The sequence below is a fragment of the Burkholderia sp. Bp9012 genome, from assembly GCF_003853825.1.
Taxonomy (GTDB): Bacteria; Pseudomonadota; Gammaproteobacteria; order Burkholderiales; family Burkholderiaceae; genus Burkholderia; species Burkholderia diffusa.
Genome location: NZ_QTQA01000025.1, coordinates 56,984 through 112,810, shown reverse-complemented (window position 1 = coordinate 112,810; position 55,827 = coordinate 56,984). Strand labels below are relative to the sequence as shown.

General features: G+C 66.4%; 56 protein-coding genes, 1 tRNA gene, 1 pseudogene and 1 riboswitch (1 of these 59 running past the window's edge). Of the genes and pseudogenes, 42 read left to right on the top strand and 16 right to left on the bottom strand.

The window, feature by feature from the left end; translation table 11 throughout:
• Positions 1–2, bottom strand: a 2-nt sliver of a protein-coding gene (locus DIE11_RS28700; RefSeq protein WP_059452616.1) for a flagellin domain-containing protein. The gene continues 817 nt to the left of window position 1, outside the view; a 2-nt sliver of its 819-nt coding sequence is all that appears in the window; the start codon is cut by the window's left edge — 2 of its three bases fall inside, at positions 1–2; its stop codon lies off the left edge, out of view.
• Positions 3–549: 547 nt separating this feature from the next.
• Between DIE11_RS28700 and rpsU the strand changes: the two genes are divergently transcribed.
• The gene (gene rpsU / locus DIE11_RS28695) at positions 550–762 is read left to right on the top strand and encodes a 30S ribosomal protein S21 (protein WP_006401410.1); all 213 of its coding nucleotides are present in this window, start codon (positions 550–552) and stop codon (positions 760–762) included.
• Between the two features lie 333 nt (positions 763–1,095).
• Here the strand turns inward: rpsU and DIE11_RS28690 are convergent, their stop codons facing one another.
• Positions 1,096–1,701: a DNA-3-methyladenine glycosylase I gene (locus tag DIE11_RS28690; RefSeq protein ID WP_059601954.1), complete on the bottom strand. Its 606-nt coding sequence runs from the start codon at positions 1,699–1,701 to the stop codon at positions 1,096–1,098.
• A 141-nt stretch (positions 1,702–1,842) separates the two neighbouring features.
• On the opposite strand from DIE11_RS28690, the gene DIE11_RS28685 reads away from it, so the two are divergent.
• Entirely contained in the window at positions 1,843–2,724 is an 882-nt protein-coding gene (locus tag DIE11_RS28685) for a BadF/BadG/BcrA/BcrD ATPase family protein (protein WP_124628660.1), read from the top strand.
• A gap of 147 nt (positions 2,725–2,871) precedes the next feature.
• Complete coding sequence (locus DIE11_RS28680) at positions 2,872–3,705, top strand: Cof-type HAD-IIB family hydrolase (protein ID WP_124628658.1); 834 nt, start codon at positions 2,872–2,874, stop codon at positions 3,703–3,705.
• A gap of 105 nt (positions 3,706–3,810) precedes the next feature.
• Here the strand turns inward: DIE11_RS28680 and aqpZ are convergent, their stop codons facing one another.
• Positions 3,811–4,551 carry an aquaporin Z gene (gene aqpZ, locus DIE11_RS28675; protein ID WP_124628656.1) on the bottom strand — a complete coding sequence of 247 codons (741 nt, stop codon included), beginning with the start codon at positions 4,549–4,551 and terminating at the stop codon, positions 3,811–3,813.
• Positions 4,552–4,849: 298 nt separating this feature from the next.
• Here aqpZ and DIE11_RS28670 point away from each other — a divergent pair, with 298 nt between their 5' ends.
• A complete protein-coding gene (locus DIE11_RS28670; RefSeq protein WP_124628670.1) occupies positions 4,850–5,146 on the top strand; it encodes an H-NS histone family protein in 297 nt (98 codons plus the stop codon).
• Between the two features lie 110 nt (positions 5,147–5,256).
• Here DIE11_RS28670 and DIE11_RS28665 read toward each other — a convergent pair whose 3' ends face one another.
• Positions 5,257–6,321 carry a glycosyltransferase family 4 protein gene (locus DIE11_RS28665; RefSeq protein ID WP_124628654.1) on the bottom strand — a complete coding sequence of 355 codons (1,065 nt, stop codon included), beginning with the start codon at positions 6,319–6,321 and terminating at the stop codon, positions 5,257–5,259.
• A gap of 666 nt (positions 6,322–6,987) precedes the next feature.
• Between DIE11_RS28665 and flhD the strand changes: the two genes are divergently transcribed.
• From flhD to metF, 25 genes are all read left to right on the top strand, one after another.
• Complete coding sequence (flhD, locus tag DIE11_RS28655; protein WP_059601943.1) at positions 6,988–7,308, top strand: flagellar transcriptional regulator FlhD; 321 nt, start codon at positions 6,988–6,990, stop codon at positions 7,306–7,308.
• A 94-nt stretch (positions 7,309–7,402) separates the two neighbouring features.
• Positions 7,403–7,957 (top strand): flagellar transcriptional regulator FlhC, encoded by a 555-nt coding sequence (gene flhC, locus DIE11_RS28650; protein WP_059601940.1) that lies wholly within the window; start codon positions 7,403–7,405, stop codon positions 7,955–7,957.
• A gap of 191 nt (positions 7,958–8,148) precedes the next feature.
• Positions 8,149–9,009 carry a flagellar motor stator protein MotA gene (gene motA / locus DIE11_RS28645; protein ID WP_059601938.1) on the top strand — a complete coding sequence of 287 codons (861 nt, stop codon included), beginning with the start codon at positions 8,149–8,151 and terminating at the stop codon, positions 9,007–9,009.
• Between the two features lie 13 nt (positions 9,010–9,022).
• A complete protein-coding gene (motB, locus tag DIE11_RS28640) occupies positions 9,023–10,042 on the top strand; it encodes a flagellar motor protein MotB (RefSeq protein WP_124628652.1) in 1,020 nt (339 codons plus the stop codon).
• Between the two features lie 24 nt (positions 10,043–10,066).
• Positions 10,067–10,444: a response regulator gene (locus DIE11_RS28635; protein WP_124628650.1), complete on the top strand. Its 378-nt coding sequence runs from the start codon at positions 10,067–10,069 to the stop codon at positions 10,442–10,444.
• A 33-nt stretch (positions 10,445–10,477) separates the two neighbouring features.
• Complete coding sequence (gene cheA, locus DIE11_RS28630; RefSeq protein ID WP_124628648.1) at positions 10,478–12,715, top strand: chemotaxis protein CheA; 2,238 nt, start codon at positions 10,478–10,480, stop codon at positions 12,713–12,715.
• Positions 12,716–12,763: 48 nt separating this feature from the next.
• Positions 12,764–13,279 carry a chemotaxis protein CheW gene (gene cheW / locus DIE11_RS28625; RefSeq protein ID WP_059601930.1) on the top strand — a complete coding sequence of 172 codons (516 nt, stop codon included), beginning with the start codon at positions 12,764–12,766 and terminating at the stop codon, positions 13,277–13,279.
• A 37-nt stretch (positions 13,280–13,316) separates the two neighbouring features.
• Complete coding sequence (locus DIE11_RS28620; RefSeq protein WP_124628646.1) at positions 13,317–15,269, top strand: methyl-accepting chemotaxis protein; 1,953 nt, start codon at positions 13,317–13,319, stop codon at positions 15,267–15,269.
• A 3-nt stretch (positions 15,270–15,272) separates the two neighbouring features.
• Positions 15,273–16,259 (top strand): CheR family methyltransferase, encoded by a 987-nt coding sequence (locus tag DIE11_RS28615; protein WP_124628644.1) that lies wholly within the window; start codon positions 15,273–15,275, stop codon positions 16,257–16,259.
• Positions 16,256–17,002: a chemoreceptor glutamine deamidase CheD gene (cheD, locus tag DIE11_RS28610; RefSeq protein WP_059601924.1), complete on the top strand. Its 747-nt coding sequence runs from the start codon at positions 16,256–16,258 to the stop codon at positions 17,000–17,002. The genes DIE11_RS28615 and cheD overlap by 4 nt, the downstream gene beginning before the upstream one ends.
• Positions 16,999–18,090, top strand: coding sequence for a chemotaxis response regulator protein-glutamate methylesterase (locus DIE11_RS28605; protein ID WP_059601922.1), 1,092 nt, complete (start codon positions 16,999–17,001; stop codon positions 18,088–18,090). The genes cheD and DIE11_RS28605 overlap by 4 nt, the downstream gene beginning before the upstream one ends.
• Positions 18,091–18,157: 67 nt before the next feature.
• Entirely contained in the window at positions 18,158–18,553 is a 396-nt protein-coding gene (gene cheY / locus DIE11_RS28600) for a chemotaxis response regulator CheY (protein ID WP_006754880.1), read from the top strand.
• A 1-nt stretch (position 18,554) separates the two neighbouring features.
• Positions 18,555–19,286 carry a protein phosphatase CheZ gene (cheZ, locus tag DIE11_RS28595; RefSeq protein WP_059601920.1) on the top strand — a complete coding sequence of 244 codons (732 nt, stop codon included), beginning with the start codon at positions 18,555–18,557 and terminating at the stop codon, positions 19,284–19,286.
• A gap of 276 nt (positions 19,287–19,562) precedes the next feature.
• Positions 19,563–20,066, top strand: coding sequence for a DUF2844 domain-containing protein (locus tag DIE11_RS28590; protein WP_124628642.1), 504 nt, complete (start codon positions 19,563–19,565; stop codon positions 20,064–20,066).
• Positions 20,067–20,082: 16 nt separating this feature from the next.
• A complete protein-coding gene (locus DIE11_RS28585) occupies positions 20,083–21,333 on the top strand; it encodes a DUF3443 domain-containing protein (protein WP_124628640.1) in 1,251 nt (416 codons plus the stop codon).
• Positions 21,334–21,497: 164 nt separating this feature from the next.
• The gene (locus DIE11_RS28580) at positions 21,498–21,995 is read left to right on the top strand and encodes a VOC family protein (protein ID WP_124628638.1); all 498 of its coding nucleotides are present in this window, start codon (positions 21,498–21,500) and stop codon (positions 21,993–21,995) included.
• Between the two features lie 44 nt (positions 21,996–22,039).
• Positions 22,040–22,738 (top strand): DUF805 domain-containing protein, encoded by a 699-nt coding sequence (locus DIE11_RS37120; protein ID WP_260437191.1) that lies wholly within the window; start codon positions 22,040–22,042, stop codon positions 22,736–22,738.
• 305 nt (positions 22,739–23,043) lie between these two features.
• A complete protein-coding gene (gene flhB / locus DIE11_RS28570; protein ID WP_124628635.1) occupies positions 23,044–24,243 on the top strand; it encodes a flagellar biosynthesis protein FlhB in 1,200 nt (399 codons plus the stop codon).
• Positions 24,240–26,342 (top strand): flagellar biosynthesis protein FlhA, encoded by a 2,103-nt coding sequence (flhA, locus tag DIE11_RS28565; protein WP_059682816.1) that lies wholly within the window; start codon positions 24,240–24,242, stop codon positions 26,340–26,342. Before flhB ends, flhA begins: the two co-directional genes overlap by 4 nt.
• On the top strand, positions 26,339–28,081 hold the full coding sequence (gene flhF / locus DIE11_RS28560; protein WP_124628633.1) for a flagellar biosynthesis protein FlhF: 1,743 nt from the start codon (positions 26,339–26,341) through the stop codon (positions 28,079–28,081). The genes flhA and flhF overlap by 4 nt, the downstream gene beginning before the upstream one ends.
• On the top strand, positions 28,074–28,883 hold the full coding sequence (locus DIE11_RS28555; protein ID WP_124628631.1) for an AAA family ATPase: 810 nt from the start codon (positions 28,074–28,076) through the stop codon (positions 28,881–28,883). The genes flhF and DIE11_RS28555 overlap by 8 nt, the downstream gene beginning before the upstream one ends.
• Positions 28,884–28,907: 24 nt before the next feature.
• Positions 28,908–29,642, top strand: coding sequence for an RNA polymerase sigma factor FliA (locus DIE11_RS28550; protein ID WP_124628629.1), 735 nt, complete (start codon positions 28,908–28,910; stop codon positions 29,640–29,642).
• An 84-nt stretch (positions 29,643–29,726) separates the two neighbouring features.
• Positions 29,727–29,843: riboswitch (S-adenosyl-L-homocysteine riboswitch) on the top strand.
• Positions 29,844–29,877: 34 nt separating this feature from the next.
• Positions 29,878–31,296: an adenosylhomocysteinase gene (gene ahcY / locus DIE11_RS28545; protein WP_059533465.1), complete on the top strand. Its 1,419-nt coding sequence runs from the start codon at positions 29,878–29,880 to the stop codon at positions 31,294–31,296.
• Positions 31,297–31,402: 106 nt separating this feature from the next.
• Entirely contained in the window at positions 31,403–31,756 is a 354-nt protein-coding gene (locus DIE11_RS28540; protein WP_006477367.1) for a phage holin family protein, read from the top strand.
• Between the two features lie 24 nt (positions 31,757–31,780).
• A complete protein-coding gene (gene metF, locus DIE11_RS28535; protein ID WP_059601901.1) occupies positions 31,781–32,611 on the top strand; it encodes a methylenetetrahydrofolate reductase [NAD(P)H] in 831 nt (276 codons plus the stop codon).
• Positions 32,612–32,699: 88 nt separating this feature from the next.
• Here the strand turns inward: metF and DIE11_RS28530 are convergent, their stop codons facing one another.
• Together DIE11_RS28530 and DIE11_RS28525 are read right to left on the bottom strand one after the other, a co-directional pair.
• On the bottom strand, positions 32,700–34,178 hold the full coding sequence (locus DIE11_RS28530; RefSeq protein ID WP_124628627.1) for an amidase: 1,479 nt from the start codon (positions 34,176–34,178) through the stop codon (positions 32,700–32,702).
• A gap of 81 nt (positions 34,179–34,259) precedes the next feature.
• Positions 34,260–34,952, bottom strand: a complete 693-nt coding sequence (locus DIE11_RS28525; RefSeq protein WP_124628625.1) for a dienelactone hydrolase family protein — start codon at positions 34,950–34,952, stop codon at positions 34,260–34,262.
• Between the two features lie 269 nt (positions 34,953–35,221).
• Here DIE11_RS28525 and DIE11_RS28520 point away from each other — a divergent pair, with 269 nt between their 5' ends.
• Both DIE11_RS28520 and DIE11_RS28515 read left to right on the top strand, forming a co-directional pair.
• A complete protein-coding gene (locus DIE11_RS28520) occupies positions 35,222–36,301 on the top strand; it encodes a nitronate monooxygenase family protein (RefSeq protein WP_124628623.1) in 1,080 nt (359 codons plus the stop codon).
• A 419-nt stretch (positions 36,302–36,720) separates the two neighbouring features.
• A complete protein-coding gene (locus tag DIE11_RS28515; RefSeq protein WP_124628621.1) occupies positions 36,721–37,863 on the top strand; it encodes a branched-chain amino acid ABC transporter substrate-binding protein in 1,143 nt (380 codons plus the stop codon).
• A 101-nt stretch (positions 37,864–37,964) separates the two neighbouring features.
• On the opposite strand, the gene DIE11_RS28510 is transcribed toward DIE11_RS28515, so the two are convergent.
• Positions 37,965–39,179 (bottom strand): MFS transporter, encoded by a 1,215-nt coding sequence (locus DIE11_RS28510; RefSeq protein WP_059682833.1) that lies wholly within the window; start codon positions 39,177–39,179, stop codon positions 37,965–37,967.
• Positions 39,180–39,455: 276 nt separating this feature from the next.
• On the opposite strand from DIE11_RS28510, the gene DIE11_RS28505 reads away from it, so the two are divergent.
• From DIE11_RS28505 to DIE11_RS28495, 3 genes are all read left to right on the top strand, one after another.
• The gene (locus DIE11_RS28505; RefSeq protein ID WP_124628619.1) at positions 39,456–40,115 is read left to right on the top strand and encodes a HugZ family protein; all 660 of its coding nucleotides are present in this window, start codon (positions 39,456–39,458) and stop codon (positions 40,113–40,115) included.
• 354 nt (positions 40,116–40,469) lie between these two features.
• Positions 40,470–40,763 (top strand): H-NS family nucleoid-associated regulatory protein, encoded by a 294-nt coding sequence (locus DIE11_RS28500; RefSeq protein WP_006491875.1) that lies wholly within the window; start codon positions 40,470–40,472, stop codon positions 40,761–40,763.
• Between the two features lie 236 nt (positions 40,764–40,999).
• On the top strand, positions 41,000–42,157 hold the full coding sequence (locus tag DIE11_RS28495) for a cation diffusion facilitator family transporter (RefSeq protein WP_059601887.1): 1,158 nt from the start codon (positions 41,000–41,002) through the stop codon (positions 42,155–42,157).
• 28 nt (positions 42,158–42,185) lie between these two features.
• Here the strand turns inward: DIE11_RS28495 and DIE11_RS28490 are convergent, their stop codons facing one another.
• The 3 genes from DIE11_RS28490 to DIE11_RS28480 form a co-directional block, all read right to left on the bottom strand.
• Complete coding sequence (locus tag DIE11_RS28490) at positions 42,186–42,656, bottom strand: Lrp/AsnC family transcriptional regulator (RefSeq protein ID WP_006477376.1); 471 nt, start codon at positions 42,654–42,656, stop codon at positions 42,186–42,188.
• A gap of 79 nt (positions 42,657–42,735) precedes the next feature.
• On the bottom strand, positions 42,736–43,395 hold the full coding sequence (locus DIE11_RS28485) for a hypothetical protein (protein WP_059601885.1): 660 nt from the start codon (positions 43,393–43,395) through the stop codon (positions 42,736–42,738).
• Positions 43,392–44,036 carry an MBL fold metallo-hydrolase gene (locus DIE11_RS28480; RefSeq protein ID WP_124628617.1) on the bottom strand — a complete coding sequence of 215 codons (645 nt, stop codon included), beginning with the start codon at positions 44,034–44,036 and terminating at the stop codon, positions 43,392–43,394. The genes DIE11_RS28485 and DIE11_RS28480 overlap by 4 nt, the downstream gene beginning before the upstream one ends.
• 662 nt (positions 44,037–44,698) lie before the next feature.
• On the opposite strand from DIE11_RS28480, the gene DIE11_RS28475 reads away from it, so the two are divergent.
• Positions 44,699–45,310, top strand: a complete 612-nt coding sequence (locus tag DIE11_RS28475; protein WP_124628615.1) for a septal ring lytic transglycosylase RlpA family protein — start codon at positions 44,699–44,701, stop codon at positions 45,308–45,310.
• A gap of 95 nt (positions 45,311–45,405) precedes the next feature.
• Here the strand turns inward: DIE11_RS28475 and rsmI are convergent, their stop codons facing one another.
• The gene (gene rsmI, locus DIE11_RS28470) at positions 45,406–46,284 is read right to left on the bottom strand and encodes a 16S rRNA (cytidine(1402)-2'-O)-methyltransferase (RefSeq protein ID WP_124628613.1); all 879 of its coding nucleotides are present in this window, start codon (positions 46,282–46,284) and stop codon (positions 45,406–45,408) included.
• A 46-nt stretch (positions 46,285–46,330) separates the two neighbouring features.
• On the opposite strand from rsmI, the gene DIE11_RS28465 reads away from it, so the two are divergent.
• The 7 genes and pseudogenes from DIE11_RS28465 to DIE11_RS28435 all read left to right on the top strand — a co-directional run bounded on the left by DIE11_RS28465 (position 46,331) and on the right by DIE11_RS28435 (position 50,608).
• Complete coding sequence (locus DIE11_RS28465; protein WP_185633837.1) at positions 46,331–46,759, top strand: YraN family protein; 429 nt, start codon at positions 46,331–46,333, stop codon at positions 46,757–46,759.
• 128 nt (positions 46,760–46,887) lie between these two features.
• Positions 46,888–47,472 (top strand): SIS domain-containing protein, encoded by a 585-nt coding sequence (locus DIE11_RS28460; protein WP_059601875.1) that lies wholly within the window; start codon positions 46,888–46,890, stop codon positions 47,470–47,472.
• 17 nt (positions 47,473–47,489) lie between these two features.
• Positions 47,490–48,287, top strand: coding sequence for a BON domain-containing protein (locus DIE11_RS28455; protein ID WP_059601873.1), 798 nt, complete (start codon positions 47,490–47,492; stop codon positions 48,285–48,287).
• Positions 48,284–48,643 carry a c-type cytochrome gene (locus DIE11_RS28450; RefSeq protein WP_124628609.1) on the top strand — a complete coding sequence of 120 codons (360 nt, stop codon included), beginning with the start codon at positions 48,284–48,286 and terminating at the stop codon, positions 48,641–48,643. The genes DIE11_RS28455 and DIE11_RS28450 overlap by 4 nt, the downstream gene beginning before the upstream one ends.
• Positions 48,644–48,708: 65 nt before the next feature.
• Positions 48,709–48,784: transfer RNA gene (locus DIE11_RS28445), tRNA-Ala, on the top strand.
• 165 nt (positions 48,785–48,949) lie between these two features.
• A pseudogene (locus DIE11_RS37115) lies at positions 48,950–49,228 on the top strand (Arm DNA-binding domain-containing protein); the annotation flags it as partial.
• 168 nt (positions 49,229–49,396) lie between these two features.
• A complete protein-coding gene (locus DIE11_RS28435) occupies positions 49,397–50,608 on the top strand; it encodes a phage integrase central domain-containing protein (RefSeq protein WP_124628606.1) in 1,212 nt (403 codons plus the stop codon).
• Positions 50,609–50,820: 212 nt separating this feature from the next.
• On the opposite strand, the gene DIE11_RS28430 is transcribed toward DIE11_RS28435, so the two are convergent.
• The 5 genes from DIE11_RS28430 to DIE11_RS28405 all read right to left on the bottom strand — a co-directional run bounded on the left by DIE11_RS28430 (position 50,821) and on the right by DIE11_RS28405 (position 55,715).
• On the bottom strand, positions 50,821–53,046 hold the full coding sequence (locus DIE11_RS28430; RefSeq protein WP_124628603.1) for a phage/plasmid primase, P4 family: 2,226 nt from the start codon (positions 53,044–53,046) through the stop codon (positions 50,821–50,823).
• Positions 53,047–53,259: 213 nt separating this feature from the next.
• A complete protein-coding gene (locus tag DIE11_RS28425) occupies positions 53,260–53,529 on the bottom strand; it encodes an AlpA family transcriptional regulator (protein WP_124628601.1) in 270 nt (89 codons plus the stop codon).
• A 160-nt stretch (positions 53,530–53,689) separates the two neighbouring features.
• On the bottom strand, positions 53,690–54,388 hold the full coding sequence (locus tag DIE11_RS28420) for a transcriptional regulator domain-containing protein (RefSeq protein ID WP_124628599.1): 699 nt from the start codon (positions 54,386–54,388) through the stop codon (positions 53,690–53,692).
• A 386-nt stretch (positions 54,389–54,774) separates the two neighbouring features.
• On the bottom strand, positions 54,775–55,422 hold the full coding sequence (locus tag DIE11_RS28410; protein WP_124628597.1) for a hypothetical protein: 648 nt from the start codon (positions 55,420–55,422) through the stop codon (positions 54,775–54,777).
• Complete coding sequence (locus DIE11_RS28405; RefSeq protein WP_124628595.1) at positions 55,422–55,715, bottom strand: hypothetical protein; 294 nt, start codon at positions 55,713–55,715, stop codon at positions 55,422–55,424. The genes DIE11_RS28410 and DIE11_RS28405 overlap by 1 nt, the downstream gene beginning before the upstream one ends.
• Between the last annotated feature and the right edge of the window lie 112 nt (positions 55,716–55,827).

The following is a 55,827-nucleotide window of genomic DNA, read 5'->3' as shown; positions in this document are numbered from 1 at the left end:
ATTTGCTTCCTCGTTTTGGAAAATGCCTGAGTTCAGACAGGATCAGGTTCGTTTTCGGCGTTGCGCTTTATCGCGAGTGGCGCTGCCCGCCTTTCCTGGTTGACGGCGGCACCCGGCGAAAACTTTAGAGGGATGTGTGAGGAAAATCGGGACGGAATGTGGCGATCGCCGCGCAGGCCGCGCCTGGCTTGGGTGACAGCGATTTCGGGCAGGTTGCGCGACGGTCCCGTTGGATGGCGTACGCGGCCGCGCCGCGCGGGGCGGCGAGCCGGAATCGACAAAAGGATAGTTTTGTCTGTGATTTCCTGATATGATGGCGGGCTGAATTGAGATTTTCTGTCAAGCCTGTGCCGTCTCGGCATTCTTGCTGGCAGTCAAACGCGGCGCTGCACGCGGCTTGTGAAGCGTACCCGCGGTGCTTTGTGCCTCTCTTTTCCGGCCTCCGAGGCCGTATTTCCGCTCGTTTCGCCTGTTGTGGGGACGCCCGGATGGCCGGTGCGTGGCGCTTGGCCGCTACGTTTTTGACCGTTTAAGCAATTTAGGAACGACATGACGACGATTCTTCTGAAAGAAAACGAGCCGTTCGAAGTGGCGATTCGCCGCTTTCGCCGTGCTATCGAAAAAAATGGCCTGATCGCTGAACTGCGCGAACGCCAGTCCTACGAAAAGCCGACCGCAGTCCGCAAGCGCAAGAAGGCAGCAGCCGTCAAGCGCCTGCACAAGCGCCTGCGCAGCCAGATGCTGCCGAAGAAGCTCCACTAAGAGCATCTCCGGTTCGCCGCGAAACGGCGGAGCGTGCTTCGAAAGAAGCCGCTCCGCCGTTTTGCTTTTCCGGGCCGGAAAAAGGGCGTTGGTCTCGGGTTTCAAGCCTTGGCGGGGCGGTCGCCTGACGGCGACGCGCCTGATTCGACGGATTGCCGACGGCTTCGAGCCGCCGCCGGGCGCGTTCCGATGCTGTCATCGCGACGCTCAGCGTCGGCGTGACGGGGATCGGTATCAGTTTGAAGAAGCGCAGCGCGTGTGTGTGGGGCCGCGGATGGCGTTGTGATGTGCCGATGCGCCAACCCCCGGCCCGCCGGGCGGGTTTCGTCGCCGTCAACCTGCCTTGCGGCTCCGTGCCGGCTGCTGCTTGCCCCCGAGCGCCGCGCATTTGGCGTGACACGGACAGCCGGTCTCGTGGTCGTTGACCATCCCGGTTGCCTGCATCAGCGCGTAGCAGATCGTCGAGCCGACGAACTTGCAGCCGTACTCCTTCAGCGCCTTGCTGAGCGCATCCGACTGGGCAGTCGACGCGGGCGCGTCGCGATACGACTGCCACGCGTTCTGCACCGGCGTGTGATCGACGAACGACCACAGGAATTGCGCGAGCGAGCCGTGGTCGTCGCGAATGCGCTGCACGGCCCGGGCATTGGTCACCGCGGATTCCACCTTCGCGCGATTGCGCACGATGCCCGGATTTTCGAGCAGCTTCTCGATGCGCTTCGGCGTGAAGCGCGCGACCGCGTCGACATCGAACTCGGCGAACGCCTCGCGATAGCCGGCGCGCTTGTTCAGGATCGTTGACCACGACAGGCCCGCCTGCGCGCCTTCCAGAATCAGCATTTCGAACAGATGGCGATCGTCGTGCGACGGCACGCCCCACTCGGTATCGTGATAGTGAGCATCCGCTTCCGTCCTTACCCAGTTGCACCGCTGCGACATCGTCAGCCTCGTTCCAGTGTCGATTCGATCGTGCCAGCATAGCGGAAGGCCCATTCACGGCATAGCTGGCCGAACGGCAGATGGGCGCGCGGCGCCGATCCGGTTAAGCTTGGCGCCTGTTCGAATCAGCAGGATCTACGCATGACGGCACTACTTTTTGCGATCGGCGTCGACGGCGGCGGCACCGGCACCCGCGTGGTACTGGCCGACCGGCACGGGCGTGAGCTCGCGCAGGGGCGCGGCGGCCCGTCGGGGCTCGGCCTCGGCATCGAGCGCGCGTGGGCATCGATCGGCGCTGCCTGCGCCGACGCCTTCACGCAGGCGGGGCTCGCGTTCGACTGGTCGCAATGTGCGCTCGGTTGCGGGCTCGCGGGCGTCAACAATGCCGCGTGGCTCGCCGCGTTCCGTGCGCAGGCACCGCTCGACGCGCTCGCGATCGAGAGCGACGCGTATACGACCGTCGTCGGCGCGCACGGCGGCGCGCCGGGGCTCATCGTCGCGCTCGGCACGGGCAGCATCGCGGCGGCGCTCGACGCGGCGGGCGACTGCCGCATCGCGGGCGGCTTCGGTTTTCCGTCCGGCGACGAGGCGAGCGGCGCGTGGCTCGGCATGCGCGCGCTTGCATACGCGCAGCAGGCGCTCGACGGCCGCGTGCCGCGTGACGCGTTCGCCGGCGCGCTGCTCGCGGAAACGGGCGCGCACGATCGCGACGCACTCGTCCAGTGGTCATGCGATGCGAACCAGACGATCTACGCGCGCCTCGCGCCGATCGTGTTCGCGCACCGCGACCATCCTTGTGCGGCGGCGCTGATCGCGCAGGCCGGCGATGAGATCGGCAAGATGATCGACGCGCTCGATCCTCGGCAGGCGCTGCCGGTCGCGCTGTGCGGCGGGCTGGCCGACGCGTTGGCGCCGGCCGTGCCGGCACGCCACGCGGCCCGGCTGCGCGCGCCGCTCGACGATTCCGCGCACGGTGCGTTACGGCTTGCGCTGCAGGTGTTGAGGGCGACGGAAGCGGGGTGAGCGGTTCAAGCGGGCGGCGTGCGGTGAGTGGGCCGAGCAGGCCGAACGGCCCGAAACCCGCTCCATTCCCCAACCGCCCGGCGGCCCTCCGGGCACGACGTTAAAATGGCGGTTCCGCAGCGTCCCGCTCGCCATTCACCCGTCCCCATGTACAAAGTCATCGCCACCGATCTCGACGGCACCCTGCTGAACAGCGACCACCAGCTCGATCCGTACACGATCGAGACCGTCCGCCGGCTCGACCGCGACGGCCTGCAGTTCGTGATCGCGACGGGGCGCCACTACGCGGACGTCGCCGGCATTCGGGACGTGCTGGGCATTCGGCCGTACCTGATCACGTCGAACGGCGCGCGCGTGCATGCACCGGACGACACGGCGATCCACGCGCAGGACATCGATCCCGCGATCGTCCGCGGCCTCGTGCAGCCGGGCGTGACCGGCGCGCACGGGCGCGTGATCGTCAACCTGTTTACCGACCGCGGCTGGCTGATCGACCGCGACGCGCCGCACCTGCTCGAATTCCACCAGGATTCGGGATTCCGGTACGACGTGATCGACATGTCCGCGCACGACGGCGCCGATATCGCGAAGGTGCTGTACATCGGCGAGCCGGCCGATCTGGCGGTGGTCGCCGAGCAGATGCGCGTGCGGTTCGGCGATGCACTGTACGTCACGTACTCGCTGCCCGACTGTCTCGAAGTGATGACCGCCAACGTGTCGAAGGGCCGCGCGCTGCGTTCGGTGCTCGCGCGGCTCGGCGTCGACGCCGGCCACTGCATTGCGTTCGGCGACAACATGAATGACATCGATCTGCTCGAAACGGCCGGTCACGCGTTCATGATGAACAACGCGAACCCCGACCTGATCGCGCACCTGCCGCACATCCCGCGAATCGGCAACAACTTCGACGCGGGCGTCGCCCGTCACCTGCGCATGCTGTTCGCGCTCGAGGACACCCTCGACGGCGTCGCCGCTTCCTGAGCGGCCATGAAAAACGGGCGCCAGCGGCGCCCGTCCAAATTACCTGCCTCTATGTTGTTCGACAGCGTGAGGCTCGCTGCTCTGCTCGCGTGACCCCGTAGTGTTTTATTCGTTGGTGCGAGCGGATGCGGGCAGCAGGCCGACGGCATCGTCGCGCCCTGCGATGAGTGGGTAGACGATCCCGGCGATTGCCGCACCGATGATCGGCGCGACCCAGAACAGCCACAGCTGGCCGATCGCCTCGCCGCCCACGAACAGCGCCGGGCCGGTCGAGCGGGCCGGGTTGACTGACGTGTTGGTGACCGGGATCGAGATCAGGTGGATCAACGTCAGGCACAGGCCGATCGCGATCGGCGCGAAGCCGGCAGGCGCGCGCTTGTCGGTGGCGCCGAGAATCACGAACAGGAAGAAGCCCGTCATCACGACTTCGCAGATGAACGCCGCGCCGAGCGAGTAGTGGCCGGGCGAGCGCTCGCCGAAGCCGTTCGTCGCAAAGCCGCTGCCGACGACGTCGAAGCCCGGCTTGCCGGTCGCGATCAGGTACAGCACGAACGCACCCAGCGTGGCACCGACCACCTGCGCAACGATGTACGGCGCGAGATCGCGCGCCGGGAAGCGGCCGGCGACCGTCAGGCCGACGCTCACCGCCGGATTCAGGTGGCAGCCCGAAATATGGCCGATCGCGAATGCCATCGTCAGCACGGTCAGGCCGAAGGCGAGTGCGACGCCGGCAAAGCCGATGCCGAGGCCCGGAAAGGCGGCGGCCAGCACGGCGCTTCCGCACCCGCCGAGCACCAGCCAGAACGTGCCGAATGCCTCTGCAGCCAGACGCTGAGAAAGATTCATGTAAGGACCTCGTTCAAGTGGGTTGAAGACAAACGGACGACCGGATGAGTTATTCCGACGCCCGGAATTGGTCTGGATTATAGGAAATGAATCGGGTTCGAGAGGGTCAACGATTGTTAAATCTGAATGGCTGGCGAATGGCTTTTATTAGAATAAGTCCGCATTCTCGATATCGACGAATCGGTTAAAGATGACAGCATTAATTTCGAAGAGCAGGGCGGCGGTACGATGACGTAACGGATGTTGGCGTTCCGGCCGAACTCGCCGGAGCCGCATCATGGAAAAGGGGAGTCGAAAAATGTCTCAATACGCGAAACTCAAGGCGCAAATCGCCGACTTGCAGGCCCAGGCGGAGGACGTGCGTCGCCAGGAAGTGGCGGCGGTGATTGCCGACGTCCAGCGAATGATTGCCGAATATGGCCTGACGGCCGAGGATCTGGGCTTCGCGGAGCGAGCGCGGCGCGGCCGTCCGCCGAAAAAGGCGCCGCTGCCCCCGAAATACCGTGATCCGAAGTCGGGTGCAACCTGGAGCGGGCGCGGCAAGCCGCCGAATTGGATCGTCGGGAAAAACCGCGATCGTTTCCTGATCGAATGACCGCGCAAAAATAAAGAGCCGCATCGACGATGCGGCTCTTTGGCGTTTTCGGGATTTTCACGCCGATTTCGGCGCGAATTTTACCGGGTATTTCCTGACGAATTTCGGCGTCAGGCGCCCGCGACCTGGCGCAAGGTCGGCCGTTTTGCCGCCGTGCAAAGCGATTCGTAAGTTTCGACATAACGCCGCGCCATCGCTTTCGAGCTGAAACGCGTATCGAAACGCGCGCGGATCGCATCGCGCGACAGGCTGTCGATCCGGTGCAGCGCACCGACGGCGCCCTGCACGTCCTCGACGATGAAGCCGGTCACGCCGTCCTCGATCACTTCCGGCACCGAGCCGCGGTTGAACGCGACGACCGGCGTGCCGCAGGCCATCGCCTCGATCATCACCAGGCCGAACGGCTCCGGCCAGTCGATCGGGAACAGCAGCGCCTTCGCGCCCGACAGGAACGCGGGCTTCTGCGCCTCGTTGATCTCGCCGATGAATTCGACGTGCGCCTCGCCGAGCAGCGGTTCGATCACTTCCTTGAAGTAGTCGGCGTCGGCCTTGTCCACCTTCGCGGCGATCTTCAGCGGCAGCCCGCTCTGCGCGGCGATCCGGATCGCGGTGTCGACTCGCTTTTCGGGACAGATCCGGCCGAGGAACGCGAGGTATTCGGGCTTCACGTCCGGTTGCGGCGTGAGCAGCGTGTCGGGCAGCCCGTGATACACGGTGCCGGCCCAGGCGGCCTGCGGCAGCGGCTTGCGCTGGTTGTTCGAGATCGACACGACCGGCGCGTCCGGGAATGCGTCGAACACCGGCTGCAGCTCCGGCAGGTCGAGGCGGCCGTGCAGCGTCGTCACATAAGGCGTATCGAGGCGCGACATCAGCGAGAACGGCAGGTAGTCGAGGTGGAAGTGCAGCACGTCGAATTCGTGCGCGACACGGGCGACCTGCTCGATCAGGCGCATATGGGGCGCCATCGAATCGCGGATCGACGGGTCGAGCCGCAGTGCGCGCGGCCATGCCGCCTCGAGACGGGCGGACGTGACGGAGTCGCCGCTTGCGAACAGCGTCACGTCGTGGCCGAGCTCGACGAGCGCCTCGGTGAGGTAGGACACGACACGCTCGGTGCCGCCATAGAGTTTCGGCGGGACAGCTTCGTAAAGGGGCGCGATCTGGGCAATACGCATGGGCGTTCTCCGGTGTCGACCAGCGAGGGGCGCTCAAGTGCGCATGCTGGTCCGATGCAGGGTTGCGGAACTCGCCGACGCACGCGCTCTGCGGTACGTGGCCCGGTCCGGGGCGCGGTGCGCGGGAGGCCGGGCGGCAAGCTGCGGGGCGGGCCGGCGCGGCTCCCGCCGCCGCCCATTGGAGTCCATTATCGATATCGCCTTCAGGGGTTCGAGTGTTTTTTCAAACACTTAAGGCTTGTTACACCGTGAAATACGCGAAAACCCCGATAAAAGGGGTGCGGAAACACAAAGCGATATGGCAACGAGAATTGTTGCGCTATCGTGAAAAACCACTATAATTTTTTCCGATTCACTTTCCGGCAGCCTTGCCGGAAGGCCTTCAGCCGGATTCGTCCCGTGTCGGACCGCATCGTCGACGAATTCGCGCGTCACCCGCCCCGCCGTTTGTTCCCTTTCAATTCGCCTTGTCGGAAAAATTCCTACACGGTTTACAGACAAATCCTGCGCGGCATACGCCACTTCGCTGATACCGGCATAAATGCCGTTTGGCCAAAATTCGCCCTGTAAGAATATAAACGTGCCGACGGAGCGCCCAGCGGGGCCTGATCGAGCAAACGTTTTCATAACATGAACGGCCAAAGCAAAGCTCTTAACGGGGGAATCATGAGCGCCAACAGCGAAATGCTCAGTGAGATCAAAGAGGTCAACCTGTCGTACCTCCTCCTCGCGCAGCGCCTGCTGCGGGAAGACAAAGCGATGGGCATGTTCCGCATGGGAGTTTCCCAGGAACTGGCCGATGTGCTCGCGAACCTCACGCTCGCCCAGACCGTGAAGCTCGCCGCATCGAACCAGATGTTGTGCCGCTTCCGCTTCGACGATCACGCGTTGTTGTCGTCGCTCGCCGACAAGGGGCGCAGCGACGTCGTCACGCACGCGCATTCGGCCATCCTGATGGCCGGCCAGCCGGTCGAAAGCGTCCGCTGATCCTTCCCCGCCTTGCGTTCGTCCCGGCGCGCCGCGCCGGCAGGCAGCGTCTTGGCCACTCATCCGAACAACGTCAAGCGGACGATTATTCACCATGGCAAGCAAAAGCGTCGTGATCGAGGTGAAGGAAATCACCCTCGCCATCGAACTGATCGAACTGGGCGCCCGGCTGCAACTGCTGGAGGCGGAGACGAGCCTGTCGCGCGATCGCCTGATCAAGCTGTACAAGGAGCTGAAGGGCGCGTCGCCGCCGAAGGGGATGCTGCCGTTCTCGACCGACTGGTTCATGACGTGGCAGCCGAACATCCACTCGTCGCTGTTCTACAACATCTACCGGTTCATGCAGGACCACGGTCGCTGCGAGCCGATCCAGTCGATCGTGAAGGCGTACCGGCTCTATCAGGAGCACGTGAAGCTGTCCGGCGACGAGGCCGCGCTGAGCCTCACGCGCGCGTGGACGCTGGTGCGCTTCTTCGACTCGGGGATGCTGCAGATGACCCCGTGCACGCGCTGCGGCGGCCACTTCGTCGCGCATGCGCATGATCCGCATCAAGGTTTCGTGTGCGGCCTGTGCCAGCCGCCGTCGCGCGCGGGCAAGACCCGCAAGGCCGCCGCCGCGCGCGCCGAGCTGTCCGCCGCCGCGGCCTGAGCGCCGGGCCGGGCAAGGCCGGGCGGGGCGCGAGCGGACGCCTCACGGCTGCCGCTCGCCGCGCGAACCGCGCGGGGCTTGCTGGTAAACACCGCCGCGCCGCCGCGGCGCGGCCGCGAAAGTTTTCCTGCCGACTGCCGTAAACCTGATTAACGGCGGTCTCCCCGCCGGTCATTCGTGAGGGACAGGCAGTGCTGATTATCGTGGGAACACTCGTGACGCTGTTGTCCGTCTTCGGCGGTTACGCGCTGGCAGGCGGGCATCTGGGCGCATTGATCCAGCCGGTCGAGATCCTGATGATCGCGGGCGCGGGCGTCGGCGCGTTCATCCTCGGCAACGGCATGAAGACCATCAAGGGGACGCTGCGTGTGCTGCCGACGCTCTTCAAGGGCTCGAAGTACACCAAGGACGTCTATATGGAGTTGATGGCGCTCCTGTACGTGCTGCTCGCGAAGGCGCGCAAGGAAGGCACGCTGACGCTCGAGGCCGACATCGACGATCCGGACAAGAGCCCGATCTTCACGCAATACCCGAAGATCCTCGCCGATCGCCACATCGTCGAATTCCTGACCGACTACCTGCGCCTGATGGTGGGCGGCAACATGAACGCGTTCGAGATCGAGAGCCTGATGGACGAGGAGATCGAGACGCACCACGCGGAAGGCGAGGGCCCGGCGCACGCGCTGATGCGCGTCGGCGACGCGATGCCGGCGTTCGGGATCGTCGCGGCGGTGATGGGCGTCGTGCATACGATGGCATCCGCCGACAAGCCGCCCGCGGTGCTCGGCGCGATGATCGCGCAGGCGCTGGTCGGCACGTTCCTCGGGATCCTGCTGTCGTACGGGCTGATCGGGCCGCTCGCGAGCCTCGCGGAGCAGCGCGTGGCCGAGTCGACCAAGATGTTCCAGTGCATCAAGGTGACGATTCTCGCGAGCCTGAACGGCTATGCGCCGGCGATCGCGGTCGAGTTCGGCCGCAAGGTGCTGTACTCGACCGAGCGGCCGTCGTTTACCGAGCTCGAAGAGCACGTGCGCCGCGTGAAGGCGAAGTGACGCGGAGCGTTCGATGAGCAAGAGCAAGGATCGCGCGATCGTCGTGAAACGGGTGGCTCCGCAGAAGAAGGGCCACCACGGCGGCGCATGGAAACTCGCCTATGCGGACTTCATGACCGCGATGATGGCGTTCTTCCTGCTGATGTGGCTGCTGAGCTCGGTCACGCCGGTGCAGCTGAAGGGGATCGCCGAGTATTTCAACACACCGCTGAAGGCCGCGCTGTTCGGCAGCGGCGATCGCAGCTCGCAGGACTCGAGCATCATCAACGGCGGCGGCCGCGACCTGTCGAGCCTCGACGCCGGCACGCTGCGCCGCACCGACGGCACGACGTCGCTCGCCGACCGCGTCGCGAAGGCCGGCGACGACAAGACGCGCTCGCAGGCGCAGGGCGCGCAGGACCGGCTCGAGCAGACGCGCCTGCACGACCTGCAGATCAAGTTGATGGCGGCGATCGAGGCGAACCCGACGCTGCGCCAGTTCCGGCAGCAGATCCGCATCGATTCGACGCTGATGGGGCTGCGCATCGAGATCGTCGATTCGCAGAAGCGGCCGATGTTCGCGATGTCGAGCGATCACGTCGAGCCGTACATGCGCGACATCCTGCGCGAGATCGGCAAGACGCTGAACGACGTGCCGAACCGGATCATCGTCCAGGGCCACACCGACGCGGTGCCGTACGCGGGCGGCGAGGGCGGCTACAGCAACTGGGAGCTGTCGGCCGACCGCGCGAACGCGTCGCGCCGCGAACTGATCGCGGGCGGCATGGACGAGGCGAAGGTGCTGCGCGTGCTCGGCCTCGCGTCGACGCAGAACCTGAACAAGGCCGATCCGCTCGATCCGGAAAACCGCCGGATCAGCGTGATCGTGCTGAACCGCAAATCCGAAGACGCGCTGATGCGCGACGACGCGACGACCACGACGCTGTCGGCCGACGCGGCGGGCTCGAAGCTGCTGGCCCAGCAGCTCGGCGGCCCGGCGCAGGCCGCGCGACCGGCGCTGGCGAGCGCCGTCGCCGTGGCACCGAAACCCTGACGTTTCCCAGATTTCGAGACAGACATGATCCGAACCATTCTCGCCATCGACGACTCGGCGACCATGCGTGCGCTGCTGCAGGCGACGCTGGCGCAGGCCGGCTACGACGTGACGGTGGCGCCGGACGGCGAAGCCGGCTTCGACATGGCGGCCACCGTGCCGTACGACCTGGTGCTGACCGACCAGAACATGCCGCGCAAGAGCGGGCTCGAGGTGATCGCCTCGCTGCGCAAGCTGACGGCATACGCGGACACGCCGATCCTCGTGCTGACCACCGAAGGCAGCGATGCCTTCAAGGACGCCGCGCGCGACGCGGGCGCGACCGGCTGGATCGAGAAGCCGATCGACCCGGCCGTGCTGATCGACCTGGTCGCGACGCTGTCCGAACAGACCGCCTCCTGACATGAACGCGACGAATCCAACCGGTGACCGGGCATGACTCTCGACATCACGCAGTTCTACCAGACCTTTTTCGACGAAGCGGACGAGTTGCTCGCGCAGATGGAGCAGCTGCTGCTGAACCTCGACGTCGGCTCGCCCGACCCCGAGGACCTGGCCGCGATCTTCCGCGCCGCGCATTCGATCAAGGGCGGCGCGGCGACCTTCGGCTTTTCCGCGCTGACCGAGACGACCCACATCCTCGAGTCGCTGCTCGACCGCGCGCGCAACCATGAGCTGACGCTGACCAAGGAAATGGTCGATGCGTTCCTCGAGACCAAGGACGTGCTGTCCGACCAGCTGGTCGACTATCGCGCGAGCGCGGAACCGGACGCGGCGGCTGCCGCGACGATCTGCGCGAAGCTCGAGCGCCTGAAGGCCGAGAGCGGTGCGGATGTGGCCTCGGCCGTCGTGCCGGCCGCAGCGGCCGAAGCGGCCGAAGCGGCCGCACCGGCGCCGGCGCCTTCCACCGACGACCGCGTGCCCGATCACGTGGTCGAACAGGCCGTCGCGGCCGCGCATCCGGCGGACGACGCCGTCGCGGGCGGCCCGCACCTGAAGATCACGCTCGTCGGCGTCGACGCGAAGGACCAGGCACTGCTCACCGAGGAGCTCGGCAATCTCGGCCGGATCGTCGGCCGCGAGGAAGCGGGCGCGGACCTGACGCTGTGGCTCGAATCGGACGTGCCGTCCGACGACATCGTCGCCGTGTGCTGTTTCGTGATCGACGACAGCCAGATCCGCATCGCGCGCGGCACCGCGCCGGCCGCACCGGCGCCTGCCGTCGCGCCGGCCGCGCCCGAACCGGCCGCGGCGCCGGAGCCGGCCGCACGCGTCGAGGTATTCGCGCAAGCCGCCGGTGCCGCACCGGCCGCCGTCGCACCGCAAGCGCCGGCGCAGCCGAGCGCCGCCGCGCAACCGGCGCCGCAACCCGCGCCGCAACCGCAGGCCGAACCCGCCGCGCCGGCTGCCCACGCTGCCGCGCACCACGACGACAAGCGTCCGCGCCCGGCCGCCGCCGCATCGGCCGCCGAAGGCAGCTCGATCCGCGTCGGCGTCGAGAAGGTCGACCAGCTGATCAACCTGGTCGGCGAACTCGTGATCACGCAGGCGATGCTCGCGGAAACGGCGAGCGCGTTCGATCCGGCGCTGCACGACCGCCTGTTCAACGGGATGGCGCAACTGGAACGCAACGCGCGCGACCTGCAGGAAGCGGTGATGTCGATCCGCATGATGCCGATGGACTACGTGTTCAGCCGCTTCCCGCGCCTCGTGCGCGACCTGGCCGGCAAGCTCGGCAAGCAGGTCGAGCTCGTCACGTTCGGCCAGGCGACCGAGCTCGACAAGAGCCTGATCGAGCGGATCATCGACCCGCTCACGCACCTCGTGCGCAACAGCCTCGACCACGGGATCGAGACCGTCGACAAACGCGTCGCCGCGGGCAAGGATGCGGTCGGCCAGCTCGTGCTGTCGGCCGCGCATCACGGCGGCAACATCGTGATCGAGGTCAGCGACGACGGCGGCGGCCTGAACCGCGAGCGGATTCTCGCGAAGGCCGCGAAGCAGGGGATGCAGGTATCCGACAACATCAGCGACGACGAAGTCTGGCAACTGATCTTCGCGCCGGGCTTTTCGACCGCCGAGACGGTGACAGACGTGTCGGGCCGCGGCGTCGGGATGGACGTCGTGAAGCGCAACATCCAGTCGATGGGCGGCCACGTCGAGATCTCGTCGCAGGCCGGCCGCGGCACGACCACGCGGATCGTGCTGCCGCTCACGCTTGCGATCCTCGACGGGATGTCGGTGAAGGTCGGCACGGAGATCTTCATCCTGCCGCTGAACTTCGTGATGGAGTCGCTGCAGCCGTCGAACGACGACATCTACACCGTCGGCAACGGCGAGCGCGTGGTGCGCGTGCGCGGCGAATACCTGCCGCTCGTCGCGCTTCACGAGGTGTTCTCGGTCGAGGACGCGCGTACCGATCCGACCCAGGGGATCGTCACGATCATGGAAACCGAGGGGCGCCGCTTCGCGATGCTGATCGACGAGCTGGTCGGCCAGCAGCAGGTGGTCGTGAAAAACCTCGAAACGAACTACCGCAAGGTGCACGGCATCTCGGCGGCGACCATCCTCGGCGACGGCAGCGTCGCGTTGATCGTCGACGTCGCGGCGCTGAACCGTGAAACCCGTGCGACGCACGGCGCCCGAGCCGGCGCCGAGCTCGCAATCTTCTGACTCTCGCCATTCAACTGATTGGGGGCAAACGTGTCTGCTGAAGTCCAAATGATCAATACGGCCGCGGCGAACGCGGCGACCAGCCGCCGCGACGCGGAGCAGGGCGATGCGACGGGCCAGGAGTTCCTCGTCTTCACGCTCGGCGACGAGGAATACGGGATCGACATCCTGAAGGTGCAGGAAATCCGCGGCTACGACAGCGTCACGCGCATCGCGAACGCGCCCGAATTCATCAAGGGCGTGATCAACCTGCGCGGGATCATCGTGCCGATCGTCGACATGCGGATCAAGTTCCATCTCGGCCGCGTGGAGTACGACCACCAGACCGTCGTGATCATCCTGAACGTGTCGAACCGCGTGGTCGGGATGGTGGTCGACGGCGTGTCGGACGTGCTGACGCTGCAGACCGACCAGATCATGCCGGCGCCGGAATTCGGCGCGACGCTGACGACCGAGTACCTGACGGGCCTCGGCACGGTCGACGGCCGGATGCTGATCCTGATGGACATCGAGAAGCTGATGTCGAGCCGTGAAATGGCGCTGATCGAGACGCTCGGCGGGTAAGCGCGCCGCGCGCGCAGGAATTTCGGGAGAATCTGCAATGTTGCATAACTGGTCGATCCGCACGACGCTGACGGCGGTCGGACTCATCCTCGTGTGCCTGGCCGCCGCGGTTGGCGGGCTCGGCCTTTACGCGCTCGATCACGCGAGCCGTTCGCTCGACGAGATCGCGCACGTCGACCTGCCGGCGATCCACACGCTGGACGACACGGCCGCGCACCTGCTGCGCTCGCGCATTGCGCTCGATCGCTTCCGTACGCTGACCGAAGCCGGCAATGCGGCCGAGGCGGCGAAGGTGCTCGACCGCGCGCAGGAGCTGTACGCGAAGTCGAACCAGAACTGGCAGGCGTTCCAGTCGACGCCGAAGCTCGGTGTCGAGCAGGCGCTCGTCGACGAGCTCACCGCCCGCTACACGACGATCGTGAAGGAAGGCGTCGAGCCCGAATTTGCCGCGGCGCGCGCGGGCGACATGGCGGCGTATCACGCGATTGCCGACGCGAAGATCAGCCCGATGTTCGTCGCGTTCGACCAGACGGCGGCGGCCGTGATCGCATCGCTGCAGAAGCGCGCGGAAGAACGCCAGGCCGCGACGCAGTCGCAGATCTCGCTGATGGTCGGCCTGATCGCGGCCGGCATCGCGATCGCGTTCGTCGTCGTGATCGCGATCCGCTTCGCGCTGCGCGGGCTGATCGTGAAGCCGCTCGAGGACGCGATCGCGCACTTCGAGCGCATCGCAGGCGGCGACCTCACGCAGCCGGTGAACGTGTTCAGCACGAACGAGATCGGCCGCCTGTTCGGCGGCATCAAGCGGATGCAGGACGCCGTGACGACGATGGTGCAGGCCGTGCATCGCGGCACCGAGTCGATCGACGTCGGCGCGCGCGAAATCTCGACCGGCAACACCGACCTGTCGCAGCGCACCGAGGAGCAGGCCGCGTCGCTGCAGGAAACCGCATCGAGCATGGAGCAGCTGACCGGCACCGTGCGGCAGAACGCGGAGAACGCACGGCAGGCGAGCCAGCTCGCGGTGAACGCGTCCGACATCGCGACGCAGGGCGGCGAGGTGGTCGGCCAGGTCGTGTCGACGATGCAGGACATCGCGGCGAGCTCGGGCAAGGTCGTCGACATCATCGGCACGATCGAAGGCATCGCGTTCCAGACCAACATCCTCGCGCTGAACGCGGCGGTCGAAGCCGCGCGCGCGGGCGAGCAGGGCCGCGGCTTCGCGGTGGTCGCGGGCGAAGTGCGCTCGCTGGCGCAGCGCAGCGCGAGCGCCGCGAAGGAAATCAAGCAGCTGATCGGCGACTCGGCCGAGAAGGTCGACAGCGGGTCGGCGCTCGTCGCGCGGGCCGGCTCGACGATGGACGAGATCGTGCAGGCCGTGCGCCGCGTGACCGACATCATGGGCGAGATCAGCGCCGCGTCGGAAGAGCAGTCGACCGGCATCGAGCAGGTCAACCGCGCGGTCGGCCAGATGGATTCGGTCACCCAGCAGAACGCGGCGCTCGTCGAGCAGGCAGCGGCCGCGGCCGCATCGCTCGAGGAGCAGACGCGCCAGATGAAGGCGATCGTGTCGGCGTGGCGCGTCGCGGGCGGCATCGCGCTCGCGCCGGCGCGCAATGCTGCAGGCCCGGCCGCGCGCGCACCGGCGCCGGCGCCGGCGTTGCCGTCGGCGCACCGTCACGAAGCCTCGCCGGCCGCACTGCCGGCACCGCAGGCTGCCGTGCAGCCGGCCCGTCGCGCCGCACCGGCGCCGCATGCCGCGGCACCGGCCGCGAGCCACGAAACGAAGCGTGCGCCGGACGCCGCTGCCGCACGCGCATCGAAGGAAGCGCCGGCCGCGGGCGGTTATGGCCCGCGTCTCGCGAAGGCGGCCGCCGCACCGGCGCAGAAGCCTGCCGAGAAGCCCGCGCTGGTGCGCCCCGCGCTGAACGGCGAGAAGCCGGCGATGGCGGCAGCCGGCACGTCCGACGACGACTGGGAGACTTTCTAAGCCATGCCGTCCGCGCGCGCACCGTTTCGACCCGATGCACCGGATGCCTCGCCCCGCGCGGGCGAGCCGGGGCGCGACTTCGCGTTCACCGGCGCGGATTTCGCACGCATCCGCGCGCTGATCCATCAACGCGCGGGCATTTCGCTGTCCGAGCACAAGCGCGACATGGCGTACAGCCGGCTCGCACGCCGGCTGCGCGCACGCGGCCTCGACACGTTCCGCGACTACCTCGACCTGCTGGAGCAGGAGAACGATCCGCTCGAGTGGGAAGCGTTCACCAACGCGCTGACGACGAACCTGACCGCGTTCTTCCGCGAGTCGCACCATTTCCCGATCCTGGCCGACTTCGTGAAGGGTCGCGCGGCGCCCGTGTCGGTGTGGTGCTCGGCGGCGTCGACCGGCGAGGAGCCTTATTCGATCGCGATCACGCTGATCGAGGCGCTCGGCGAATCGGCCGCGCGCGGCGCATCGATCCTCGCGACCGATCTCGACACGCAGGTGCTCGCGAAAGCCGAGGCCGGCATCTATACGTACGACCAGGTCAAGCACCTGAGCCCGGAGCGGCTCAAGCGCTTCTTCCTGAAAGGCACGGGCGCGCAGGCCGGCCGCGTGAAGGTGCGCCCGGAACTGCGCGCGATGATCCGCTTCGAGCAGTTGAACCTGACCGATGCCGACTACGGGATCGCGAAGCCGTTCGACGCGATCTTCTGCCGCAACGTGATGATCTATTTCGACAAGCCGACGCAGGGGCAGGTGCTGTCGCGCTTCGAGCCGCTCGTGAAGCCGGGCGGCCTGCTGTTCGCCGGGCATTCGGAGAATTTCACGTACGTCTCGCAGGCCTTCCGGCTGCGCGGGCAGACGGTGTACGAACTGACGCGCGATGCCGCGCCGGGCCTGCGCCCGCGCGGCGCCGCGCCGGCCGCGGCGGTGCCGCCGCGCGCCCATGTGCGTGCCGCGGTCGCCGCGCCCGCTTACGGAGAACGCGGATGAGCGCCCTGCCGATCGCGACCAATCGCTACTTCGACAACCACTTCGAACGCCCGGGCGTGAAGCTGCTTCCGAACGAGTTCTACACGACGTCCGAGGACATGGTGCTGATGACCGTGCTCGGCTCGTGCGTCGCCGCATGCCTGCACGACCCGTTGGCGGGCATCGGCGGGATGAATCACTTCATGCTGCCCGACGACGGCGCCGATGCCGGCGCGGCCGCGTCGGAGTCGATGCGCTACGGCGCGTACGCGATGGAAGTGCTGATCAACGAACTGATCAAGGCCGGCGGGCGCCGCGAGCGCTTCGAGGCGAAGGTGTTCGGCGGCGCGGCCGTGCTGGCCGGCATGACGACCATCAACATCGGCGACCGCAACGCCGATTTCGTGCGCCGCTATCTGGCGCTCGAACGCATCCGCATCACCGCCGAGGACTTGCAGGGCGTGCACCCGCGCAAGGTCGCGTTCATGCCGCGCACCGGCCGCGCGATGGTGAAGAAGCTGCGGCTGCAGGTGCCGGGCGTGACCGAGCGCGAAGCCGCGCTGGCGCGCGAGGCCGACCGCGTGCGCGCCGACCGGCAGCGCGCGCACGTCGAGCTGTTCGCGGCGAAGCGGCCGGCCGCGCCGCCGCCGGCACGCCCGCGCATCGAGCTGTTCGGAGCACGCGGCGGCACGGGCGCGCAGACGACGAACACGAAGGCCGGCAGCCCGTATGCGGCCAACCTTTCGAGAAAGCAGGAGGCATGACCGCAGTGCAGAAGATCAAAGTGTTGTGCGTCGACGACTCGGCGCTGATCCGCAGCCTGATGACGGAGATCATCAACAGCCAGCCCGACATGGAAGTGTGCGCGACCGCGCCCGATCCGCTCGTCGCGCGCGAGCTCATCAAGCAGCACAACCCGGACGTCCTGACGCTGGACGTCGAAATGCCGCGCATGGACGGGCTCGACTTCCTCGAGAAGCTGATGCGCCTGCGGCCGATGCCGGTCGTGATGGTGTCGTCGCTGACCGAGCGCGGCTCCGAGATCACGCTGCGCGCGCTCGAACTCGGCGCGGTGGATTTCGTCACGAAGCCGCGCGTCGGGATTCGCGACGGCATGCTCGACTACGCGGAAAAGCTCGCCGACAAGATCCGCGCGGCATCGCGCGCGCGCGTGCGCCAGGCGCCGCAGCCGCAGGCCGCCGCGCGCGCGGCGAGCGGCCAGCCGGCCGCGCCGATGGTCAACAACCCGCTCGTCAGTACCGAGAAGCTGATCATCATCGGCGCGTCCACGGGCGGCACCGAGGCGATCCGCGAGGTGCTGACGCCGCTGCCGCCGGATGCGCCGGCGGTGCTGATCGCGCAGCACATGCCGCCCGGCTTCACGAAGTCCTTCGCGCAGCGGCTGAACGGCCTGTGCCGGATCGCGGTGAAGGAAGCCGAACACGGCGAGCGCGTGCTGCCGGGCCATGCGTACATCGCGCCGGGCCACGCGCACCTGCTGCTCGCGCGCAGCGGCGCGAACTACATCGCGCAGCTGTCCGACGAGCCGCCGGTGAACCGGCACCGCCCGTCGGTCGACGTGCTGTTCCGCTCGGCGGCGCAGCACGCGGGCAAGAACGCGATCGGCGTGATCCTCACGGGGATGGGCCGCGACGGCGCGGCCGGCCTGCTGGACATGAAGCGCGCGGGCGCCCACACGTTCGCGCAGGACGAGGCGAGCTGCATCGTGTTCGGGATGCCGCGCGAGGCGATCGCGCTCGGCGGCGCGGACGAGGTCGCGCCGCTTTCCGAGATGAGCCGGCGCGTGATGGCGCGGCTGGCGACGATGGGCGACCGCGTACAGCGCGTCTGAATGAAATGTCACGGGGCAGCTGCGATGCGGCGGGCCCCGACGGTAACGAATCTGCAAAGGAACGACGATGGACAAGAGCATGAAAATCCTGGTGGTGGACGATTTCCCGACGATGCGCAGGATCGTCCGCAACCTGCTCAAGGAACTGGGCTACACGAACGTCGACGAAGCCGAGGACGGCGCTGCCGGCCTCGCGCGGCTGCGCGGCGGCGGCTTCGACTTCGTGATCTCCGACTGGAACATGCCGAACCTCGACGGCCTCGCGATGCTGAAGGAAATCCGCGCGGACGCGACGCTCACGCACCTGCCGGTGCTGATGGTCACGGCGGAGTCGAAGAAGGAGAACATCATCGCGGCCGCGCAGGCGGGCGCGAGCGGCTACGTCGTGAAGCCGTTCACGGCCGCGACGCTCGACGAGAAGCTGAACAAGATCATCGACAAGATGGCCAAGGCCGGGAGCTGACGTGAACGAGCCGATCCATGCGGCGCTTGCCGGCGCGGCAATCAACGCCGACGGCCACGCCGAAGGCGCCGATTACGCGAGCGACCGGATCCTCGCGCGCATCGGCCACGTCACGCGCACGCTGCGCGATTCGATGCGCGAGCTCGGGCTCGACAAGCATGTCGAGCGCGCGGCGGAAGCCGTGCCCGATGCGCGCGACCGGCTGCGCTACGTCGCGACGATGACCGAGCAGGCGGCCGAGCGCGTGCTGAACGCGATCGAGGTCGCCAAGCCGATGCAGGAGCGCATCCAGAACGAGGCCGAGGCGCTCGATGCGCGCTGGGCGCAGTGGTATGCGGCACCGATCGAGCACGCGGAAGTGCGCGAGCTGATGGACGACACGCGCACGTTCCTGCGCGCGCTGCCGGAGGCGGCGTCGGCGACCAGCGCGCAGTTGCTCGAGATCATGCTCGCGCAGGATTTCCAGGACCTGACCGGGCAGGTGATCAAGAAGATCATGGACATGGTCTACCTGATCGAGCAGCAGCTGCTCACCGTGCTCGTCGAGAACATCGCACCCGAGCGGCGCGAGCAGTTCGCGGCGACCGCGGCCGCGCTCGCGGCCGAGCAGATCAGCGCGACCGGCAGCCCCGAGTCGCTGCTGAACGGGCCGCAGATCGCGCCGGAAGGCAAGTCCGACGTCGTGCAGGATCAGGCGCAGGTCGACGATCTGCTTGCGAGCCTCGGCTTCTGAACCTGCCCCATCGCATCGGCGCCGTGCCCGATCGCGGAGCGGCCCGGTGCGCGTGGCTTTCGCAATGCTGGTCACACGAGCCCACACGTGCGGGTCGTGCCGCACGTCATGTTGCGTTGCGTCATGCCGCGTTGATTTGACACTACGACACACTCCGCAGGCATACTACGCGTCAGCAGCAACGAAGCGTCATTCTTAAGACTTTCATTTGTTGACTGGCGGCGCCGGATCCGATGGCGGCGCGCCGGCAACGAAGCCAGTCCCTTGGGGGGGAACGTGAAGCTGAAACGCTTGGGCTGGGCCGCCGCGCACGCGACGGCCGCAATGGGTGTGCTGTGGGCCGTCCACGCACAGGCCGAACTGGGCGGCGCGCCGATGTCGCCTCCGGCGGACGATCACGCCGCCACGGTGCGCGCGCTGCAGCGCGCGATGCGCTCCGCCGACGGCGCGCAGGCGAACGCGGCCGCCTACACCGTCCGCGAGATCACGCTCGGATCGGGCACCGTCATCCACGAATACACGACCGCGGCCGGCACCGTGTTCGGCCTCGCCTGGCGCGGGCCGAGCATGCCGGATCTCGAGTCGCTGCTCGGCAGCTATTTCCCGCAGTACACCGCCGGCGTCCAGGTCGCGCATGCGGCGCGCGGCTGGCGCGCGCCCGTGTCCGTCGATACGAGCGGCCTCGTGATCCGCACGGGCGGCCACATGGGCGCCTTCGCAGGCCAGGCGTGGCTGCCGGCGGCGCTGCCGGCCGGCCTGTCCGGCACCGACATCCAGTGACAGCGGGAGAGTGATCTTGCGAATTCCTCGTACCTTCAAGCGCTGGCTCGGCCTGCTGAGCGTCGCGGCCGTGACGGCCATGCTCGTGACCGCCTGCGGCGGCGGCGGTGACAACAACGGCGGGAGCGGCAATGGCGGCGGCTCCAACGTGTCGGACGGCAATACGGCGAACACGGCCGTGATCACCGTCGGCACCGGCGTCGCGCATGTGATCAACATTCCGACCGTCAACGTGAAGATCTGCGTGCCGGGCACGACGAACTGCCAGGTGGTCAACAACGTGCTCGTCGATACGGCATCGTACGGGCTGCGGCTGGTCAGCAGCGCGCTGTCGTCGGGTGTGTTGAACAACCTGCCGCAGACGACGAGCGGCGGCGCACCTGTGGCCGAGTGCGGCAAGTTCGTGTCGAGCTTCACATGGGGCTCGGTGCGCACCGTCGACCTGTCGATCGGCACCGAGCAGGCGGGCTCCCTGCCGGTGCAGATCATCGGCGATCTCGGCACCAGCAACGTGCCGAGTTCATGCTCGAACAACGGTGCCCGAACGTCGGCCAACACGGCCAGCGATCTCGGTGCAAACGGCATCCTCGGCATCGGGCCGGCGCCGGTCGACTGCGGCACGAGCTGCGCGACGTCGACGTCGGCGACGTCCAACAACTACTACGCGTGCCCGAACGGCAATTCGAGCTGCACGGTGGCGCTGGTGCCGGTTGCGCAGCAGGTGGCCAACCCGGTCCATCGCTTCGCGACCGACAACAACGGCGTGATCGTGCAGATGCCGACCATCTCGAGCAGCGGGCAGGGCAGCGCGACGGGCCTGCTGACGTTCGGGATCAATACGCAGAGCAACAACGGGCTCGGGGCGTCGACGGTGTTGACGTCGACGACGACGGGCGACGTCGATGCGACGTTCCTCGGCGGCAGCGTGACCGCGTTCTTCGATACCGGTTCGAACGCGTACTTCTTCAACGATTCGTCGCAGAAGGCCTGCTCGACCAATACGCAGTTCTATTGCCCGTCGTCGACGACCACCTACACGGCGACGCTGACCGGCAAGAACGGGACATCGGGCGGCGTGTCGATGCCCGTCGCGAACGCCGATGCGCTGTTCGCGAATTCGTCGACGTTCGCGTTCAACGACATCGCCGGCCCGTTCGGCCCAGCCGGGTGGCTCGATCTCGGCATGCCGCACTTCTACGGCAAGACGATCTACTTCGGGATGGACCGGACCGGCACCGGCGGCGCGCAGCCTTACGTCGCGTTCTGACCGCGCACGAACGGCGGCAGCAAAAGGGGGCGAGCGATCGCCCCCTTTTTTTTTGCCTTCGCCGGCGGCGACGCACTACGCTTCGGGCCGCCGCGCCGTGCCCGCACAGCGCCTACGATATAAAACCGGCACCGGTGCCGGCACGACATCGAGGAGACAGCGCCATGAGCCAGCGTATTCAACGCATCACGCCGTTTCTGTGGTTCGACCACGACGCCGAGGCGGCCGCGAACTTCTACGTGTCGGTATTCGACGACGCGCGCATCCTGCACGTCGCCCGCTACGGCAAGTCGGGTGCGCAGGCGTCGGGCCAGGCGGAGGGCGCGGTGATGACGGTGTCGTTCGAACTGGACGGGCAGGCGTTTCTCGCGCTGAACGGCGGCCCGGCGTTTCCGCTCACGCCGGCCGTGTCGTTCGTCGTCAACTGCCGCGACCAGCAGGAGATCGACCGGTACTGGACGGCGCTGGCCGAAGGCGGCGACGAGCGCGCGCAGCAGTGCGGCTGGCTGCGCGACCGCTTCGGCGTGTCGTGGCAAGTGGTGCCCGTGCAGATGCCCGAACTGATGGCGGGCGATCCGGCACGTGCCGAGCGCGTGATGGCGCAGGTGATGAAGATGAAGAAGCTCGATCTCCACGTGCTGGAGCAGGCGGCGGCAGGCTAGCGCGAACGCCGGCCAGCACGCGCCGTTTTCGACGTGCGCACGCGATGCCCGGCGATATTCCCGGCCGGCCGGTAAATGCGCGCCGAACGATCGATTCGATTATCGATCGCGGTGCGTTTCATGCTGGTGTAATCAATCCATGGATTATCTGGCTGTTGTTTCCGTCCGGACGTCGCGATTATAAAAATGACGTGACATGCCCGCGGGCGATACGGCATGCCGCCGCTGAAGCCGCGCCAGTTATGCCAGAGCCCGCGTGCGAGCCGGTCGGCACGCGAAAAGAGATGCAAGGCTCGGAAATTCAAACTTATAATGCCCGCGATGTTTCCGGGGTCGTCGATATAAAACATGAGGGCAATAAAATGAATTTCACCGAGGCTGTTCGTTCCGCATTCAATCAATATGCGAAATTCGAGGGCCGCGCGCGCCGTGCCGAATACTGGTATTTCGCGTTGCTGACCAGCGTCGTGTCGATCATCTGCCAGGTGATCACCATGTCGGGGCGCGACGCGAGCGCGCTTTCGCTGCTGTTGATGATCGTCGCGGCCGTCGTGTCGCTCGCGCTGGTGCTGCCGAGCCTCGCGGTTACCGTCCGCCGCCTGCACGATACGGGTCGCTCCGGCTGGTTCCTGCTGATCGCGCTCATTCCGATCGTCGGCGGGATCCTGCTGCTCGTGTGGATGTGCTCGCGCGGCACCAACGGCCCGAACCGTTTCGGCTCGGATCCGATTCCGGTGATCTGAGCGCCGCCCGCCTCGACGCGCGACGCCGTCGCGTCGGGGCGGGCCGACGATCGCTCCACGGCCGCCTCGATCTCCCGATTCCCCGCTTTACCCCGTCATCCGCGTCACGCGCCCGCCCGCGAACGCGGTTTCCACCGCCTCCCGGCCCCCCCGCGGCTGCCCGCGACCGCCCGCCGCACTGGCTCGCCCGATTCTCCGAAATACCCCCCTTTCCCGGCTTTGCTCGACCGATCGGCGTTTGACGTGCGCATGAATAATCGGTGTCACTGGAAAGCGGCATTTCGCCGTACCCGACTGGAGGCACCGTGGCAGACGAGAGCGATCTCGACAGAACCGAAGCCGCCACTCCGAGGCGCCGCGAGAAGGCGCGCGAGGAGGGGCAGGTCGCGCGTTCGCGCGAGCTGGCTTCGTTCGCGCTGCTCGCGGCCGGGTTCTACGGCGCGTGGCTGCTCGCGGGTCCGTCGGGCGCCCATCTCCAGACGATGCTGCGCGGTGCGTTCGCGTTCGATCGCGCGACCGCGTTCGATACGAACCGGATGCTGTCGGCGGCCGGCAGCGCAAGCGTCGAAGGTCTCGCCGCGCTGCTGCCGATCCTCGCGCTCACCGGCCTCGCCGCGCTGCTCGCGCCGATGGCGCTCGGCGGCTGGCTGATTTCGCAGAAGACCTTCGAACTCAAGTTCGACCGCCTGAACCCGATCGCCGGCCTCGGCCGGATGTTCTCGATCCAGGGGCCGATCCAGCTCGGGATGTCGCTCGCGAAGACGCTCGTCGTCGGCGGGATCGGCGGGATCGCGATCTGGCGCAGCAAGGACGAACTGCTCGGCCTCGCGACCCAGCCGCTCGGCTCGGCGCTCGCGGACGCGCTGCATCTGGTCGCCGTGTGTTGCGGCACGACGGTCGCCGGGATGCTGGTGGTCGCCGCGCTCGATGTGCCTTACCAACTCTGGCAGTACAACAAGAAGTTGCGCATGACGAAGGAAGAAGTGAAGCGCGAGCATCGCGAGAACGAAGGCGATCCGCACGTGAAGGGCCGCATCCGCCAGCAGCAGCGCGCGATCGCGCGGCGCCGGATGATGGCCGCCGTGCCGAAGGCCGACGTGGTCGTCACGAACCCGACGCACTTCGCCGTCGCGCTGCAGTACACGGACGGCGAGATGCGCGCGCCGAAGGTCGTCGCGAAGGGCGTGAACCTCGTCGCCGCGCGCATTCGCGAACTCGCGGCCGAGCACAACGTGCCGCTGCTCGAAGCGCCGCCGCTCGCGCGTGCGCTGTATCACAACGTCGAACTCGAACGCGAGATTCCCGGCTCGCTGTACTCGGCCGTCGCCGAAGTGCTCGCGTGGGTCTACCAGCTGCGGCGCTTCCGCTCGGAAGGCGGCGCCTTCCCGGCTGCGCCGATCGATCTCGACGTGCCGGCCGACCTCGACAAGGGGTCGTCGGTAGCGGCCGACGACGAGCGTGAGGAAGCCGAAGACACGCTCGGCAAGCAAGGAAACGCAGCATGAGCACCCCGACCACCGGCTTCTTCGCCAAACGCCAGAATCCGTTCGCCGGCACCAACCTGCGCGCGCTCGCGGGCCCGATCCTCATCTGCATGATCCTGGGGATGATGATCCTGCCGCTGCCGCCGCTGCTGCTGGATCTGCTGTTCACGTTCAACATCGCGCTGTCGGTGATGGTGCTGCTCGTCAGCATGTACACGATGAAGCCGCTCGACTTCGCGGCGTTCCCGAGCGTGCTGCTGTTCTCGACCCTGCTGCGCCTGTCGCTGAACGTCGCGTCGACGCGCGTCGTGCTGCTCGAGGGCCACACCGGCCCGGACGCCGCCGGCCAGGTGATCGAGGCGTTCGGCCACTTCCTCGTCGGCGGCAACTTCGCGGTCGGCATCATCGTGTTCGTGATCCTGATGATCATCAACTTCATGGTGATCACCAAGGGCGCGGGGCGCATCGCCGAAGTGTCCGCGCGCTTCACGCTCGACGCGATGCCGGGCAAGCAGATGGCGATCGACGCCGACCTGAACGCGGGCCTCATCAACGAAGAGCAGGCGCGCAAGCGGCGCCTCGCCGTGTCGCAGGAAGCCGAGTTCTACGGGTCGATGGACGGTGCGTCGAAGTTCGTGCGCGGCGACGCGATCGCGGGCCTGATCATCATGGCGATCAACGTGATCGGCGGGCTGATCGTCGGGATGGTCCAGCACGACATGTCGTTCGCCGCGGCCGGCACCAACTACACGCTGCTGACGATCGGCGACGGCCTCGTCGCGCAGATCCCGTCGCTCGTGATTTCGACGGCCGCCGGCGTGATCGTGTCGCGCGTCGCGACCGACGAGGACATCGGCACGCAGATCACCGGCCAGCTGTTCACCAACCCGCGCGTGCTGACCATCACCGGCGCGATCATCGGGCTGATGGGGCTGATCCCGGGCATGCCGCACTTCGCGTTCCTCGCGCTCGGCGGCGGCGCGATCTGGCTGGCCCGCACGCAGGTCCGCCGCGCGGCGGCCCGCGTGGCGGCCGGCGACGTGACCGAGATCGCACCGCCCGCCGCGCTGCCGGGCGACAGCCACGAGGCGACCTGGGACGACGTGCAGCTGATCGATCCGCTCGGCCTCGAGGTCGGCTACCGGCTGATTCCGCTCGTCGACAAGAACAGCGACGGCGAACTGCTCAAGCGCATCAAGAGCATCCGCAAGAAATTCGCGCAGGAGATCGGCTTCCTGCCGCCGGTGATCCACATCCGCGACAACCTCGAACTGCGGCCGAACGCATACCGGATCGCGCTGAAGGGCGTCGAGATCGGCGCGGGCGAAGTGTTCCCGGGCCAGTGGCTCGCCATCAATCCGGGCCAGGTGACGGCCGCGCTGCCGGGCGCCGTGACGCAGGACCCGGCATTCGGGCTGCCGGCCGTGTGGATCGACGTCGCGATGCGCGAGCAGGCGCAGGTGTACGGCTACACGGTCGTCGATGCGAGCACGGTCGTCGCGACGCACCTGAACCATCTGGTCGTCCAGCACGCGGCCGAACTGCTCGGCCGCCAGGAAGTGCAGGCGCTGGTCGAGCGCACCGGCAAGGACGCGCCGTCGCTCGTCGAGGACCTCGTGCCGAAGACGATCTCGCTCACGACGCTGCAGAAAGTGCTGCAGAACCTGCTCGAGGAAGGCGTGCCGATCCGCGACATGCGCACGATTCTCGAGGCCGTGTCCGAACACGCGGGCCGTGGCGATGCGTTCGAGATCACCGCCGCGGTGCGGCTGTCGCTCGGCCGCGCGATCACGCAGCAGTGGTATCCGGGCTCGGGCGAGATGCAGGTGATGGGCCTCGATTCGAATCTCGAGCGCGTGCTGTCGCAGGCGCTCGCCACCGGCGCGAACCCGGGCCTCGAGCCCGGCCTCGCGCACAACCTTCTGACCGGCACGCAACAGGCGATGCTGCGTCAACAGAATCTCGGGCTGCCGCCGGTGCTGCTGGTGCAGCACGCGCTGCGCGCGATGCTCGCGCGTTTCCTGCGCCGCAGCCTGCCGCAACTGAAAGTGCTGTCGTATGCCGAAGTGCCGGACACACGCACGATCAAAGTCGTTAACGTCATCGGGGGTTCCGCTTGAACATTCGCAAATTCACCGGCGCGACCAGCCGCGACGCGCTTCGCCTCGTGCGCGAGGCACTCGGCGCCGACGCCGTCGTGCTGTCGAACCGCACGCTCGATGACGGCAGCGTCGAAATCGTCGCACTCGCCGACTCGGATCTCGCAGCGGTCACGCCGCCGGCCGCCGTCCGGGCGCGCACCCTCGCGCCGCGCGCGGCGGAATCCGTGCCGGCAGCGGCCGTTCCGGGCATCGTGTCGCGCCCGGGTGCCGCGCTCGCGCGCCCGGCCGTCAATCCGTATGCGGCAAGCGAAGGCGGCCTCCCGGACGTGTTTTCGTCGGTGTTCGGCGCGAGCGCCGAAGCGACGGAACCGGCCGCGCAACCGACTGCCTTCGACGCCGCCACGGACGCGGCATCGCCGGTGCCCGCTGCCGGCACGCCGGCGGCAGCGTCCGAACCCGCGCCGTGGCTCGTCGAGCACGCGAAGCGCCTGACCCAGCAGCGCGAAGCGCTGATCGCCCGCGCGCAGGCCGCACCGGCCGCGCCGCAGGCGCCGGCCCGCGCGCAGCAGGACGCCGCGCCCGCGACGCCGGCCGGCTGGGCGCGCGACATCGTGCGCCCAGCCGAACGCCGGATGCCGTCGGCCGCTGCTGCTGCCGCCATGGCCCGCCCGAGCGAAACGAGCGCCGCGAAGCCGGCCGAACGCACGCGCCTGTCCGCGGAAGCCGCGGCCGCGGTGGCGGATGCGGTGAAGACGCGCATCGAGAGCATCGTCAACGACACCGTGATGCACGAGCTCGGCGCGATGCGCGGGATGATGGAAGAGCAGTTCGACAGCCTGATGTGGCACGACCGCCAGCGCCGCAGCCCGGTGCACGGCGCGCTGACCAAGCACTTGTTCTCGGCCGGCTTCTCCGCGCAGTTGGTGCGCATGCTCGTCGACAACCTGCCGTCCGGCGACGACGCGCAAACCTTCGAGCAGGCCGCCGAATGGGCGCAGTCGGTGCTCGCGGCGAACCTGCCGGTGCTCGAGAGCGAAGACGCGCTGATGGAGCGCGGCGGCGTGTTCGCGCTGATGGGGCCGACCGGCGTCGGCAAGACGACCACCACCGCGAAGCTCGCCGCGCGTTGCGTGATGCGCTTCGGCGCGAGCAAGGTTGCGCTCCTGACCACCGACAGCTACCGGATCGGCGGCCACGAGCAACTGCGCATCTTCGGCAAGATCCTCGGCGTGCCCGTGCACGCGGTGAAGGACGCGGGCGATCTCGAGCTCGCGCTGTCCGAGCTGCGCAACAAGCACATCGTGCTGATCGACACGATCGGCATGAGCCAGCGCGACCGCGCGCTGTCCGACCAGATCGCGATGCTGCACGGCGCGAACGCGCCGGTGCAGCGCCTGCTGCTGCTCAACGCGACGAGCCACGGCGACACGCTCAACGAGGTTGTCCAGGCCTACCGCAGCGCGGCCGAGTATCCCGATCTCGCCGGCTGCATCCTGACCAAGCTCGACGAGGCGACCCACCTCGGCGGCGTGCTCGACACGGTGATCCGGTACAAGCTGCCCGTCCACTACGTGTCGACCGGCCAGAAAGTGCCGGAAAACCTGTACGTCGCATCGACCCGGTTCCTGCTGAAGAGCGCGTTCTGCGTGCCGCGCGACGGCTCGCCCTTCGTGCCGCAAGACGAGGACATGCCGACGCTGCTTTCCGCCCTGACCGCACGTTCCACCGCCGAACTGCACGAGGTGCGATTTGGATAAACGGATCATCGATCAGGCCGAAGGGCTGCGGCGCCTGCTGGCCGGGCGCGCGTCGCGCATCGTCGCGGTGACGGGCGGGCCGGCGGGCGTCGGCTGCACGACGACCGTCGTGAACGTCGCGGCCGCGCTGGCCGCGCTCGGCAAGGACGTGCTCGTCGTCGACGAGCGCGCCGACGTGCATTCGGCCGCGGCGACGCTCGCGGGCGCATGGCTGCGCGACGGCGAACGCACCCGCGTCTCAGCCGGGTTCGGCCTGTGCGCGGCCGCGCGGGACGGCTACAGCGATTCGCAACTGAGCGACTTCATCGACGGCCAGGCCGACATCGTGCTGGTCGACGCGCAGCTCGGTGCCGACGGCACGTTCTCCCCGCTCGCGCGCGAGGCGCACGACGTGCTGATCGTCACGCGGGTCGCCGCGCAGGCGATCACCGAGGCGTACGCGTGCATGAAGCGCCTGCATTTCGCGCACGCGGTCGCGCAGTTCCGCGTGCTGACCAATCACGTCGGCAGCCACGCCGACGCCAGGACCGCATTCGACAACCTCGCGGGCGTCGCGAGCCGCTACCTGACGGTGTCGATCGCCGACGCCGGCTGCGTGAGCGCCGATCCGCTCGTCGAGCATGCGCGCGACCTGATGCACACCGCGGTCGACGCGTTCCCGTCGTCGGTCGCCGCGCGCGATTACCGGCAGCTTGCCGCCGACCTGCTGTACTGGCCGATGCGCCCGCGTTCGGGCGCCGGCCGGGCCGTGCATGCGGGCGGCAAGCCGTCGTACGAGGCGGGTGCGGCACACGCCGCGTGAGCGCCACAGGAAGGAGAGAGAGCCATGATGTACAACGCTCAAGGAAAGATGACCCAGGCCGACGTGCTCGCGCAATACGCGCCGCTCGTGCGGCGCCTGGGGCTGCAGCTCGTCGCGAAGATGCCGGCGAGCGTCGATCTCGACGACCTGATCCAGGCCGGCATGATCGGCCTGATGGACGCGGCCGGCCGCTACAAGGAAGACCAGGGCGCGCAGTTCGAGACCTACGCGACCCAGCGCATCCGTGGCGCGATGCTCGACGAGCTGCGCAGCAACGACTGGCTGCCGCGCAGCCTGCGCAAGACGTCGCGCGAGGTCGAGTACGCGGTGCACCAGGTCGAGCAGCAACTCGGCCGCTCGGCGAGCGAGACCGAGATCGCGCAGCACCTGAAGATGCCGCTCGACGAATACCAGGGGATGCTGCAGGACCTGCACGGCAGCCAGCTCATCTATTACGAGGATTTCGATCGCGCGGCCGACGACGAGCCGTTCCTCGACCGCTATCGCGTCGATCACGCCGATCCGTTGTCGTCGCTGCTCGACGAACACCTGCGCGAGGCGCTCGTCGAAGCGATCGACCGGCTGCCCGAGCGCGAGAAGCTGCTGATGTCGCTGTACTACGAGCGCGGGCTGAACCTGCGCGAGATCGGCGCGGTGCTCGAGGTGAGCGAATCGCGCGTGTGTCAGCTGCATAGCCAGGCCGTCGCGCGCCTGCGCGCGCGGTTGCGCGAACAGGCATGGGTCGGCGCCGAGAACTGACCCTTTCATGACGCCCGCGCGCGCCGACGCCGCGCGCGGTGCATGGCGCGCATTTCCCGCGCCGATTTGCTACAATCCCTCCCGTTTTCCGAGGAGCGTTGCGACGGACCATCCTGCGTCCGCCAGGCTCGGAAAGCTTCACCAAGCAGCCGTGCGGCATCATTTGCGCCGGCCCCGCTTCCTGAACGGCGCTCACGTCACCAATTTCTAGAACTTTTTTAGAAAGGAGGGCGTGATGAACGCCATTATCGATTCCCAGGCTTCCAAGGATTACATCGTCGCCGACATGGCGCTTGCCGGCTGGGGCCGCAAGGAACTGAACATCGCCGAGACCGAAATGCCGGGCCTCGTGCAGATCCGCGACGAATACAAGGCGCAGCAGCCGCTGAAGGGCGCGCGCATCGCAGGTTCGCTGCACATGACGATCCAGACCGGCGTGCTGATCGAGACGCTGAAGGCGCTCGGCGCCGATGTCCGCTGGGCGTCGTGCAACATCTTCTCGACGCAGGACCACGCCGCTGCCGCGATCGTCGAAGCCGGCACGCCGGTGTTCGCGTTCAAGGGCGAGTCGCTCGACGAATACTGGGAGTTCTCGCACCGCATCTTCGAATGGCCCAACGGCGAATTCGCGAACATGATCCTGGACGACGGCGGCGACGCAACGCTGCTGCTGATCCTCGGCTCGAAGGCCGAGAAGGACCGTTCGGTGATCGCGAAGCCGACCAACGAGGAAGAAGTCGCGCTCTTCAAGTCGATCGCGAAGCACCTCGACGCCGATCCGACCTGGTACTCGACGCGCCTCGCGCACATCAAGGGCGTGACCGAAGAAACCACGACCGGCGTGCATCGCCTGTACCAGATGGAAAAGGACGGCCGCCTGCCGTTCCCGGCGTTCAACGTGAACGACTCGGTCACGAAGTCGAAGTTCGACAACCTGTACGGCTGCCGCGAGTCGCTCGTCGACGGCATCAAGCGCGCGACCGACGTGATGATCGCGGGCAAGGTCGCGGTCGTCGCGGGCTACGGCGACGTGGGCAAGGGCTGCGCGCAATCGCTGCGCGGCCTGGGCGCGACCGTGTGGGTCACGGAAATCGATCCGATCTGCGCGCTGCAGGCGGCGATGGAAGGCTACCGCGTCGTGACGATGGAATACGCGGCCGACAAGGCCGACATCTTCGTGACGGCGACCGGCAACTACCACGTGATCAACCACGATCACATGAAGGCGATGCGCCACAACGCGATCGTCTGCAACATCGGCCACTTCGACTCGGAAATCGACGTCGCGTCGACCCGCCAGTATCAGTGGGAAAACATCAAGCCGCAGGTCGACCACATCATCTTCCCGGACGGCAAGCGCGTGATCCTGCTGGCCGAAGGCCGCCTCGTGAACCTCGGCTGCGCGACCGGCCACCCGTCGTTCGTGATGTCGAACTCGTTCGCGAACCAGACGCTCGCGCAGATCGAACTCTTCACGCGCGGCGAACAGTACGAGAACAAGGTGTACGTGCTGCCGAAGCATCTCGATGAAAAGGTCGCGCGCCTGCACCTCGCGCGCATCGGCGCGAACCTGTCCGTGCTGTCGGACGAGCAGGCTTCGTACATCGGCGTGCAGAAGGACGGCCCGTTCAAGCCGAACCACTACCGCTACTGATGCACCGCCGCCGCCGCGCCGCACGCGCCCCGCAGCGGGCGTGCGCGGTGCGGCGGCCGGCCGCGGTCACCGACCGACCAGATCGACAACCGAACCGGAGCCCTCCATGAGCGTCATCCTCACCTGGGTCATCAACGCCCTCGCGCTGCTGATCATCACGTACCTCGTGCCGTCGATCCACATCAAGAGCTTCGGCACCGCGCTGATCATCGCGGTCGTGCTCGGCCTCATCAACACGGTGATCCGTCCGGTGCTGATCCTGCTGACGCTGCCGGTCACGATCGTCACGCTCGGGGTGTTCATCCTCGTCGTGAACGCGTTGTGCTTCTGGTTCGCGTCGTCGCTGCTGAAGGGTTTCGAGGTGTCGGGTTTCTGGTCGGCGTTCTTCGGTTCGATCCTGTACAGCATCGTGTCGTGGCTGCTGTCCGCGCTGATCTTCGGGCAGCGCGACATCGGCTGACGGCCGCGCCCATTCTTGCGAATCATGAAATCGATCGAACTCTCGTTTGAATTCTTCCCGCCGAAGACGGCGGACGGCGTCGAGAAGTTGCGCGCGACGCGTGCGCAGCTGCTGCCGCTGAAGCCGAAATTCGTCTCCGTGACGTTCGGCGCCGGCGGCTCGACCCAACAGGGCACGCTCGATACCGTGCTCGACATGCAGAAGGACGGCCTCGAGGCCGCGCCGCACCTGTCGTGCATCGGCTCGTCGCGCGACAGCCTGCGCGCGATCCTCGACCAGTACCGCTCGCACGGCATCCGCCATATCGTCGCGCTGCGCGGCGACTTGCCGTCGGGGATGGGCGAGGTCGGCGAGCTGCGCTATGCGTCCGAGCTCGTCAGCTTCATCCGCGCCGAGCATGGCGACTGGTTCCACATCGAAGTCGCCGGCTATCCGGAATACCACCCGCAATCGCGCTCGCCGAAGGCCGATCTCGAGAACTTCGCGCGCAAGGTGAAAGCCGGCGCGAATTCCGCGATCACGCAGTACTTCTTCAACGCCGACGCGTATTTCCGCTTCGTCGACGATGCGCGCAAGCTGGGTGTGGACGTGCCGATCGTGCCGGGCATCATGCCGATCACGAACTTCTCGCAGCTGATGCGCTTCTCGGAAATGTGCGGCGCGGAAGTGCCGCGCTGGGTCGCGCGCCGGCTCGAAAGCTTCGGCGACGATCGCGACGCGATCCGTGCGTTCGGCGCGGATGTCGTCACGAGCCTGTGCCAGCGCCTGATCGACGCGGGCGTGCCGGGTCTGCACTTCTATACGCTGAACGCGGCGACCGCCACGCGGACGATCTGCGAACGGCTCGCGATGTAAGCGCCGCCGCGCGGTTGCACGTGCAAAAGCCCCGCCGGTCCTGCCGGCGGGGCTTTTTTTTCGATGTTTGCGGAAGCGGCCGCGCGCGTCAGCGCTGCGCCTGCATCAGCGGCGGACGCCGGTCGAACCACGGCCGCGCCTGTTCGAGCTGCCGCGCGAGCCTGAGCAGCAACGCCTCGTCGGTGTGGCGCGCGACGAACTGCACGCCGATCGGCAGGCCGCGCGCGTTCCAGTAGAGCGGCACCGACATCGCCGGCTGGCCCGTCAGGTTGAACAGCTCGGTGCAGCCGGCCCACGCGAACGCCTTCTCCGAGGCCTTCGCGAGCATTTCCCGCAGCAGCGGTTTGACCGGCAACGCGCCGAGCAGCTTCATCTGCGCGGCTTCGAGCGGCGTCGGCTGCAGCTCGCCGATCTTGACCGGCGGCCCCGCGAGCGTCGCGCACAGGATCGCGTCGTAGCGCGACACGAGGCCCGCGACCTGCACGGTGAGCTGGCGCTGCCATTCGAGCACGTCCGGCAAGCGCGCGCGGGCGATGCGCCTGCCGACGACGGCCATCGCCCACGTCGCCGGTTCGAACTCCGCGCGCTTCGGCGTGCGCCCGGTCACCGCGCGCGCGCCCAGCACCATCTCCTCGGCGATCGTCGCCCACAGCGTGAGAAAGGTTTCGGCCGCGCGTGCGTAGTCGATGTTCAGCGTCGCCGGCTCGACGTGATGACCGAGCGATTCGACGAGCGCGGCCGCGTCGTCGAGCGCCGCGCGCGTGTCGTCGGAGAGCGCCGGCGCGAGCATCGGGTCGACGACGAGGCCGATCCGCAGCGGCCCGGGCGGTGTGTCGAGCTCGCCCAGAAAGGTGCCGGGCGCGCCGGGCGGCAGCGTCTGGCCGGTCGTCACGTCGAGCAGCAGCGCGCTGTCGCGCACGCTGCGCGAAACCGCATGCTGGACGACCAGCTCGCCGTTCGACGGCAAGTCGACCAGCACCGGATTGCGGCTCGGTTTCAGGCCGAACAGCCCGCAGCACGACGCCGGAATCCGGATCGAGCCGCCGCCGTCGGACGCATGCGCGAGCGGCACGATGCCTGCCGCGACGGCCGCGGCCGCGCCGCCGCTCGAGCCGCCGGGCGTGTGATCGAGGTTCCACGGATTGCGGCACGCGCCGAACAGTTCGGGTTCGGTGTACGGCATCTGGCCGATTTCCGACGTGTTGGTCTTGCCGAACACGTTGAGTCCCGCCGCGCGGCTGCGCGCGATCACCAGTGAGTCGTCGGCGGGGACGAAGTAGCGATAGTGGCGGCTGCCCATCGACAACGGCAGCCCCGCGACCGCCGCGCCGAGATCCTTGACGAGATACGGGACACCCGCGAACGGCGCGTCGGTGCTGGTAGCGACGGCCGATTCCGCCCGCTTGCGCGCATCGTCGTAGTCCTGCAGCACGATCGCGTTGATCGCGCCGTTCACCGCTTCGGCCTGGCCGATCGCGGCGTCCAGCAGTTCGCGCGGGCTCGCCTTGCGCTCGCGCACGAGTGCGGCAAGCCCGATCGCGTCATGCGCGAGATAGTCCGAGTGCATCGCAGTCACCCCCGTTGTGACCCGTGGCGATGAAAGGAGGATAACGCGGGCCCGACGCGCCGGGCCCGCTGCCGGCTGCCGTTACACGTGCTCGGCGAGGAACGTCAGCGTGCGGCCATGCGCGAGCGCCGACGCGCGCTGGTTGTACGACGCGCGATCGGTGCAGTTGAAGCCGTGTTCGGCGCCCGGATACAGGTGGAACGATGCGTTGTGGCGGCCCGCGAACGCGGCCTTCACCTGCTCGACCGCGTCGAGGGGGATTCCGTGGTCGTTCTCCGCGTAGTGGAACAGGATCGGCTGCGTGACCTTGCCGGCAAGGTCGAGCGCATTCTGGATACCGCCGCCGTAATAGGCGACCGCCGCATCGACCTTGCCGGCCGCGGCCGCGCGGTACGCGAGCTGGCCGCCGAAGCAGTAGCCGATCGCGGCGACCTTGCCGGCGACTTCGGGGCGCGCGCGCAACGCGTCGGCGGCCGCGCCGATATCCGCGACCGCGAGACCGACGTCGGTCTTCTTCATCAGCTCGATGCCCTTGTCGCGATCGGCGCCTTCGTAGGTCAGTTCGACGCGCGGCTGCGTGCGCCAGAAGACGTCGGGCGCGAGCGCGACGAAGCCGTCGGCCGCGTACTGGTCGGCGACCGCGCGGATGTGCGCGTTAACGCCGAAGATCTCCTGGATGATGATGACGGCGGGGCCCTTGCCGCGCTTGGGCAGCGCGAGGTAGCCACCGAAGCTGTCGTTACCGGTCGGGATGTCGATCCATTGGGCAGTCACGTTGGAACTCCTGGCGAACGGGTGCGCGACACGCGCACCGCGGATGGAAAAAAGGCGGCCTAGTGTGCCACCAATCCGGTGGCGCTGCAGCGCGCAAGCGGCGCGCCTGGCGGGTGTGCGCGCGTGTCGAATCCGCGTCTCGGACCCGCTTCTCGCGCAGCGATCGTTTCGATCTCGATTATTCATTTTTCGGCGATGCGCCGCTTCGATAGAGTCGATGTGTAGGCCTTTACAAAGCGCTTTCGCACATCGTCATCGAAGGATTCGCCATGTCCACCCGTGCATTTTCCACGCCGTTTTCCGAGCGCTTCGGCCTGCGCCTGCCGCTCGTGCAGGCGCCGATGGTCGGCGCGACCACGGCCGCGATGGTCGCGGCCGCATCCAGTGCCGGCGCGCTCGGCAGTCTCGGCGCCGGCGCGTTCGAGCCGGATCGTCTCGCGACCGAAGTCGCCGCCATTCGCGCGGCGACCGCGCGTCCGTTTGCCGTGAACCTGTTCGTGTTGCCCGACGCCGTGCCCGACGCGGCGACCGTCGCACGTGCGCTTGCCGCGATCGATCCGTTGAACGCGACGCTCGGGCTGCCGCCGGGCACTGCACCCGCGCGCTACGCGCCCGACTTCCGCGCGCAATTCGACGCGCTCGTCGCGCTGCGCGTGCCGGTCGCGAGCTTCACGTTCGGCGTGCTCGACGCGGCCGACGTCGCGCGCCTGAAGGCCGCCGGTACCTACGTGATCGGCACCGCGACGCACGTCGCCGAAGGGCTCGCGTGGCAGGCGGCCGGGGCCGATGCGCTGTCCGCGCAGGGCGCCGAAGCCGGCGGCCATCGCGGTACCTTCATCGGCTCGGCCGACGATGCGCTGATCGGCACGCTCGCGCTGGTGCCGCAGCTCGTCGATGCGACCGGCCTGCCCGTGCTCGCCGCGGGCGGCATCATGGACGGCCGCGGGATCGCCGCCGCGCTCGCGCTCGGCGCGCAGGGCGCGCAGCTCGGCACCGCGTTCCTGACCTGTGCGGAAAGCGCGATCGCGGCGGACTGGAAAGCGCGGCTGCTCGCGAGCGCCGATACGTCGACGCAGGTCACGCGCGCGATCACGGGCCGCCATGCGCGCGGATTGCGCAATACGCTGATGATGCGGCTCGGCGAACGCGTGGCCGACGCCGCGCCGTATCCGGTGCAGAACGCGCTGACCCAGCCGCTGCGCCAGGCCGCCGCGCGCGCGAACGACGGCGATTACCTGTCGCTGTGGGCCGGGCAGGGCGCACCGCTCGCGCGACGGCGCGCCGCCGCGCTGACGACGTCGCAACTCGTCGACGCGCTCGACGCCGAATGGCGCGCAACGGCCGCCTGACCGGCCCGTATCGAAGCGAGAAAAGCGCGTGTTGTCACGCGCTTTTCATTCAATGATCCCGCGCACAAAATACCGAATCGAAATGACGCGGGAATGCTTTGAATCAACCTTTCATCCGGTCGTCCGAAATTAGCGGAAACCCTTATCTGGTGGGGCTTGCAGCGAATTCGAGGATTCATTCCAAAGCGCCCGTATCGGTAGTGTTACCACTACCCCAAAAAAGTCCCACAAATTAATTTGATCACCTACACTTGCGCGCAAGTACGGGTGGGCGGCCGCTACAAGCGGCTGTTTCCCTACGTGCTTGAGGCCAAGTGCATGAACGATGCAACCGGCGAATCGTCCAGTGAATGCAAACACAGGGATGGCAGCGGGGCACCGGGCGATGGCGTTTTTTGGGACCGAAACTGGAGACTTACATGAATATCAAGATGCAAAAGCTGTTGCCGATCACCGCAGCTGCGATGCTGTGTGCTGCAGCTGCAGGCAACGCAGCCGCCGATCAAGTCGTCAAGATCGGCCACGTCGCGCCGTTGACGGGCGGCATTGCACACCTGGGCAAGGACAACGAAAACGGCGCGCGTCTCGCAGTCGAGGAGATCAACGCCAAGGGTCTCACGGTCGGCGGCCAGAAAATCACGCTGCAACTCGACCCGCAGGATGACGCGGCCGACCCGCGCCAGGCCACGCAGGTTGCGCAGAAGCTCGTCGACGACAAGGTCGTCGCGGTGGTTGGCCACCTGAACTCGGGCACGTCGATCCCGGCCTCGAAGATCTACAGCGATGCGGGCATCGTGCAGATCTCGCCGTCGGCGACCAATCCGGCTTACACGCAGCAAGGCTTCAAGACCACGTATCGCGTGGTGGCGACCGATGCGCAGCAGGGCCCGGCACTCGCGAACTACGCGCACTCGAAGGGCATCAAGAGCGTCGCGGTGGTCGACGATTCGACCGCATACGGCCAGGGTCTCGCGAACGAGTTCGAGAAGAAGGCGAAGGCGCTCGGCCTGAAGGTGATGTCGCACGACGCGACCAACGACAAGGCGGTCGACTTCCGCGCGATTCTGACCAAGATCAAGGGCGAGAATCCGGACGCGATCATGTACGGCGGCATGGACGCCACCGGCGGCCCGTTCGCGAAACAGGCGAAGCAGCTCGGCCTGCGCGCGAAGATCCTGGCGGGCGACGGCGTGTGCACGGAAAAGCTGGCCGACCTGGCCGGCGACGCGACCGACAACGTCGTGTGCTCGGAAGCCGGTGCTTCGCTCGAGAAGATGGCGGGCGGCGCGGCGTTCAAGGCGAAGTACGAGAAGCGCTTCGGCCAGCCGATCCAGATCTACGCACCGTTCACGTACGACGCCGTGTACATCATCGTCGATGCGATGAAGCGTTCGAACTCGACGGATCCGGCGAAGATCCTCGCGGCGATGCCGGCGACGAACTACTCGGGCGTGATCGGCACGACGACCTTCGACTCGAAGGGCGACCTGCAACACGGCGTGATCTCGCTGTACAACTACAAGAACGGCAAGAAGTCGCTGCTCGACGAAGTGAAGATGTAAGCTGAAAAGCGGTCGACAGAAGGGGTGAAGGCGCGCCTGCGGCAACGCAGGCGCGCTTTCTTTTTGGCGATCTCGCAGCGGGTGGCCGGCTCGCCGCGCGGTCAGATCTTCAGGTGCGCGAGCACCTTCGGCGCGACGGCCGCGACGAGCGCCGCGCACAGCGCGACGACCGACAGGCCGACGGTCAGGTTCACGGCCTGCGCGACCGCACCGATCACGACCGGACCGAACAGCAACCCGAAATACGCGAGTCCGGCCACGTGCGCGAGCCCCTCGGCCGCGTGGATGCCTTTCACGCGCGCGGCGGCGGCGAACAGCACGGGCATCATGTTCGCGAGGCCGAGGCCCATCAGCGTGAAGCCCGTCAGCACGGCGATCGGGTTCGGCAGCAGCAGCGCGCCGATCATCCCGGCGCACGCGAGCGACGCGCTCGCGAACACGAGCTGCGGCGCGCCGAAACGCGCGCGCACCGCATCGCCCGCGAATCGCGCGATCGCCATCCCGCCGGAGAATGCTGCATAGGCCGCGCTCGCGAGTGCGGGGCTCGCCGCGACGACGTCGCGCATGTAGACCGTCGCCCAGTCGTACATCGCACCTTCGGCGATCAGCGCGATCAGCGCGATGCCGCCGAGCATCCACAGCGCGGGCGAGCGCCAGCGGTTGCCGCCGCCGTGCGCGTGTTCGTGATGCGGCACGTGCGGCAGCACGGCCGGGCTCGCGACGAGCAGCACCGCCGCGCTGACGGCCGCCGCGAGCGCGAGATGCACGGCGGGCGCCATACCGGCCGACAGCAGCGCGCCGCCGGCCGCCGCCCCCGACATCCCGCCGATGCTGAACATCCCGTGCAGCGACGACATGATCGGCTTGCCGAGCGCGATCTCGACCGCGCTCGCCTCCGCGTTCATCGCGACGTCGAGCGTCGCCATCGAGAAGCCGAACAGCGCGAGCACGACGAGCAGCATCCAGTAATCGGGCACGGCGAGGATCAGCGCCGCGCACGCGGCCATCACGAGCCCGCCCGCGAGGCACGCGGTGCGCGAGCCGACGCGCGCGATCCAGCGCGCGATCGTGAGCATCGCGGCGATCGAGCCGCCCGCGACCGCGAACAGCGCGATCGACAGCAGCCCCGGGCTCAATGCGAACTTGTCGCGCACGGTCGGCACGTGCACGCCCCACGACGCGTACATCATGCCGGCGATGAAGAACAGTGCCATCGTGGCCGTGCGTGCGCGCTGGCGGACCGGCAAGGCCAGCAGGCGATGCGCGTCGGGCGGCGCGGCGAAGTCGGACGAGGATCGGGAGGAGGTTTCGGACACGGAGCGCTCTTGAATGGACGGTGCGCGGGCGCGTCGCGCCCGTCGGATGGGTCCGATTCTATCGAACCGCTTACGGTCTTGCCGGCGTGCTGGCCGTTGGGCCGATCAGGCTTCGGCGCGCACGCCGCTTGCGCGGTCCGCGTCGGTCATCCGGCCAATGCCCGGCGGGACGCCGCCGCGAGTAACATCGGTGCGCAGGCGGCGTGCCCGAAGCGTTCCAGCGCGGCGCGTCATCGCCCCCGTTGCCGCCCAGGCTTTCCGACCGCAGGAGTCACCGTGAACATCGATCCCACCCTTGCCCTGCACCTGCTGCACCGTTGCGCGCTCGGCACGCTCGCGACCCACGCGCGCGACCCGCAAGGCTTTCCCTATCCGACGGTCGTGCCGTTCGCACCCGATGCGAATCATCGACCGGTGATTCTCGTGAGCGGCCTGGCCGAGCATACGCGCAACCTTGCCGCCGATCCGCGCGCGGGATTCCTCGTCGTCGACGCGCCGCACGGCGACGTGCTGAACGCCGAGCGCGCGACACTGCTCGGCCGCTTCATGCCGCTCGGCGACGATCCGCATGTCGCCGCGCGCTACACGCGCTACGAACCCGATGCCGCACGCTACCTCGCGCTCGGCGATTTCACGTTCTGGGCACTCGATATCGAGCGGCTGCGCTATATCGGCGGATTCGGCCGGATGGGCTGGGTGGACGGCACCGGCCTCGATGCGCTGCCGCCGCTTGGGTTCGACGAAGAACGGGCGTTGTGGGAGGCGTACGACTCGAGCGATGCGCGCCGCGACGGGCTCGACCTGCTCGGCGTCGATCGCCACGGAGCCGACTGGCGCTGCGACAACCGCCGCGTGCGCACGCCCTTCGATTCAGTGCCGGGCGACGCCGGTGCGTTGCGCGAACGGTTGATTGCCTGCGCTCGGGAGGTGACGTGATGCAGGGATACGGATATGTCTGAATAACGCCTCGCGCCGTACGATATTTCCGAACTTGTCGCCGGATGAAAGCTTTGATTTTCCCACATGCAGGGTAATTGCGTATGCTGATAGGCCGATTACCGGATCGATAATGTCCTAATCTCTATGCAAGTGCGTAAAAACTTGAGAAATGGCCGCAGCCGGTCAAAATGACGTGCGTGAATTGCAATTGGTCTCGGGATTTTCATGAATCTCGCTTCTATCAAATCTTTTTTGTGCTAATCTCTGCCTTCGAAAATCCGAGGCACATATATTTCATGAATGGTGAGCTGGCAGCAGACCGGCGCCATTGGTCAGATAGAAAGGGAAACTATGTCTTCTTACAAGGACCTGCTGGCCCAGCGGGAGAAGCTGGAGAAGCAAATCGAAGAAGCGAAGTCGCGTGAATACGCTGAAGTGCTGAATGACGTGAAGCAGAAAATTGCCGACTACGGCTTTTCGCTCGCCGAACTCGGTCTCAGCCGCGCGAAGGCAGGTAAGGTCGGCCGTCCGCGCGCAGGCGTGGCCGCGAAATACCGTGATCCGGAAACGGGCGCGACGTGGTCGGGCCGCGGCAAACCGCCGCGCTGGATCGCTGGCAAGAACCGCGAACAGTTTGCGATTTAAACGATCGTTTAAGTCGACATCTCAAAAAGAGTCGCGCATCCGTCGAGGAGCGCGGCTTTTTGCATTCCGGCACCGGATTGTATGCGTTTTGTCATGAAAGTGTCAGACACGGGTGTGAATGAAAATGCAACCCGTTCGCATAAGCGGTTGATTTGAATGGAAAATTTTGGGTTATCGGAATGCCGGGCGGACTTCGTTTGATAGAATTCCGTATCACAACCGATATCTAGCATTTCATGTCCACGTTTTCCGACGACGCGCAAAGCGCAGATAAGCACGCGGTCGCGCGCAAGAGCACCCTCGTTAGTATTGTGCTGAATGTGGTGCTTGCGACGTTTCAGATCGTCGTCGGCGTGGTTGCGCATTCGCAGGCATTGATTGCCGATGGCATCCATTCGATTTCCGATCTGATCTCGGATTTTGTCGTACTGGTGGCCAATCGCCATAGTGGTGCATCGCCGGATGCCGATCACAATTACGGACACAGCCGCTATGAAACCGTCGCGTCGCTGTTTCTCGGCGCGATCCTGATCGCCGTCGGCATCGGCATGCTCTGGCGCGCCGGCGACCGGCTCGTGAATCTCGAAAACATCCCGGCCGTCCATTTTTCCGCGTTGATCGTCGCGCTGACCGTGCTCGTGTCGAAAGAGGCGCTGTTCCGCTACATGCTGCGCGAGGCTCGGCGCGTGCGTTCGGCGATGCTCGTCGCGAACGCGTGGCATGCGCGCTCGGATGCCGCATCGTCGCTCGTCGTCGCGATCGGCATCGTCGGCAGTCTCGCCGGCGTGCGGCTGCTCGACCCGATCGCCGCGGCGATCGTCGGTTTCATGGTCGCGCGCATGGGCTGGACATTCGGCTACGACGCGCTTCAGGACCTGTCGGATCGTGCACTCGACACCGCCGACACGGCCGAGATCCGCGCGCTGCTCGAGGCGACGCCGGGCGTGCGCGACGTGCACGACCTGCGCACGCGCAAGATGGGCGATGCGGCGCTCGTCGACGCGCACATCCTTGTCGATCCGATGATCTCCGTCTCCGAAGGCCACTACATCGCGGAAACCGCACGTGCGCGCGTGCTGCGCGACCCGCGCGTGCTCGACGCGCTGATCCACGTCGATCCGGAGAACGACACGGCGCGCCGTCCGGCGCTCGCGCTGCCGCCGCGCGCCGAGATCGCGGCGCGGCTCGAGGCCGCGCTCGCGCAACGCGGGCTGCATCCGGCCGCGATCAACCTGCACTACCTGAGCACGGGGCTCGAGATCGACGTGACGCTCGACGCCGGCGCGGGCGATACCGACGCGTCGCTGGCCGGCCGGCTCGACGTCGACGCGCTGAAGCGGCAGTTCGGCGCGCGTCGGATCGGCTTCACGCGCGGATTGCCCGCGCAGGCCTGAGCGGCGCCGGCGACCGCGGGCCCGCGCGTTACAGCGGCAGTTGCGTGTCGAACTTGATTTCGCGCAGCACGACGCTCGTGCGCACCTGCGACACCGCCGGGATCTTGAAGATCCGTTCGTGCAGGAAGACGTCGTAGGCCTTGATGTCGGGCGCGACGATCTTGAGGATGTAATCGGCCTCGCCGGTCGTGCTGTAGCACTCGGTGACTTCCGGGCAGGTCGCGATCTCGCGCTCGAACTGTTCGACGCCGCCTTCGTTGTGGCGGGTCAGATGCACGTGCGCGAGCGCGCACACGTGCAGGCCGAGCTTCTCGCGATCGAGCAGCGCCGTGTAGCGCTGGATCACGCCCGACTGTTCCATGTCCTTGATGCGGCGCCAGCACGGCGTGCTCGACAGGCCGACCTGGTCGGAGATTTCCTGCACGGAACGGCGCGCGTCGAGTTGCAACAGGCGAAGGATTTTTTGCGAAAAGGAATCGAGCGTCACCTGCGCCTCCATGCGGCAGCCACAACACGCTGAATGTTAGAGGGCCGGGAAAGGAAAGGCAATCTGACGCGGCGCTGTTGAGCGAGATTCGCTAATTTGCTCGCGGATCCGTGGGGTTTTGTCCCGCCCCCGCGTTTTCCGACCGATCGGTGTCCGACACGGCGAGGCCCGCGAGCGCGGCCTGCTGACGGCGCAGGTCGGCGAGCATGTTGCAGAACAGCGCGCCTTGCTCGATCGCGTCGTCGAGCGCGACGTGCGTGTGCGGGTGATCGTCGAACCAGTGCTTCGGAAAGCGCGGCTTGATCGCCTTGCGGTACGGCAGGCCCGTCATCGCGAACGCGAGCGTCTTGATGTCGAGCGCCGACCACGAGAACGGGCAGCGTCCCGCGAAGCGCATCATGTACCAGAACATGAACGTGAAGTCGAAACCGGCCGGCATCGCGACGAATACCGGCTTGCCGGGCAGCGCCTCGACCCACTCGACGTACGCGACCAGCGCCGCCTCGGGCGCCTGCAGGTCGCGCCGGCACGCGGCCCACGCTTCGGGCTCCGTCTTCCACCACGCTTCCTGCACCGGGTGGGCCTGCGCGCCGGGCAGCGTCTCGAGGTTCGCCGAGAACGTCGCGATCAGCTGCTTGTCCTCGGTATAGGCGGCCGACGCGAAGCTCAGCATCGAGTGCGGGCCGGGAATCGGGCCGTCGGCCTCGACGTCGGTGCTGACGTAGATTTCGGGGATGGCGGTCTGGTTCATCCGAACACCTTGTCGGACACGAACGGGTTCGTGCGGCGCTCGTCGCCGAACGTCGACACCGGGCCGTGGCCCGGCACGAACGTGACATCGTCGCCGAGCGGCCACAGCTTCTCCTTGATCGAACGCACGAGGTCCGCGTGGTTGCCGCGCGGGAAATCGGTGCGCCCGATCGAGCCGGCGAACAGCACGTCGCCGACGATCGCGACGCGATGCGCGCGGCTGAAGAACACGACGTGGCCGGGCGTGTGGCCCGGGCAGTGATAGACCTCGAGCGTCTCGTCGCCGAACCGCACGGTGTCGCCGTCCTTCAGCCATTGGTCCGGCTCGAACGCCTCGGCGGCCGGGAAGCCGAAGCGCTGGCTCTGCATCGGCAGTTGCTCGATCCAGAAGCGCTCGTCTTCCTGCGGTCCCACGATCGGCACGCCGTAGTGTGTCGCGAGCGCCTTCGCGCCCGCGCAGTGATCGACGTGGCCGTGCGTGAGCAGCACCTTCTCGACCTGCACGTTCTGCCGCGCGATCTCCTGTTCGATCCGTTCGATGTCGCCGCCGGGATCGACGACGGCGGCGCGGCCCGTCTTCTCGCAGACGAGCAGCGAGCAGTTCTGCTGGAACGGCGTGACCGGAATGAGCGTGACTTTCATGGGGACACCGGCGGCTAAAAGGAGCGATTGTACCGGTCGCGCGCGCTGCCTGCCCGCCCTGCGGCGCGGCGTCGGGTGCGCGGTTCCGGGCAATCCCGGAGCATGCCGATTGTTACACTCATAGTGAGAATCAATGGTCCGGAAGGGGCGCTTTTCTAGCCGGGCTTTTGGTTTATGTATAATGCGGCCCATTGCGCGTGAATTTCACGCAATTCGCTGGTGTTTCGGCCCCGTTAAAAAAGGGGTGTCGGATTCACCGTCAAGCATCGACCGCCGGGGAGTCCGGCGGTGTATCCAGCACCGAGCATTCGGTGCTCACGTCTTGTCCGGCCGGGTGCTGCGCGCCCGTTCTGCGGCCCTGCTGCCGCTCCGCCGGATGAGGCCTGTGCCGCCGTTCCTGTGCGTTGGCCGTACGCCACGCGCGCGAACGTGATAGCCATGTTCGATGGCGGCATGTGGGGTCTGGTCAGGCTGCCGGGGACAGGTTGCGCCAGACGTGAAAACTAATCAGGACGGTTGCGGCAGAGACGAAAGCCGCGCCCATGCTAGCCGCCTGCTCGCTTAGCCGAGCGGGGCGTGCACGCATTTGCCGTCCGGGCCGCGTATCTGCGTTGTTGAGCAGCGTTGTATCGGTGCGGCCCGAACCAGAAGGCGACACGTCGATGAACTTTCGTTTTCCGACTCGATTCGGGACCATTGCATTATTTTTCGCGCTGACGGGCTGTGCGGTGCCATCCAGCCAGACCACCGGCAGCGCCAACCAGAAGAACGCGGTCAACAAGACGGCCGCTGCCGCGAAAGCGGACGACGACAAGCAGCAACTGAACTTCGATTCCGCGCTGGCATCGATGCCGGCTGCCGACAGCAAGGACGCGAAGAAGTCGTCGCTGGCGGACGCCGAGCCGATCGACGGCAAGGACGTGTCTGACTTCCGCCAGACGGGCCGGGCATCGTGGTATGGCCGGGATTTCCACGGCCGCCGCACCGCGAACGGCGAGCGTTTCAACATGAACGCGCTGACCGCCGCGCACCGCACGCTGCCGCTGTCGTCGTACATCAAGGTGACGAACGCGTCGAGCGGCAAGTGGGTCGTCGTGAAGGTCAACGATCGCGGGCCGTACAAGCGCGGCCGCGTGCTCGACCTGTCTTATGCGGCCGCCAAGATGATCGGCCTCGTGCATGCCGGCACCGGCCGCGTGAAGATCGAAGGGCTGTCGCCGCAGGAAGCGCGCGAGGCGCGCGACGAAATGCTCGCGTCGCTGTCGTCGAAGTAACGCGGCGGTTCGTCCGCACATGCAAAAGGGCTGCCTTCGGGCAGCCCTTTTTCGTTTCCGCGTGCCGGGCGGCGGGTGCCGCCCGCGCTCGCGCGTCAGCCTTCCTTCAGCGCCAGCGCGCGCGCATACAGCGCGTTGCGCGATGCGCCCGTCAGCGCGGCCGCGAGCTTCGCCGCGCTCTTCACCGGCACTTCTTCCAGCAGCAGCTTGAGCAGCGCGTCGTGCGCGGTGTCGTCGGCTTCGCCGACGTCGGCCGGCGCGCCTTCGACGACCAGGACGAACTCGCCGCGCTGCCGGTTCGCATCGCCGGCGAGCCAGCTCTGTCCTTCGGCCAGGGTGCCCTGGAACAGCTGCTCGTGTAGCTTGGTGAGCTCGCGTGCGATCAGCAGCCGGCGCGCCGGGCCGAACGCGTCAGCGAGGGCGGCGACGGTGTCCGTGATCCGGTGCGGCGCTTCGTAGAACACCAGTGCGTACGGGTGTCGCACGAGCGCCTGCAGCGCGCTCGCACGCTGCTTTGGCTTCGGCGGCAGGAAGCCCGCGAACGTGAACGCGCCGGCCCAGTCGCCCGCCACGCTCAGCGCGGTCACGGCCGCGCTCGCGCCCGGCAGCGGAATCACCGGGAAGCCCGCCGCGCGCACGGCGTCGACGAGCCGCGCGCCGGGGTCCGAAATGCCGGGCGTGCCGGCGTCCGACACGTACGCGACGCGTTCGCCCGCGCGCAGCAGTTCGATCACGCGCAGCGCGGCTTCGCGCTCGTTGTGCTCGTGCACGGCGACGAGCGGTTTCGAGATGCCGTAGCGGGCCAGCAGCTGGCCCGTGTTGCGGGTGTCTTCGGCCGCGATGCGGTCGGCCAGGCCGAGCACGTGCAGCGCGCGCAGCGTGATGTCGGCGGTGTTGCCGATCGGCGTCGCGACCACGTAGAGCGCGGCGTCCGGGTAGTGCTGCGTTTGCGCGAGTTCGAGGAGGGCAGTCATGGCAGGCAATGCGCGCAATCGCGGCGCAGGCGGAACAAGGACGGCATTGTGCCACGCGGCGCCGGCCGCGCCGGGTAACAAGCGCAGTTTGCCGACCGGCGGCGGCAACTTTTCCGGCACGGCGCGATCAAGATCGATTGGCGCGACGTTCGAGCAGCGCGCGCGGCAGTTCCTGGAACGTCGCGGTCTCGCGTTCGTCGCGGCGAACGTGACGATGCGCGGCGGCGAACTCGACCTGGTGATGCGCACGCCCGACGGCACGCTCGTGTTCGTCGAGGTGCGCGCGCGGCGCAGCGCCCGGCATGGCGGCGCGGCCGCGAGCGTCGGCTTGCGCAAGCGGCGGCGTCTGGTCGCGGCCGCGCTCCATTTCTGGGCGCGGCACGGCGCGGGTGCCGCATGCCGTTTCGACGTCGTCGCGTTCGAGGCGGGTCGGCTCGAGTGGCTGCGCGATGCATTTCGTGCCGACGATGCGTAGCCGCGAGCTGTGACGAGATGTAAAGAGTTCTTGCCATACCCCCGGAGAGGGTGCCGGAGTGCGGTAAACTCGCCGCACCCATGACGTTGCGCGCTGCGTGCCATGCGCGCCCAGTTCACCAGGAATCGATGTCAGTCGAACGTATTCAGCAACATTTCCGCGACAGCGCCGCGCTTCACGCCGAAGCGGCCGATGCGCTGTCGTTGCCGATCGCGGCCGCGGTCGACGCAATGTTCGCCGCGCTGGCGAACGGCAACAAGATCGTCGCATGCGGGGATGGCCCGTCGGCCGCCGCAGCGCACTACCTCGCCGTGTCGCTCGTCGGCGGTTTCGAGCGCGAGCGTCCGGGCCTTCCCGCGATTGCGCTGGCCACCGATGCGTCGCAGGGCGGTCTCACGGGGGCAGTCGCCGCCGATCAGCTGTTCGCGCAGCAGGTGCGCGTGCTCGGGCAGACCGGCGACATCCTGCTGGTGCTCGACGCGAGCGGCGCGTCGCCGCGCGTGCTGGCCGCGATCGACGAGGCGCACGAGCGCGAGATGACCGTCGTCGCGCTGACGGGCGGCGACGGCCATGCCGTCGGGGCCGCGCTGTCCGACACCGATATTCCGATCAGCGTGCCCGCCTCGCGTGCGGCACGCGTCCACGAAGTCCATCTGCTGACCATCCACTGCCTGTGCGACGGCATCGACGCGATGCTGCTGGGTGAGGATTGAACGAAGGAGAGCCGTCGATGAATCAAAGCCGCGTCAAACAGACGCTCGTCAGAACCACGTTGCTCGCCGCGCTGACGGCGGGCCTCGCGATGTCCCTGCAGGGCTGCGTGCTCGGCGTGCTTGGGGCGGCGGCCGGCGGCGGCGCGCTGATCGCGACCGATCGCCGTACGCTCGGCGCGCAGACGGAGGATCGCGAGATCCAGGTCAAGTCGCTCTCGCAAATCAACAACGGGCTGCCGGATCAGTCGCACGTGAACGTGACGGTGTTCAACCGCCGCGTGCTGCTGACGGGCGAAGTGCCGAACAATGCGTCGAAGCAGCGCGCCGAGGAAATCGTGCGCGGCATCAACAACGTGAACGGCATCGTCAACGAGCTGTCGGTCGAGCCGTCGTCGTCGCTGTCGTCGCGCGCGAACGACTCGTACCTCGAAGGGCGCGTGAAGTCCGAGCTGATCGCAACGAAGGGGCTGTCGGCGAATTACTACAAGGTCGTCAGCGAGCGCGGCAACGTCTACCTGATGGGGCTCGTGACGGTCGACGAAGGCAATCGCGGCGCCGATGCAGCCAGCCAGGTGCCGGGCGTCGAGAAGGTCGTGAAGGTGTTCCAGTACATCCAGCCGCAGGACGCGCAGGCATTGCAGGCCGCGTCGCCGAGCGGGGCGTCCGGCGCGCAGGCCGCCGCCGCGCCTGCGGATGCCGCGACGGTCGGCGCGGTGCCCGATGCGTCGGTCCAGTCCACGCCGCTGCAACCGCCGGCACCGATCTCGAATTCATCGAGTGTGCACCCGGGCAACCCGAAGGCAACGCCGCAATGAAGTCGACGCAAACGAAGATCAGGCAATGGATGGTGCAGGGCGCCGCAGCCGCGGCGCTCGCAGCCGGTGCGCTCGGCACGGCGCAGGCGGACGTCGGCGACGGCCTCAAGGTCGCGCGAGGCAACGCGTGCATGGGTTGCCACGCAGTGGACCGCAAGCTCGTCGGCCCGTCGTTCAAGGACATCGCCGCCCGCTACAAGTCCGATCCGCAGGCCGTCGCGAAGCTGTCGAAGAAAGTGAAGGACGGTGGCTCCGGCGTCTGGGGCGCGATTCCGATGCCGGCGCATCCGCGCATGAGCGACGCGGAGCTGCGCTCCGTGGTCGAATGGGTGCTGGCCGGCGCGCCGTCAAAGTGACGCGCCGGGGTGACGGAACCCCTATTGCCAAGCGCGGAAATGCGTGTGTATGATGATCGACTGTTGGGGCGGTAGCTCAGCTGGGAGAGCGTCGCGTTCGCAATGCGAAGGTCGGGAGTTCGATCCTCCTCCGCTCCACCAAGAATTCATCCGAAGAAATTCGAGAAAGTCCGAAAAACCCCGTAAGATCAAGCCTTACGGGGTTTTTTATTAGCTATAGGGTTCGAGTTCATCCGTTGACATCCGGACCCGAAAGGGGAAAACTTTTGGGGCAACTGTCCGCCCAGCCAACCCAGTATTCCCCAAATGGCGCTGTCCGATACCGCCATCAAGAATGCGAAGCCCGCCGAGAAGCCCAGAAAGCTGTTCGACGGCGGTGGTCTTTATCTGCTCGTCGTTCCTAGCCGGGCCAAGTACTGGCGGCTCAAGTACCGGTTCGGCGGCAAGGAGAAAACCCTGTCGTTCGGCGTGTACCCGGAAGTGACGCTCGCAGCGGCGCGGAATCTGCGAGACGAGGCCCACGCGCTACTTGCCGCAGGAGTCGATCCAAGCGAGGTACGAAAGGAGGAGCGCGCTGCCCAGCGCGATGAAGCCGTTCGGCTGGAGGCGGCGATGCGCTTTTCCGTGGATAGCGACGGCGCGCTGTCGATCCGCCTTGGCGTGCGTCGCATGAATCTGAGTCCGTCGGAGACGGCCCAGCTTCGCGCATTTCTTGATGCAACGCGCACTGTGCTCCCCAAGGAGTAAACGAGCATGGCACTAACTGACGTAGGCGTTCGCAACGCGAAGCCGACTGGCAAGCTCTATCGTCTATTCGATGAACGCGGCATGTACCTTGAGGTCTCCGCTACCGGCGGCAAGTGGTGGCGCTTTAAGTACCGATTCGAGGGCAAGGAGAAGCGACTATCGCTTGGCGTTTACCCGGATGTCGGACTCAAGGACGCACGCGAGCGCCGGGACGAGATGCGCAAACTCCTCACGCACGGAATCGACCCTGGCGAGCACAAAAAGGCTACGAAGGCGGCGACACTTGAGCGAGCCGCGAATTCGTTCGAAGTGGTCGCGCGTGAATGGTTCGCTCGCCAGTCGCCCACCTGGGCTGAAAGTCACGCGGATAAGGTCATCCAGCGTCTCGAAAAAGACATCTTCCCCTGGCTCGGCAACCGATCTGTCGCCGAAATTGCCGCCCCCGAGCTGCTGGCGGTCATTCGGCGGATCGAAGAGCGCGGGGCGAAGGATACGGCCCATCGAGCATTGCAGAACTGCGGACAGGTGTTCCGCTACGCCGTGGCGACAGGGCGAGCCGAACGTGATCCGTCGTCCGACTTGAGAGGTGCCCTTCCGCCAGTTCGGCACGAGAATTTCGCATCCATCACCGAGCCCACGAGGGTGGCAGAGCTACTGCGCGCCATCGATGCCTTTCGCGGCACTTTTGTCGTGAAGAGTGCGTTGCAGTTGGCTCCGCTCCTGTTCGTACGGCCCGGCGAATTGCGTAAGGCCGAGTGGTTGGGCTTTGATCTCGATAAGGCGGAGTGGCGTTATCTCGTAACCAAAACGAAGACCGAGCATCTCGTTCCCCTATCCACACAGGCCGTGACGATCTTACGAGAACTGCATGCGCTGACAGGGCAGAAGACTTACGTGTTTCCCGGACGCGACACGCGGAAACCGATGAGCGAGGCGGCAATCAACGCGGCGCTGCGGCGGATGGGATACGACACAAAGACGGAGATCACTGGTCACGGATTTCGGGCGATGGCTCGCACAATTTTGCACGAGGAACTGCACGTAAAGCCGGAAGTGATCGAGCATCAACTTGCGCACAAGGTTCCGGACGCGCTAGGCACCGCATACAATCGCACCAAATTCCTAAAAGAACGGCGAACCATGATGCAACAATGGGCGGATTACTTGGCCGCGCTAAAAGCGGGGGAACCCCTCGCGGCGATCGAGGCGCAAACCTAGAGGGCGGAAAGGAAATGCAGCACCTCTGCTGTGGGCCGCGCTATTTTGATACTGCAGTGTCCGGCGAGGTCGCTGCGCCCACCGGCCCCGGTCGCTTTCGTCTGTAGTCACGAGGTCCGCGTAATGGCGCGAGTGCGCTTTGCAAGGAACCGGTGAACACAGGGGAAACGATGAAGAAAGGCCCGGGGCTAACCACTACCCCGGGCGTCGGGTCAGTCGCGCTTCAGGACGAAGCCCTTCCAGCCATTGAACGCGGCGCGACGAACATGGTGCATTCCACGCTGTTCGAGCTTGGCGTTGAACTTCGCGATCGGCAGGGCCGCACGTCCGTTGTTGCGGGTGTGCGCTACGTAACTGCGGTACACCTCGTTCGCTCCCTGAATCGGCGCGCCGTCGCGTACAGTGCAACAGGAGCTGAGCCACGAGCGGACGGTGTCCGAGCGCGTCCGCAACTGCTCGGTCGCACGTGTCACCTTGCTGCACGTGCCGAGTTTGCGCGCGTGATACTGTCGCGCTCCCTCGATGAGCCAGTTAAGGATACCCGGCAGTTCGTTGGCGAGCTTCGCGTCGAGGTCAGGATCGCAGTCCTCGCCGTTAAAGCGACGCATTAACGGAATGACGCGAATGCGACGCCACATGGCGGCGTTGTCATACGCGATCTCGGGATCGGAGTTCAGCGACAGCCAGAGTTTGCCGACCGGCGTGAACGTTTCCTGCTCCCCGAAGTTGCTTCGGCCTGTCAGCACGTCGCTGCCGCTGAGCTGCTTGACGAATGCTTCGTCAAAACGCTTCTGCCCGTCGAATTCGGTGCAAGCGTACAGGCGCGCGCCCTTCAACGCCATGACCGCCGGGCTCGGCGAGTTCGGATTGCTGGCATACGCACGTTGGAGCAAGTTCGGCGCGACCGTCTTCCCGTAGTCGCCGAGGGCCTTCGTGATCGCGCGAAGCAGCACACCCTTGCCGTTGGCGCCTGGTCCGATAATCAGGAAGAACACCTGCTCGCGGGTGTGCCCGAACGCGCTATAGCCGAGTGCGCGCTGAATGTACCGAGCGAATTCCTTGTCACCCTCGGTAATGCTGTCGATGAACTTCATGAACTCGGGGCTCTTGGCTTCGGCGTCGTAAGCAGCACCACAGCGCAAGGTGATGAAATCCTCTGAGCGAGCAGGGCGATGCTTCCCGGAGATGAGTTCGATCACACCATTCTCTACTCCTAGCAGGTTCGGATTGTTATCGAATCGCGAACTGGAAGTCTCCATGTCGGCATCGAGGGAGGCGTGGCGCAGGATCGCGGCAAGCGAAGACGCGGTCGCCTGACGCTGGAGGGCCGACAGGAGGCCGCTCTGCTTCTCGGATCGAACGCCGCGCACCGTTTCGATCAGGGCTTCGATCATCGCCTTACAATGACGCAGCGCCAGATGCGGCGCTTTCTTCCAGATGTCGTCGAACACCCACCAGGTCGAAGTACGGTGGTCGAACGCGACTTGACCCTTGTACGTCGCAACGAACAGGTTCGCGTGATCGGCTTCCGTGGTCGGCACGTCAACTTGCTTGGCGTTGCGCAATGACTGGTTCGCGTAGAAGAAGAGCGTCTGCTTCGTAATGCCGCCGTTCGGCTTGAAGTTGCGCCACGCTCGATCTTGCTCAGCCTGATCGAATTTACCCGGAGCCGTCTTGGACCATTGGTCCCACAGCGCCTTCCCCTGATCGTTAGGCATGAACGAATGTAGCGCCATACCGACCGTGAGCCAGATGGAACGATCCTCGGCGGAAATCTTCTCCAAGGTGCCGCGCACTTCCTCAAGGTCATTCGTTTCGACGATACGCGGTTGCTTCTGCGGCGCTTGCTTGCGCTTCAGCTTCATGCCGAATGCACGCTTGAACTCGCTAAACGTGATCGGCTTGCGTGCTTCGCCTTCAGCAGACGAAATGATACTGACCAGATGGCTCTGCCCGTTTTTCCGGTTGAGCGTGCCCGCGAGACGCATGCAGCGCGTCACGTCGGTCACGTTGGGATCGCCGCCCAGCTTTTTGGCGAGGAACGCCTGAACGCCGTGATACGCTTCGATCGGGCAACCATCGACGAGCCATACGACTTGGTAGTGGCCGGGCGACGTTTCAGTCAAGATGTCCGGCTTGATCGGAAATTGGTCGATGTCGTCGCGGGTGACGCCGCCGTCGAGGTCGACGAAGAACGCATTGATGCGCACGATGTGCGTTGATTTACGGATGCCGTCGCGGAACTCGTTTAGGGCGACGCCTACCGCCAAACCTTGGCGTACCGCAGCTTCAATCCTCGGGCCACATTCCTTCAAGGTTCCGAAAAAATGCTGAGCGCCCCCGACGTTCCCTTTCTCTGGATAGGTTTGGAATATGGTTGGCCGGGAACCATGCAGCAACTGCTTATGACGCTGCAGGTGTTTCTTATTTGCTGACATGAGTAGGTATCCTATGTAAATGTATTTTTCCCTTCCCTCTTCGACAAAAAAACCGGAACGCGCGAGGAGGTGGAGGAGGTGGATGGTTTTTCTGAATTGATCGGGAGGAAAGCGTAGCTTTTTCTCAGATCAGAAATTGAAAACACTTCCACTCCTTCCACTCCGTCCGAAGGGGTACTCGCTTTTACAGCTTCGAGGGGAAGAAGGGGGCGGTTAGGCGGAAGCCTGCTCCGAGTCGCGAGCGGCGATGCACGACGCGATGAACGCGTCCACTTCGTCCTCGACCCATGCGGACGTGCGGCCGCCGGTCGGCTTCACCGGTTTCGGGAAGCGGTCTTGCGCGATGAGTTCGTACATGACCGTATTCGACAACCCCGTGCGTTCGAGCACCTGATCGCGTTTGATCAAGCGGCGGTGAGCGCGGTTGCCGGGCGGGCAATCTGCCGCAGCGGCGGCAGAGCGGTGTGCGAGCGGGTAAGCCATAAATCCTCCTTGCGAACGATCCGCCACCGTGGCGGATTGCTGAGGATTATTCAGGCCAGACCCGGCGTTGTCGAAAGGGTTTAGCAGGCCCAGTTAGTGCCGGTCGTCGGCGCTAATGGCCCTGGTTAGCGTCGACGATCTTGAAGTCGTGAATAATGTTCTACTTGCGCGGTGGACGATCATCCCCCATTGCGGCGAGAAGCAAATAATCGTTCGTGGCGACGTTCATCGCATCATCCAAGGAGTCCGTCAATCTCTTTGCGGGTGCTCCCGGACCCCATACGAGTGCGGCCTGCTCAGCAAGAGTGTCCGCTTGAGTTCGCGCGTCGAGAATTTTTAGCTGAAGGAGTAACCGCGGCATTGGCCGTTGTCGACCCTTCTTCGGGACTATCTCTTCGGCTTTGCGCCATCGATCTAGTTGTTTCTCAAGGATTTTTCGCGCGGTCTCAACCTGCGCATCGAGAATCCTATCGTCTGCAAGAGCAAGACGGAGGTCGAAACGAAGGGCGAGCTGCCCGGGTTGGATTGTTACCAGACGGGTCCAGCGACCGTTACGTTGGCGTTGAGGTCGGATTGGCGATACAGCCTTTGAGATGAACATCGGCTCAGTAGATTTGCTGTTGCCGGACTCGTACGGCTCGTCATAGTGCTTGAACTCAGCCAACCCAAATTTTCTGGCAATGGCCCGCTTCTTTTGCAGCGTCGCGTCTTCTTCAAGGCCATCGCACGCCGCTTGGAAGTTGGGGTTGCGCAGCAAAAATTCCCAAGCCCACCGCTTGTTGGTCCACGTTTCGTGGCCTTCATATCTGGCCGGATCGAGTGGAGGCAGTGGAAGCGAATCGTTCTTTTGTCGGGACATGGCGTGTTCGCAGGCAAGGTCGAGCTGAAGTGGTGATTATCACCTCGCTTGCATAGCCGTTGTGCGTCGCAGAGCAGCAACGCGTTGCAGTCACGCGGGCACATTCATATCACGCGCCGTTTCGGCGGGCATGGTCAATGTGTGCTGGATTGAGGCGGACAAGTCGCAGGAGGAACTACCCTACGAAGCGTGTCTTGACCGGACACGTCGTCAGTGCCATCGAACGCGGGATTGGCAATCCCACGGTCGAGACACTGGCGACCATCTGCTACGTGCTAGGGATCACACTCTCGGGCCTCTTCGAACCGCTAAAATTGGCGCTCAAGTCGTTTGGCGAACATTGCGCGGATTCCGCACCACAGCCAAAACGCAGGCCGTTGCGGGAGCTACGGCGGCGTTCCGCTTCGGATCGACATCGCGCCCGCGAGTACTACCTTGCGGCGCTCGAACGCAGTCACGTATTGAGCGTACTCGGCCTTCCTGCCGCGTCCTGTTGTCCACGTCAACCGCGCGTTGTAAACCGCGAGGATTGGCTCGCTCTCAGCGGAATCAATCAGCAGCAGCGTGTGCCCTTCGAAGGTCCGGCCGGTCTGCCGCCCTTCGATGCCTACTGCGAGTACCGCATGCAAAGTCGCCCGATGTAATTCGCGCCACGTCACGATCACCGGTCGTCCAAGTAGCACTTCGCGCTCACTGAATCGGAGGACGTGCGCGTGCGCTTCTTCGAAGACGGCAGGTCGCAATCCCCAGTTGAGCTCCCGGATTAGCGTTTGCAGTTCGTCTAGCGAAATTCCGGTGTGCCAGAACGGCGTCGCTTTTTTGACATATTCGGCTTCGCGACTAGTTCGCCGCGACAGCGCACGAAGCGGGTTTGTCACGCACCCTTGCATCGCTAACGCCATTGCTGCCGCATGCAAGGCGCACGTCGAATCGAAACTGCCCTGGAAACTGAAGGTCGGAGCGTTCGAACCAACAATCGTGAGGCGTCGTCCGGGTCGCAAGGCGGGATGAAGTTTCTGCACGGTGAGCTCCATCAATATTCGTCCGGCAGCAGCAGAGTCGTCACGCGCCGATCAGCCTCGGTGATGATCCATACTCGCTCACGCTTATCGCCCAGTTCATAGGCCGAAAGAAGGCGCATTCCGTTCGTCACGGCCAGATCGTTTGAGCGAGCATCGGCGAGGCAGATGGCTCCCCAGTCCCCGCACTGATGCCTGCGCAATAGTTCGGCCGCGTTGGTGCCGGTTCTGTCGAGAAGGTCGAGCGCGCCGGGCGTCGCTACCGTTCGGCCGAGAGAGAAAAACGGTGTAGGATTTTTCCTGTTCATGATCAGGTATCCTTAATTATCAAGGCGAGCGTTATCGCCGGATGGGTATCCGGTCGCAAGCTCAGCATGTGGGAAAAGCTGAAACGCGAGGCTACTGCAGGGCGTTTCAGGA

Excerpts from the sequence above, each read along its gene's own strand:
- cheA (WP_124628648.1), top strand. The coding sequence starts at position 10,478 with ATGACTCTCGACATCACGCAGTTCTACCAGACCTTTTTCGACGAAGCG.
- DIE11_RS28455 (WP_059601873.1), top strand. The coding sequence starts at position 47,490 with ATGAATCAAAGCCGCGTCAAACAGACGCTCGTCAGAACCACGTTGCTC.
- cheY (WP_006754880.1), top strand. The coding sequence starts at position 18,158 with ATGGACAAGAGCATGAAAATCCTGGTGGTGGACGATTTCCCGACGATG.
- DIE11_RS28615 (WP_124628644.1), top strand. The coding sequence starts at position 15,273 with ATGCCGTCCGCGCGCGCACCGTTTCGACCCGATGCACCGGATGCCTCG.
- metF (WP_059601901.1), top strand. The coding sequence starts at position 31,781 with ATGAAATCGATCGAACTCTCGTTTGAATTCTTCCCGCCGAAGACGGCG.
- DIE11_RS28540 (WP_006477367.1), top strand. The coding sequence starts at position 31,403 with ATGAGCGTCATCCTCACCTGGGTCATCAACGCCCTCGCGCTGCTGATC.
- rpsU (WP_006401410.1), top strand. The coding sequence starts at position 550 with ATGACGACGATTCTTCTGAAAGAAAACGAGCCGTTCGAAGTGGCGATT.
- DIE11_RS28580 (WP_124628638.1), top strand. The coding sequence starts at position 21,498 with ATGAGCCAGCGTATTCAACGCATCACGCCGTTTCTGTGGTTCGACCAC.
- flhC (WP_059601940.1), top strand. The coding sequence starts at position 7,403 with ATGGCAAGCAAAAGCGTCGTGATCGAGGTGAAGGAAATCACCCTCGCC.
- DIE11_RS28680 (WP_124628658.1), top strand. The coding sequence starts at position 2,872 with ATGTACAAAGTCATCGCCACCGATCTCGACGGCACCCTGCTGAACAGC.
- cheW (WP_059601930.1), top strand. The coding sequence starts at position 12,764 with ATGATCAATACGGCCGCGGCGAACGCGGCGACCAGCCGCCGCGACGCG.
- DIE11_RS28620 (WP_124628646.1), top strand. The coding sequence starts at position 13,317 with ATGTTGCATAACTGGTCGATCCGCACGACGCTGACGGCGGTCGGACTC.
- DIE11_RS28685 (WP_124628660.1), top strand. The coding sequence starts at position 1,843 with ATGACGGCACTACTTTTTGCGATCGGCGTCGACGGCGGCGGCACCGGC.
- flhA (WP_059682816.1), top strand. The coding sequence starts at position 24,240 with ATGAGCACCCCGACCACCGGCTTCTTCGCCAAACGCCAGAATCCGTTC.
- aqpZ (WP_124628656.1), bottom strand. The coding sequence starts at position 4,551 with ATGAATCTTTCTCAGCGTCTGGCTGCAGAGGCATTCGGCACGTTCTGG.
- DIE11_RS28665 (WP_124628654.1), bottom strand. The coding sequence starts at position 6,321 with ATGCGTATTGCCCAGATCGCGCCCCTTTACGAAGCTGTCCCGCCGAAA.
- ahcY (WP_059533465.1), top strand. The coding sequence starts at position 29,878 with ATGAACGCCATTATCGATTCCCAGGCTTCCAAGGATTACATCGTCGCC.
- DIE11_RS28425 (WP_124628601.1), bottom strand. The coding sequence starts at position 53,529 with ATGGCTTACCCGCTCGCACACCGCTCTGCCGCCGCTGCGGCAGATTGC.
- DIE11_RS28605 (WP_059601922.1), top strand. The coding sequence starts at position 16,999 with ATGACCGCAGTGCAGAAGATCAAAGTGTTGTGCGTCGACGACTCGGCG.
- DIE11_RS28480 (WP_124628617.1), bottom strand. The coding sequence starts at position 44,036 with ATGAAAGTCACGCTCATTCCGGTCACGCCGTTCCAGCAGAACTGCTCG.
- DIE11_RS28520 (WP_124628623.1), top strand. The coding sequence starts at position 35,222 with ATGTCCACCCGTGCATTTTCCACGCCGTTTTCCGAGCGCTTCGGCCTG.
- DIE11_RS28405 (WP_124628595.1), bottom strand. The coding sequence starts at position 55,715 with ATGAACAGGAAAAATCCTACACCGTTTTTCTCTCTCGGCCGAACGGTA.
- DIE11_RS28635 (WP_124628650.1), top strand. The coding sequence starts at position 10,067 with ATGATCCGAACCATTCTCGCCATCGACGACTCGGCGACCATGCGTGCG.
- DIE11_RS28690 (WP_059601954.1), bottom strand. The coding sequence starts at position 1,701 with ATGTCGCAGCGGTGCAACTGGGTAAGGACGGAAGCGGATGCTCACTAT.
- DIE11_RS28490 (WP_006477376.1), bottom strand. The coding sequence starts at position 42,656 with ATGGAGGCGCAGGTGACGCTCGATTCCTTTTCGCAAAAAATCCTTCGC.
- DIE11_RS28475 (WP_124628615.1), top strand. The coding sequence starts at position 44,699 with ATGAACTTTCGTTTTCCGACTCGATTCGGGACCATTGCATTATTTTTC.
- DIE11_RS28670 (WP_124628670.1), top strand. The coding sequence starts at position 4,850 with ATGTCTCAATACGCGAAACTCAAGGCGCAAATCGCCGACTTGCAGGCC.
- flhD (WP_059601943.1), top strand. The coding sequence starts at position 6,988 with ATGAGCGCCAACAGCGAAATGCTCAGTGAGATCAAAGAGGTCAACCTG.
- DIE11_RS28485 (WP_059601885.1), bottom strand. The coding sequence starts at position 43,395 with ATGAACCAGACCGCCATCCCCGAAATCTACGTCAGCACCGACGTCGAG.
- DIE11_RS28410 (WP_124628597.1), bottom strand. The coding sequence starts at position 55,422 with ATGGAGCTCACCGTGCAGAAACTTCATCCCGCCTTGCGACCCGGACGA.
- DIE11_RS28495 (WP_059601887.1), top strand. The coding sequence starts at position 41,000 with ATGTCCACGTTTTCCGACGACGCGCAAAGCGCAGATAAGCACGCGGTC.
- DIE11_RS28550 (WP_124628629.1), top strand. The coding sequence starts at position 28,908 with ATGATGTACAACGCTCAAGGAAAGATGACCCAGGCCGACGTGCTCGCG.
- DIE11_RS28435 (WP_124628606.1), top strand. The coding sequence starts at position 49,397 with ATGGCACTAACTGACGTAGGCGTTCGCAACGCGAAGCCGACTGGCAAG.
- DIE11_RS28420 (WP_124628599.1), bottom strand. The coding sequence starts at position 54,388 with ATGTCCCGACAAAAGAACGATTCGCTTCCACTGCCTCCACTCGATCCG.
- DIE11_RS28430 (WP_124628603.1), bottom strand. The coding sequence starts at position 53,046 with ATGTCAGCAAATAAGAAACACCTGCAGCGTCATAAGCAGTTGCTGCAT.
- DIE11_RS28530 (WP_124628627.1), bottom strand. The coding sequence starts at position 34,178 with ATGCACTCGGACTATCTCGCGCATGACGCGATCGGGCTTGCCGCACTC.
- rsmI (WP_124628613.1), bottom strand. The coding sequence starts at position 46,284 with ATGACTGCCCTCCTCGAACTCGCGCAAACGCAGCACTACCCGGACGCC.
- DIE11_RS28515 (WP_124628621.1), top strand. The coding sequence starts at position 36,721 with ATGAATATCAAGATGCAAAAGCTGTTGCCGATCACCGCAGCTGCGATG.
- DIE11_RS28460 (WP_059601875.1), top strand. The coding sequence starts at position 46,888 with ATGTCAGTCGAACGTATTCAGCAACATTTCCGCGACAGCGCCGCGCTT.
- DIE11_RS28500 (WP_006491875.1), top strand. The coding sequence starts at position 40,470 with ATGTCTTCTTACAAGGACCTGCTGGCCCAGCGGGAGAAGCTGGAGAAG.
- cheD (WP_059601924.1), top strand. The coding sequence starts at position 16,256 with ATGAGCGCCCTGCCGATCGCGACCAATCGCTACTTCGACAACCACTTC.
- DIE11_RS37120 (WP_260437191.1), top strand. The coding sequence starts at position 22,040 with ATGCCCGGCGATATTCCCGGCCGGCCGGTAAATGCGCGCCGAACGATC.
- DIE11_RS28450 (WP_124628609.1), top strand. The coding sequence starts at position 48,284 with ATGAAGTCGACGCAAACGAAGATCAGGCAATGGATGGTGCAGGGCGCC.
- motB (WP_124628652.1), top strand. The coding sequence starts at position 9,023 with ATGAGCAAGAGCAAGGATCGCGCGATCGTCGTGAAACGGGTGGCTCCG.